This is a genomic window from Lentibacillus saliphilus, from assembly GCF_019093865.1.
In the GTDB taxonomy this organism is placed as follows: domain Bacteria; phylum Bacillota; class Bacilli; order Bacillales; family Amphibacillaceae; genus Lentibacillus_B; species Lentibacillus_B saliphilus.
Map to the genome: position 1 here is coordinate 1 of NZ_JABJXD010000009.1, position 57671 is coordinate 57671.

General features: G+C 39.6%; 60 protein-coding genes (1 of these 60 running past the window's edge). 55 read left to right on the forward strand and 5 right to left on the reverse strand.

The annotated features are described in order from the left end of the window. On the reverse strand, positions 1–729 hold a 729-nt coding region (locus HPC67_RS12625), incomplete at its 3' end, for a cache domain-containing protein (RefSeq protein WP_217588457.1). Positions 730–750: 21 nt separating this feature from the next. Then, positions 751–1218, reverse strand: coding sequence for a chemotaxis protein CheX (locus tag HPC67_RS12630; protein WP_246570082.1), 468 nt, complete (start codon positions 1216–1218; stop codon positions 751–753). A gap of 370 nt (positions 1219–1588) precedes the next feature. Here HPC67_RS12630 and HPC67_RS12635 point away from each other — a divergent pair, with 370 nt between their 5' ends. The 12 genes from HPC67_RS12635 to HPC67_RS12690 all read left to right on the forward strand — a co-directional run bounded on the left by HPC67_RS12635 (position 1589) and on the right by HPC67_RS12690 (position 14464). Next, the gene (locus HPC67_RS12635; RefSeq protein WP_217588458.1) at positions 1589–2584 is read left to right on the forward strand and encodes a TAXI family TRAP transporter solute-binding subunit; all 996 of its coding nucleotides are present in this window, start codon (positions 1589–1591) and stop codon (positions 2582–2584) included. Between the two features lie 88 nt (positions 2585–2672). After that, entirely contained in the window at positions 2673–4649 is a 1977-nt protein-coding gene (locus tag HPC67_RS12640; RefSeq protein ID WP_217588459.1) for a TRAP transporter permease, read from the forward strand. 503 nt (positions 4650–5152) lie between these two features. Then, positions 5153–5752, forward strand: a complete 600-nt coding sequence (locus HPC67_RS12645; RefSeq protein ID WP_217588460.1) for a pyroglutamyl-peptidase I — start codon at positions 5153–5155, stop codon at positions 5750–5752. A gap of 40 nt (positions 5753–5792) precedes the next feature. Next, entirely contained in the window at positions 5793–6329 is a 537-nt protein-coding gene (locus HPC67_RS12650) for a DUF1648 domain-containing protein (protein WP_217588462.1), read from the forward strand. Positions 6330–6433: 104 nt separating this feature from the next. Beyond that, positions 6434–7621 (forward strand): MDR family MFS transporter, encoded by a 1188-nt coding sequence (locus HPC67_RS12655; RefSeq protein WP_217588464.1) that lies wholly within the window; start codon positions 6434–6436, stop codon positions 7619–7621. A 100-nt stretch (positions 7622–7721) separates the two neighbouring features. After that, the gene (locus HPC67_RS12660; RefSeq protein ID WP_217588466.1) at positions 7722–8459 is read left to right on the forward strand and encodes a Cof-type HAD-IIB family hydrolase; all 738 of its coding nucleotides are present in this window, start codon (positions 7722–7724) and stop codon (positions 8457–8459) included. A 169-nt stretch (positions 8460–8628) separates the two neighbouring features. Next, entirely contained in the window at positions 8629–8811 is a 183-nt protein-coding gene (locus HPC67_RS12665; protein WP_217588467.1) for a cold-shock protein, read from the forward strand. 775 nt (positions 8812–9586) lie between these two features. After that, positions 9587–11431 carry an anaerobic ribonucleoside triphosphate reductase gene (locus HPC67_RS12670; protein WP_217588469.1) on the forward strand — a complete coding sequence of 615 codons (1845 nt, stop codon included), beginning with the start codon at positions 9587–9589 and terminating at the stop codon, positions 11429–11431. Between the two features lie 5 nt (positions 11432–11436). After that, the gene (gene nrdG, locus HPC67_RS12675; RefSeq protein ID WP_425514321.1) at positions 11437–11922 is read left to right on the forward strand and encodes an anaerobic ribonucleoside-triphosphate reductase activating protein; all 486 of its coding nucleotides are present in this window, start codon (positions 11437–11439) and stop codon (positions 11920–11922) included. A gap of 239 nt (positions 11923–12161) precedes the next feature. Next, the gene (locus HPC67_RS12680; RefSeq protein ID WP_217588474.1) at positions 12162–13208 is read left to right on the forward strand and encodes a hypothetical protein; all 1047 of its coding nucleotides are present in this window, start codon (positions 12162–12164) and stop codon (positions 13206–13208) included. Between the two features lie 187 nt (positions 13209–13395). Next, positions 13396–13845, forward strand: a complete 450-nt coding sequence (locus HPC67_RS12685; protein ID WP_217588478.1) for an IDEAL domain-containing protein — start codon at positions 13396–13398, stop codon at positions 13843–13845. A gap of 172 nt (positions 13846–14017) precedes the next feature. Next, a complete protein-coding gene (locus HPC67_RS12690) occupies positions 14018–14464 on the forward strand; it encodes an IDEAL domain-containing protein (protein WP_217588483.1) in 447 nt (148 codons plus the stop codon). A 100-nt stretch (positions 14465–14564) separates the two neighbouring features. Here HPC67_RS12690 and HPC67_RS12695 read toward each other — a convergent pair whose 3' ends face one another. Together HPC67_RS12695 and HPC67_RS12700 are read right to left on the reverse strand one after the other, a co-directional pair. Then, positions 14565–16586 carry a penicillin-binding transpeptidase domain-containing protein gene (locus tag HPC67_RS12695; RefSeq protein ID WP_217588484.1) on the reverse strand — a complete coding sequence of 674 codons (2022 nt, stop codon included), beginning with the start codon at positions 16584–16586 and terminating at the stop codon, positions 14565–14567. 282 nt (positions 16587–16868) lie between these two features. Next, complete coding sequence (locus HPC67_RS12700; protein WP_217588486.1) at positions 16869–17810, reverse strand: LCP family glycopolymer transferase; 942 nt, start codon at positions 17808–17810, stop codon at positions 16869–16871. 342 nt (positions 17811–18152) lie between these two features. Here HPC67_RS12700 and HPC67_RS12705 point away from each other — a divergent pair, with 342 nt between their 5' ends. The 6 genes from HPC67_RS12705 (at position 18153) to nagB (ending at position 21602) form a co-directional block, all read left to right on the forward strand. Then, positions 18153–18311 carry an anti-repressor SinI family protein gene (locus HPC67_RS12705; protein ID WP_343327844.1) on the forward strand — a complete coding sequence of 53 codons (159 nt, stop codon included), beginning with the start codon at positions 18153–18155 and terminating at the stop codon, positions 18309–18311. A gap of 109 nt (positions 18312–18420) precedes the next feature. Continuing rightward, a complete protein-coding gene (locus HPC67_RS12710) occupies positions 18421–18753 on the forward strand; it encodes a helix-turn-helix domain-containing protein (protein ID WP_217588488.1) in 333 nt (110 codons plus the stop codon). Between the two features lie 61 nt (positions 18754–18814). After that, positions 18815–19300, forward strand: a complete 486-nt coding sequence (locus HPC67_RS12715; protein WP_217588490.1) for a VanZ family protein — start codon at positions 18815–18817, stop codon at positions 19298–19300. A 164-nt stretch (positions 19301–19464) separates the two neighbouring features. Next, complete coding sequence (locus HPC67_RS12720) at positions 19465–19617, forward strand: hypothetical protein (RefSeq protein WP_217588492.1); 153 nt, start codon at positions 19465–19467, stop codon at positions 19615–19617. 77 nt (positions 19618–19694) lie between these two features. After that, entirely contained in the window at positions 19695–20873 is a 1179-nt protein-coding gene (gene nagA, locus HPC67_RS12725) for an N-acetylglucosamine-6-phosphate deacetylase (RefSeq protein WP_217588494.1), read from the forward strand. 3 nt (positions 20874–20876) lie between these two features. Next, complete coding sequence (gene nagB, locus HPC67_RS12730; protein ID WP_217588497.1) at positions 20877–21602, forward strand: glucosamine-6-phosphate deaminase; 726 nt, start codon at positions 20877–20879, stop codon at positions 21600–21602. 97 nt (positions 21603–21699) lie between these two features. Here nagB and HPC67_RS12735 read toward each other — a convergent pair whose 3' ends face one another. Then, complete coding sequence (locus HPC67_RS12735; protein ID WP_217588498.1) at positions 21700–22344, reverse strand: YigZ family protein; 645 nt, start codon at positions 22342–22344, stop codon at positions 21700–21702. A gap of 108 nt (positions 22345–22452) precedes the next feature. Between HPC67_RS12735 and HPC67_RS12740 the strand changes: the two genes are divergently transcribed. The 37 genes from HPC67_RS12740 to HPC67_RS12920 all read left to right on the forward strand — a co-directional run. After that, a complete protein-coding gene (locus tag HPC67_RS12740; protein WP_217588500.1) occupies positions 22453–23583 on the forward strand; it encodes a sensor histidine kinase in 1131 nt (376 codons plus the stop codon). Positions 23584–23714: 131 nt separating this feature from the next. Next, positions 23715–24401, forward strand: coding sequence for a response regulator (locus HPC67_RS12745; RefSeq protein ID WP_217588502.1), 687 nt, complete (start codon positions 23715–23717; stop codon positions 24399–24401). A 472-nt stretch (positions 24402–24873) separates the two neighbouring features. Next, positions 24874–25716 (forward strand): DegV family protein, encoded by an 843-nt coding sequence (locus HPC67_RS12750; RefSeq protein WP_217588503.1) that lies wholly within the window; start codon positions 24874–24876, stop codon positions 25714–25716. 386 nt (positions 25717–26102) lie between these two features. Next, complete coding sequence (locus HPC67_RS12755) at positions 26103–27233, forward strand: ATP-dependent helicase ComFA (RefSeq protein WP_246570085.1); 1131 nt, start codon at positions 26103–26105, stop codon at positions 27231–27233. Then, positions 27234–27920 carry a ComF family protein gene (locus tag HPC67_RS12760; protein WP_217588505.1) on the forward strand — a complete coding sequence of 229 codons (687 nt, stop codon included), beginning with the start codon at positions 27234–27236 and terminating at the stop codon, positions 27918–27920. It abuts the gene before it with no gap. Between the two features lie 140 nt (positions 27921–28060). Next, positions 28061–28483 (forward strand): TIGR03826 family flagellar region protein, encoded by a 423-nt coding sequence (locus HPC67_RS12765; RefSeq protein WP_217588507.1) that lies wholly within the window; start codon positions 28061–28063, stop codon positions 28481–28483. Positions 28484–28567: 84 nt separating this feature from the next. Then, positions 28568–28834 carry a flagellar biosynthesis anti-sigma factor FlgM gene (flgM, locus tag HPC67_RS12770; protein ID WP_217588510.1) on the forward strand — a complete coding sequence of 89 codons (267 nt, stop codon included), beginning with the start codon at positions 28568–28570 and terminating at the stop codon, positions 28832–28834. A 15-nt stretch (positions 28835–28849) separates the two neighbouring features. Then, complete coding sequence (locus tag HPC67_RS12775; RefSeq protein WP_217588512.1) at positions 28850–29332, forward strand: flagellar protein FlgN; 483 nt, start codon at positions 28850–28852, stop codon at positions 29330–29332. 38 nt (positions 29333–29370) lie between these two features. Next, entirely contained in the window at positions 29371–30831 is a 1461-nt protein-coding gene (gene flgK / locus HPC67_RS12780; protein WP_217588514.1) for a flagellar hook-associated protein FlgK, read from the forward strand. Positions 30832–30840: 9 nt separating this feature from the next. Beyond that, positions 30841–31716 (forward strand): flagellar hook-associated protein FlgL, encoded by an 876-nt coding sequence (gene flgL / locus HPC67_RS12785; protein ID WP_217588517.1) that lies wholly within the window; start codon positions 30841–30843, stop codon positions 31714–31716. 151 nt (positions 31717–31867) lie between these two features. Next, positions 31868–32434 carry a DUF6470 family protein gene (locus HPC67_RS12790; RefSeq protein ID WP_217588518.1) on the forward strand — a complete coding sequence of 189 codons (567 nt, stop codon included), beginning with the start codon at positions 31868–31870 and terminating at the stop codon, positions 32432–32434. Positions 32435–32496: 62 nt separating this feature from the next. After that, positions 32497–32949, forward strand: a complete 453-nt coding sequence (gene fliW, locus HPC67_RS12795) for a flagellar assembly protein FliW (protein ID WP_246570087.1) — start codon at positions 32497–32499, stop codon at positions 32947–32949. Positions 32950–32952: 3 nt separating this feature from the next. Further along, positions 32953–33180 carry a carbon storage regulator CsrA gene (gene csrA, locus HPC67_RS12800; protein ID WP_217588525.1) on the forward strand — a complete coding sequence of 76 codons (228 nt, stop codon included), beginning with the start codon at positions 32953–32955 and terminating at the stop codon, positions 33178–33180. 71 nt (positions 33181–33251) lie between these two features. Then, the gene (gene flaG, locus HPC67_RS12805; protein WP_217588526.1) at positions 33252–33602 is read left to right on the forward strand and encodes a flagellar protein FlaG; all 351 of its coding nucleotides are present in this window, start codon (positions 33252–33254) and stop codon (positions 33600–33602) included. 18 nt (positions 33603–33620) lie between these two features. Further along, a complete protein-coding gene (locus HPC67_RS12810) occupies positions 33621–35090 on the forward strand; it encodes a flagellar hook-associated protein 2 (protein ID WP_217588528.1) in 1470 nt (489 codons plus the stop codon). Positions 35091–35219: 129 nt separating this feature from the next. Next, positions 35220–35621 carry a flagellar export chaperone FliS gene (fliS, locus tag HPC67_RS12815; RefSeq protein ID WP_217588530.1) on the forward strand — a complete coding sequence of 134 codons (402 nt, stop codon included), beginning with the start codon at positions 35220–35222 and terminating at the stop codon, positions 35619–35621. Beyond that, on the forward strand, positions 35621–35974 hold the full coding sequence (gene fliT, locus HPC67_RS12820) for a flagellar protein FliT (protein WP_217588532.1): 354 nt from the start codon (positions 35621–35623) through the stop codon (positions 35972–35974). Before fliS ends, fliT begins: the two co-directional genes overlap by 1 nt. Before the next feature lie 151 nt (positions 35975–36125). Continuing rightward, positions 36126–36677, forward strand: coding sequence for a ribosome hibernation-promoting factor, HPF/YfiA family (gene hpf, locus HPC67_RS12825; RefSeq protein WP_217588535.1), 552 nt, complete (start codon positions 36126–36128; stop codon positions 36675–36677). 181 nt (positions 36678–36858) lie between these two features. Next, on the forward strand, positions 36859–39372 hold the full coding sequence (gene secA, locus HPC67_RS12830) for a preprotein translocase subunit SecA (protein WP_217588537.1): 2514 nt from the start codon (positions 36859–36861) through the stop codon (positions 39370–39372). Positions 39373–39498: 126 nt separating this feature from the next. Next, positions 39499–40600, forward strand: a protein-coding gene (prfB, locus tag HPC67_RS12835; RefSeq protein ID WP_217588539.1) for a peptide chain release factor 2 whose coding sequence is annotated in 2 segments (ribosomal slippage) — positions 39499–39570 and positions 39572–40600 — 1101 coding nt in all. Because the reading frame shifts where the segments join, the coding sequence is not laid out codon by codon here. Positions 40601–40789: 189 nt separating this feature from the next. Continuing rightward, a complete protein-coding gene (gene cccB / locus HPC67_RS12840) occupies positions 40790–41101 on the forward strand; it encodes a cytochrome c551 (protein WP_217588540.1) in 312 nt (103 codons plus the stop codon). A 225-nt stretch (positions 41102–41326) separates the two neighbouring features. Further along, positions 41327–42013, forward strand: a complete 687-nt coding sequence (gene ftsE, locus HPC67_RS12845; RefSeq protein ID WP_217588542.1) for a cell division ATP-binding protein FtsE — start codon at positions 41327–41329, stop codon at positions 42011–42013. Continuing rightward, entirely contained in the window at positions 42003–42896 is an 894-nt protein-coding gene (gene ftsX, locus HPC67_RS12850; RefSeq protein ID WP_217588543.1) for a permease-like cell division protein FtsX, read from the forward strand. The genes ftsE and ftsX overlap by 11 nt, the downstream gene beginning before the upstream one ends. Positions 42897–43089: 193 nt before the next feature. Beyond that, on the forward strand, positions 43090–44550 hold the full coding sequence (locus HPC67_RS12855; RefSeq protein WP_217588545.1) for a S41 family peptidase: 1461 nt from the start codon (positions 43090–43092) through the stop codon (positions 44548–44550). A 146-nt stretch (positions 44551–44696) separates the two neighbouring features. After that, complete coding sequence (locus HPC67_RS12860; protein WP_343327845.1) at positions 44697–45878, forward strand: PDZ domain-containing protein; 1182 nt, start codon at positions 44697–44699, stop codon at positions 45876–45878. 595 nt (positions 45879–46473) lie between these two features. Then, positions 46474–48456, forward strand: coding sequence for an excinuclease ABC subunit UvrB (gene uvrB / locus HPC67_RS12865; protein ID WP_217588547.1), 1983 nt, complete (start codon positions 46474–46476; stop codon positions 48454–48456). 7 nt (positions 48457–48463) lie between these two features. Further along, positions 48464–51337 (forward strand): excinuclease ABC subunit UvrA, encoded by a 2874-nt coding sequence (gene uvrA, locus HPC67_RS12870; protein ID WP_217588549.1) that lies wholly within the window; start codon positions 48464–48466, stop codon positions 51335–51337. A gap of 157 nt (positions 51338–51494) precedes the next feature. Beyond that, a complete protein-coding gene (locus tag HPC67_RS12875; RefSeq protein WP_217588551.1) occupies positions 51495–51848 on the forward strand; it encodes a YojF family protein in 354 nt (117 codons plus the stop codon). Positions 51849–51922: 74 nt separating this feature from the next. Further along, complete coding sequence (gene bshB2 / locus HPC67_RS12880) at positions 51923–52597, forward strand: bacillithiol biosynthesis deacetylase BshB2 (RefSeq protein WP_217588552.1); 675 nt, start codon at positions 51923–51925, stop codon at positions 52595–52597. A gap of 68 nt (positions 52598–52665) precedes the next feature. After that, positions 52666–52863, forward strand: a complete 198-nt coding sequence (locus HPC67_RS12885) for a PspC domain-containing protein (protein WP_217588558.1) — start codon at positions 52666–52668, stop codon at positions 52861–52863. Beyond that, positions 52863–53216, forward strand: a complete 354-nt coding sequence (locus HPC67_RS12890; protein WP_217588559.1) for a phage holin family protein — start codon at positions 52863–52865, stop codon at positions 53214–53216. Before HPC67_RS12885 ends, HPC67_RS12890 begins: the two co-directional genes overlap by 1 nt. 189 nt (positions 53217–53405) lie before the next feature. Then, positions 53406–54347, forward strand: coding sequence for an HPr(Ser) kinase/phosphatase (gene hprK, locus HPC67_RS12895; RefSeq protein WP_217588561.1), 942 nt, complete (start codon positions 53406–53408; stop codon positions 54345–54347). Between the two features lie 4 nt (positions 54348–54351). Next, positions 54352–55182 (forward strand): prolipoprotein diacylglyceryl transferase, encoded by an 831-nt coding sequence (lgt, locus tag HPC67_RS12900; RefSeq protein ID WP_217588565.1) that lies wholly within the window; start codon positions 54352–54354, stop codon positions 55180–55182. 27 nt (positions 55183–55209) lie between these two features. Continuing rightward, positions 55210–56178 carry a nucleoside recognition domain-containing protein gene (locus HPC67_RS12905; protein ID WP_217588567.1) on the forward strand — a complete coding sequence of 323 codons (969 nt, stop codon included), beginning with the start codon at positions 55210–55212 and terminating at the stop codon, positions 56176–56178. Beyond that, positions 56153–56794 carry a pyrophosphatase PpaX gene (gene ppaX, locus HPC67_RS12910; RefSeq protein WP_217588569.1) on the forward strand — a complete coding sequence of 214 codons (642 nt, stop codon included), beginning with the start codon at positions 56153–56155 and terminating at the stop codon, positions 56792–56794. Before HPC67_RS12905 ends, ppaX begins: the two co-directional genes overlap by 26 nt. A 41-nt stretch (positions 56795–56835) precedes the next feature. Further along, the gene (locus HPC67_RS12915) at positions 56836–57351 is read left to right on the forward strand and encodes an acyltransferase (protein WP_217588571.1); all 516 of its coding nucleotides are present in this window, start codon (positions 56836–56838) and stop codon (positions 57349–57351) included. A 241-nt stretch (positions 57352–57592) separates the two neighbouring features. Beyond that, positions 57593–57671, forward strand: partial view of a glycerol-3-phosphate dehydrogenase/oxidase gene (locus tag HPC67_RS12920; protein WP_425514320.1) — the start only. Its footprint extends 1586 nt past the window's final position; 79 of the gene's 1665 nt are visible here — the first part of the coding sequence; the start codon lies at positions 57593–57595; its stop codon lies beyond the right edge, outside the window.

Here is a 57671-nt window from a genome sequence, read left to right on the forward strand (position 1 = left end):
ACCTTCAGCAAGGTGGTTCATCTGTTCGGTTACAGCTTTAATAGGTTTGGTGATGCGATTAGTGTAGAGCCAAATAACAATTCCACTAATGATAGTGGAGATCCAAGTGACAATTAATATATAGTAAAGCAAGTCTTTAGCTGGTTTATTAAAGTCTAGTAAATAAGTACCTGATACGACAACCCAATTCCAATTAGGATCAAGCTTGGAATAGGTTACTTTTTTTTCAATTTGATCGGGATTATCTGGAAGTGGGAACTCATAGTCTGAAAAACCACCTCCTGATTGAGCTGATTTTATAATAACTTGAGTTGTTTTTACGCCAGTGTGGTCTTCGTTCTCCCACGTGTTTTCACCTTCTAAATCAGGGCTGGCAATTTGTTCACCTTGTTCATCGACAACGAATAAGTAACCATATTCACCTAGATCAACATGCGGATTGATCGGACGTGTGCCATCTGGTTGCTTTTCTCCTAAAATGGCCTCTTTTACTTCTTCTTGAGCATCCTCAAGTGATAAATTGCCCTTTTCTACTTCCTTATCGAGGGCGTCAATCATACCAATCGTCATTTCAACACTGTTCTTTAAGTTTGTTTTACCAAGTGCATTTAAACTCGATACACTTTTATAGTAGCTAAATGTACCGAGCGTAAATAATGGAATAATAAGAATGAGAATGGAAATTAATATGAGCTTCGTTTTGACAGAATGAATGGTGAATTTTTTCATGGATGATCATCCTTTCATTAATCAGTCTAGCATGAGAAAAAGTGAGAGATCTCCAGCTTGGTCAAACACGGTTGTGACCTTTATTGCTAGTTTATAGCCTGATAATGTTGTCTGACCTTGCAATAGTGTTGGGGCAGTAATATTAACGTGGGTATGATTTTCTGAGATAAAGGTAGACAATCCACCAGCAATCATATTCCCGAGTTCGCCACTAAATGAGGCAAGCATATCATCTCCTAAAGGCATCCCAAACATTGTTTCGCCAATTATCTTGAATGTATCTGGATGTCCAGTTAATACTAATTTACCGCCAATGTCACCTGTAATTCCGATTAAGACACCATATGTTAAAGGGAATTCTCTTTTTTGTAATTCAGGCTTTTCTGTTCGGTGTGTGATCGGAATGACGTTATTTATTGCAGCGTGTGTTCCGTTCAATAAGACTGTAATCGCCTTATTTTGATCCTGTACTGTTTCTGTCATCGTCATGCTGTTGTACCTCCTAGTTAAACCGTCTATAACTATCAGGGTAAGCCCTGTAAAGCATGGACTTCTTTTTTAAGTGTAAGAACCGATATGTTAAGAAGCTTATAATTGTATTATCGACAAGATACGACATGAGTTTATAATAAGTGGCTAAACTTATATTATTTTTATGAATTTTTAATAGCCTACATTGAGTATATGTGAAAAAAGTCACTTTTAAGGCGATTAATAATCAGAAAATATAAAAACACATTGATTATTACTATTATTTCAGTATAATATATAGTAAGCTTCTGAAATTGTGCACTTTATCAAAATGCAAGCGCATCCAGAATAAGAAGCTAATAAAATATTATCAAAAGGGGGATTTTGAATGAAGAAAACACGCATCATCGGAATGATGACATCGTTAATTGGTATTTTACTCCTGCTCGCAGCATGTGGTGGGGATGAAACAAGTATTGCAATCGGTCCACCGACGAGTGGTACAAACACATTGTCGAAGCTCATTCTTGAAGGCTATGATATTTCTGAAGGCGATTACAAAAAGTTTGAGGAAGGCTTTGGAGATGCTAAAGACGGTGTTCAAGATGGTAATATTGGTATTTCTATTGGAATTTTAGGGCTGCCAGCTGCGAACATCCAAGAGCTGCATGCGTCCACAGGTGATGTAGAACTATTAAGCTTATCAGACGATGCTATTGCTCATATTGAGGAAAACAGTGGCTATACAAGATACACCATTTCAAAAGATAGTTATGAATTTATGGATGAAGATGTTGAAACTGTTGCAGCTTATGCGATTTTGATGGCTAATACGAACACCATTAGCGAAGAATTAGGCTATCAGCTTGCGAAGGCAATGATCGAAAATTCTGGAGAAATCACACATAGTCAGGGACCACAAATGACGCTCGATAATGCTTTAAATGGTTCTGAAGGTCTTCCAATTCATCCAGGTGCGGCAAAATATTATCAAGAGCAAGGGTTAGAATTTGATAATCCAATTGCTGAATTAAATATTACCGATGAAAAGACGGAATTTGTGCTCGGAACAGGTAGCTCGGGCGGTACGTATTATCCACTTGGCGGTGAAATGGTCAATATGTGGAACAATAATATTGATGACGTGAGTGTGACACATACAGAAACAGATGCCTCATTGCAAAATATGGCTGACATCCGTGATGGTAACCAGGATTTAGGTATGAGTGTCCATGATCCAGCTGGTCAGGCTGTTCATGGTAAAGGCGATTTTGAAGGAAATGCGGTAGAAAACGCTGCCTTTATTGGCCATATCTATCCAGAAGTCGCACAAATTATTACGAGAGAAGAAACAGGCATTAATAGCTTTGAGGATGTTAAGTAAATCAAACAACTGCTTATTTAATTTTGAAATATACGGAAGAGATGATCGCTATGATCGTCTCTTCCATATTTGAAAGGACGGTGGTCAGATGGAGAGGGAGCCAAATAACACGGAAGCGATGACGAAGGATATCTTGGAAAAATATGATAGAGAGAGTCAGTTTCGTAGTAAGATCGGTCGTTGGAAATGGATCGTGACGTTTCTTGGCGTTTCTTTAACCGTTTTCCATTTATATGTCGGCTATTTTGGGACCATTCCATCACAAAAGCAAGGCGCTATTCATCTCGGAACGGCCCTTGGTATTATTTTTCTTTTATTCCCTGCTAAAAAAGGCATGCACCTCAAACAAAGGACGGTTCCTTGGTATGACGTCATTTTGTCCTTTACAGCGATGTATGTAACTTATCATAAAGTGATTTTTTATGAACCGATTTTACGTAGTCGGATAAGTGGCTATGAGACGTTTGATATTATCATTGCCATTATCGGTGTGCTTCTTCTACTTGAGGCAACGAGACGAACTGTTGGTCTTCCGATCGTCATCGTTGCAAGTGTCGCTATTTTGTATACGATATTCGGCAATTTTATTCCAACAAAAGTTTTGTCACATCCTGGCTGGGCAGTGGATCGAATCGCAACAAATCTATGGTATTCAGAAAGTGGCGTGTTCGGTACACCTATACAAATATCCTCTAAATTTATATACCTCTTTCTGTTTTTCGGTGTGATGCTCGTTCATACAAAGATTGGTAAGTTTTTTAATGACTTGGCCTTTTCATTAACTGGGCGCTTTACAGGAGGAACAGCGAAAGCAGCTGTAACAGCAAGTGCCTTGCAGGGGATGGTGTCAGGAAGCTCTGTCGGTAATACAGTCGCTTCAGGATCATTTACGATTCCAATGATGAAAAAAGCGGGTTTTAAGCCCGAATTCGCAGCGTCCACTGAAGCAGCGGCATCTACTGGGGGACAAATTATGCCTCCTTTAATGGGTGCGGCAGCTTTTATCATGATGGAATATGTGGGCGTGGGCTTTTCGACGATTATGTTGGCGGCGTTAATTCCAGCTATTTTGTACTTTTCAGGGATTCTAATTGGTACCCACTTTGAAGCTAAAAAGCTTGGAATAGTAGGCCTTCCTAAATCAGAGCTGCCGAGCTTTAAAAAATTAATGCTTCGTAATGGCTATATGCTATTGCCGCTTTTCTTGATTGTTGGCACGATTATGGCAGGTAATACACCTCAGCGTGCTGCGATCATGGGGATTGCTACTGCTTTTGTGATTAGCTTTTTCCGTAAAGAATCGCGCTTATCCTTCTGGGGAATTATCAATGTTCTCGAGCAGGGGGCAAGAACGGCCTTACCGGTTATTGCTGCGGTCGCAACTGCAGGCATCATCGCAGGCGTTGTGAGCATTACCGGACTTGGTGCTAAATTTGCAGCTGGTATTATTGCATTATCTGGTGGTATTTTACCGTTTGCGCTCGTTTTGACGATGATCGCGTGTATTATTCTTGGGATGGGTCTGCCAACGACTGCGAATTATGTCGTAACAGCAACCGTCGCTGCACCAGCCTTGATTAATACGTTTGGATTAGAAGCAATTGCGGTTCATATGTTTGTCTTTTACTTTGGGATCGTCGCTGACATTACGCCGCCAGTTTGCTTGGCAGCTTATGCGGGTGCTGGTATTGCAAGGGCTAATCCGTTTAAGACAGGTGTAACGGCAGTGAAGTTAGCCATTGCGGCCTTCATCATTCCGTATATATTCATCAATAGTCCGATTTTACTAATGGTGGATGTTACGACAGTGCCGCTCATTATCGCGGTTGTCACAGCTCTGCTCGGTATGACAGCAATCAGCAGTAGTATGATCGGTTTCTTTACTCGAAGATCTACTATTATTGAGCGTATGATTTTGTTTGCGGGTGGACTGCTTATGATTGATCCAGGCATTTATACGAACCTCATAGGACTCGTTATGATGATTGCCATCTGGATGGTCCAAAAGCGTACACCTCATAGTGGAGAAGGTTCAAACACTGGTAAAGCAAGCTTACAAGCGTAATGACGCTTACTATTCCAGATTAATATTAGGTACGCAAAACGCTTTATGAAAGGTCATTCGCCATATGCGAATGGCCTTTACGTATCGTTTAATAGTGATGTGCTTGACTAACGTCATTGAAGTAGAGATTGAAATATAAGTAATAATCTAACATAATGGAATAAATGTTATCAATTGTTTGAACGCACTTAATCAATCGGAAGATATGTCAAAAGAAAGAGAAACACGTATGAAGTTATCATGGTTAAATTTACATAAAACAATGTTTTTACTAAAAATCATAAGGCCATTATCTAGGAATATCTAAGAGCGTCCAAGTGATTGTCATATGATGTAGTTTCTTTGATTTGATGAATAGACGCACATTTTGAGTTACCTGTAACGGAAGGCGTCCGCCTGCAGTGAAAGGTAACGGCGTTATAGCTGAATACATGTTAAAAAATCACTTAGAATAAATAGGCTTAAAACCAATGCCTAAATATATTATACGAGGAGACACCAACATGAAAAAACTATTATTAACGGGCTTTGAACCTTTCCTTGATCATGCAATCAATCCAACAATGGCCATTGTTAACGCGTTAAAGGAGACTGAAATAAACGGATATAAGATAATTGGGGAAATATTATCAGTTGATTTTTCGAAGACAGGTCAGGAAATAGTCGACCTAATTGAAATGCACCAGCCTGATGCGGTCATTTCCCTTGGATTAGCCTCAGGAAGAGCGCAATTGACACCAGAGCGAATTGCGATTAATTGTAACGATGGTCCTGTCGACAATACTGGTCATAAGCCAGATGGTGAAACAATATGTCATGATGGAGCAGATGGTTATTTTTCCACGCTCCCGATTAAGGCGATTGTGGCAGTATGTCGCGAGAATGGTCTTCCTGCTAAAATTTCAAATACAGCAGGTGCTTATTTATGCAACAATGTGATGTACCATGCGCTCCACTATTTTAAAACGCATCAACTCGATCGTCCGAGTGGCTTTATTCATCTACCCGCTTCACACGAATTAGCGCTTGAAAAGGCACAGCCGAGCTGGTCACAATCAGATCTCGAGCGTGCTGTTCGAATAGCGATCTCATGCTTACCATAATAACAGGGCGCGTGTGTTGTAACGCGTTGGAGGTGAAGGCATGTTTTCAAATCGTCCTAATATAAAAGTTTCACCTACAACAGGGGAACGGTGGTTGAATAGACTGTCTATCATCTTAATCATTTCAGTTTTTGGTTATGTCGCTCAACGGTTCAACACACTACCTGATACGATTCCGATTCACTTTGATGGAAAAGGTAATATCGATGGCTGGGGTCATAAAGGTACGATATTTATTGTGCCTAGCATTATGACGGTTATGTTTATTGGTCTTTATTTTTTAAATAAAATACCACATACTTATAATCTTCCAGTGAAAATCACGGAACTGAATGCAGCAAAAATCTATTCTATGAGTCGAACAATGATGGCACTATTCAATTTTGAAATGGTGCTTATTTTAGCTTACACGACATATGCGATCATCGCTTCTGCAAATGAAGGTGTATCTTTGCTCGCCGCATGGTACATTGTTACGATATCAATTGGCCCTTTAGGAACAATTATAATATATAGCTTCGTTATGCGCCGTGTTGCACATCAGCTTGATAGTGATAAATTAAATCAAATTGATTGATACGTTTTAGATCTGGAGATGTTATGGCTATACATCGATATTGCCAGACATTAAAAAATGCATTAAAATGGTCTAATTACTGTGTGAAGAAGTGAGATGATGAGATGCCACGCTATATATGGCTATTAGTAATTGGAACAACGATTAATGTCACTGGTGCGTCATTTTTATGGCCATTAAATACGATATATATGCACAATGAACTTGGAAAAACACTTGCCTTTGCGGGAATTGTTTTAATGTTAAATCAAGCAGCAGCAATTATGGGGAATTTTCTCGGCGGATTTTTGTTTGATCGGTTTAGTCCGTATAAAACGATTCTACTCGGAACTGGTACAGCATTTACAGCTGCACTAACATTATCAATGAACCACAGCATTGTGCCATACACGATTTTATTAATCGTCATCGGCTTCGGGTCAGGCATTACAATTCCAGTTATGTTTGCGATGGCTGGATCGGTTTGGCCGGAAGGTGGGCGAAAAACATTTAACGCGATTTATGTTGCTCAAAATCTTGGTGTCGCATTAGGTGCAAGTATCGGTGGTTATGTGGCAAGCATATCATTTGATTATATTTTTATGGCGAACGCTTTCATGTTTGGCATGTTCTTTTTGCTCGTTCTAACGACTTATAAAGGGATGGATGAGGAAAAGAACCGAAGTATGAGCACGTCTATCCTGGAGCAGACGTCACAGATTAAAAGTAAAGCCGCCTTTAACGGGTTATTGATCCTGTCAGGTGGATTTTTAATTGCGTGGATTGCCTATAGCCAGTGGCAATCAACAATCGCATCATATACACAAGACATTGGCATTCCGCTCGAACAATATAGTGCATTATGGGCAATTAATGGTTTTTTAATTGTTTTAGGGCAACCTCTTGTGAGCTTTATAACGAAACGAATCACATCGCAAAAAATGCATATTTATATCGGAACGATCATTATGATTCTTTCATTTGTTGTTGCAAGCTTTGCAGAGATGTTTACGATGTTTGCTGGAGCAATGATTATATTAACGCTTGGGGAAATGTTGATCTTTCCTGCTATTCCGTCTCTTGCCAATGAGCTTGCACCAAAAGGACGGACAGGCTTTTATCAAGGGTTTGTGAACAGTGTTGCTGCTGCTGGTCGAATGACAGGTCCTTTTTTAGGCGGGCTTATTGTCGACCTATATCACATTAATTTATTGTTCATCGTTTTAATCTTCCTCTTAGTCATTCCGTTTATGACGACTTATTTATATGATCGAGGTGTTAAAAAGAGCGGTTCCATTATTGCGAATAAGTAAATTCGCACGGTCAGCTGGGGAAATGATGTATAATGGTGGCGGACGAACATATTTAAACGGATCTTATCATATCATATAACTATAGGCTAGGAGAGGGATTATGTCAGAAATCAAATTGGTTGCATTGGATATGGATGGCACATTGTTGAATTCGACAGGAGACGTATCAGACTATACGAAGGATGTGATAGGAGAGGCACTTGAGCGACATGTACACGTCGTACTTTCAACAGGCCGCCCCCTCGATTATTGCTATCCGCATGCCGAGGCCCTTAATCTGTCTTCTTTTCTCGTTACTGCAAATGGCGGGGAAATTTGGACGATGGACAAGCAACTCCTTGAACGTCATTTGCTTGATCCAGAGGTTGTTAAAAACATGTATGCACTTACCGAACACCTCGGTTTGAACACGTGGATGTTTACAACAGAAAAGGTATACTTTGATGAAAAGCCGAATGATTTTCTAGCGGAAGAATGGTTGAAATTCGGTGCTCATACGGATGAAATTGCTAAGCTTGATCAATTTATTAAAGAAGTGTCTTATTATGACGGTCTTGAATTAACGAACTCACTTCCAACGAATGTAGAGGTAAATCCAAAGGGTGTGAGTAAGGCGAGTGCTCTAAAGCGTGTTTGCCGTGAAATTGGAATTACAATGGATCAGGTTATGGCGGTTGGCGATAGCTTGAACGATATGAAAATGATTCAAGAATCGGGTATTGGGGTTGCAATGGGCAATGCTCAAGAAGCGATTAAAAAAGCAGCCGATACGATGACGGATACGAATGATCATGATGGTGTTGCAAAAGCAATTCAGAAATATGTCCTTGATCAGTAGACGAGAGAACGCGTATTTGATTCCATCAATAATTGTTAAAGTAGACACAAGGAAATATGAAAGGAAGAGCGATCTTATGCTTCGTAACTGTAAGATGGATGCATGTCGCCTTTCTTTCTTGTCATAAAAGGCGTATAATGAAGGAAGTAACAGGAAAGGGGTTGCACACATGTCTTTTTCCAGAAGGCCAAAAGAGCCAGTTCCTGAAGTGGAGACAAACGTATGGGCTTGCACTAATGACGATTGCCAAGGTTGGATGCGCGAATCATTTAGCTTTGACGAAACACCGAAATGCCCATTATGTAAAGCAGATATGAAACAAGAAGTCCGCACATTGCCTGAATTGGAATAGGTCAATTAAAGGATGGTTGGTCAAAAACCAAATAGCATTTATAGTGATTTATTATAGAGGATGTCCTTTTGATAGGGCATCTTTTTGTTTTTTGTTCATTCAGGATATGGAAATAAAACTCAAAAGGCATATTGAAGGTTATGGTTGCAGGAAGCTACTACAAGATCTTGTTCAGTTGAAATCCCGTTTACACGTTCCTTGGTTAATTAGTAACAATAATTAAATATATTAACGATTATTATTGAGTTAATGTAAGTTGTGTTATAAGAAGTACCTTAGCCTAAACACAGCATATTGGTACTAAAGTCCTAGTCCTTGTACTATATGTAGTATCTCGTTGATGTTAAATATCCTCTGTTCCACTCCTTTTTACATTGATGATCAAAAAAACTTTTCACTTTTCCTCATCTCCATCTTAACTAAATTCTACTAGATATAAGAGCTCTAACCCTATTCATAACAGCATTTATCCATGAAAGTTATGTTATACCATTATCCCAATTGTGTCCATTTTATTGAGGAAAAAATTGGATAAACTTAACAAATATCGTATGTCTATTTAAAACGAAAGGTGCTTTAACGTATAATAATACTTAATTTCAACTGCAGATGAAACTGAATTCGTATGATCTATACTTAAAAAATGAATCGTTGTGATTGTCATGTATTCCTTTTGCATATCAGCCGCTTGAGTATAAGGGAGTTTTTTTATGCTCTAACACTGAAATGAAGATTGAAGTAGAGATTAGGCAGTAACTTTCGGGGGGATGATTTGATGCAGGACCTTATAACAGAACAATTTAGAGAGATTGTTGACTCTAGCAATCAGGATTTAACGCAAGAAAATGCAAATACTGATGGCAAAAGTCCGATGGGAATGATGAGTTTATTTGGCTCAATTAGTGCAAAGGCATATACAGTTGAACATCTTTTATCCGATGATGTCAAGAGAGCTTACGAAGCTGGCTATATTCATATACATGATTTGGATTTCTACGCTACCGGAACGACCACCTGTGTTCAAATACCACTCGGTAAAGTGCTTAAGGACGGTTTTAATACAGGACATGGATGTATTAGAGAACCGAGCAATATCATATCTGCCCTAGCGTTGACGTCCATCATTTTACAGGCCAATCAAAACCAGCAGCATGGTGGACAAGCGATTCCGATGTTTGATTATGATCTTGCGCCTTATGTAAAAAAGACATATCAGAAAAAATGCACGATGCTTCAAGACTTAGGGTTTACGGGGGATTTAGATAAAAAAGCTTGGGAACTGACTGAAAAGGACACATACCAAGCGTGTGAAGCATTTATACATAATTCAAATACGATGCATAGCCGTGGTGGTAATCAGGTTGCCTTTATTTCTATCAATTATGGAACCGATCAAAGTAGAGAAGGTCGGATGATTGTTAAAAATATGCTTCTCGCAACACAGGCAGGCTTAGGTAGTGGAGAAACACCGATTTTTCCTATTCAAGTGTTTAAGGTAAAAGACGGTGTAAACTTAAATGCTGGTGAGCCTAATTATGATTTGTTCCGATTGTCTTTAGAAACAACGGCGAAGCGCTTGTTTCCGAATTATACGTTTATTGATGCACCACAAAATCTAATGTATTATGACGGTTCACCACGATCTGAAATTGCTACAATGGGTTGCCGAACACGTGTGTTTGCGAATGTTAATGGTGAATCAACACCGGTTGGACGAGGGAATTTATCATTCACATCAATCAATTTACCGATGATCGCGTTAGAGTCGACAAATATTAGTGCGTTTTTCAGTAAGCTCGAAGATTATCTTGATCTAGCAAGTAAGCAATTGTTTGAAAGATACAAATACCAAGCAGAAAAAACAGTTGCTAATTTTAAATTTCTCTATGGACAGGGCATTTATTGGAATGGGGAAGAATTAGATGAGAATGAAAAGCTTGGAGATATTTTAAGGCAAGGGACGCTGAGTGTTGGTTTTATCGGATTGGCTGAAGCTTTAGTTGCATTAATTGGCAAGCATCATGGTGAAAGTGAGGAAGCACAGGCACTCGGTTTACAAATTATTAAGTTTATGAGAGATAAGATGGATGCATTGGTCGAATCAACTGGTTTGAATTATTCATTGTTGGCAACCCCTGCGGAAAGCTATGCGGGGAAAGCATTGAAGGTAACAAAGGCAAAACATGGTGTGATTGAAGGGGTCACTGATAAAGCTTGGTTTACGAATAGCAATCATATTCCCGTAGAATATCCAATTCACGCGGCAAAGAAAATTCAACTTGAAGCCCCTTATCATGAACTGACGAATGCTGGGCATATCACATATGTTGAGTTAAAAGAGGATGTATCGAAAAATATAGATGCGTTAGAGATTTTAGTTAAAGCGATGAAGGAAAGTGGCATCGGTTACGGGAGTTTTAATGTCCCGGTTGACCGCTGCTTAGAATGTGAATTTAATGGTGTAATTTATAATGCCTGTCCGTCATGTGGCAATGAAGATGAAGAACGCATTGATCGGATCAGACGAATTACGGGATATTTGACAGGCAGCTTGAAAAAGTGGAATACCGCAAAGCGAGCAGAAGAACAAAACCGGGTGAAGCATGGTGGTCGAGCTTGAAAATTATGAATATCGATACCGACTGTACGGATAATGGCACTGGTCTCAGGACGACAATATATGTATCTGGCTGCTGGCATTTCTGTAAAGGATGCCATAATCCAACCTCTTGGAATAAACGACATGGAACAGAAATGTCGATTGATCATATCGTGGATATTGTCAAAGAGAACACGTTATCTGATGTGACGATTAGCGGTGGAGATGGATTAACCTGGCAATATACCGAAACGTTAGAACTCGTTAAGTCTATTAAAGAGACGACAGGAAAGAACATTTGGCTGTATACGGGGTATACGTTTGAAGAGGTCCTTGAAGAAAAACGTGATATTTTAAATTATATTGATGTTTTGGTTGACGGGAAATTTATTTTAGCTGAGCGTGACTATACAATCATGTTTAGAGGCAGCAGAAATCAAAGGATCATTGACGTGGCGACATCCCTTCAACGGCAATCAACAGTTCTTTGGCGCAATGGTGAATATCGTTAATGACACATTGCTGCAATCGAATAAGCTAAGTGCCTTCTACTAATGCCCTCAGTATAAAGGTTATCTACCATAGTGAATGATTTATTTATGACTTTTTATTTGGATTTCTTAAAATAGTGAAAGGGGAGACGTATTTTTAGTCTCCTCTTTCACTTTTAGCATTTGATCAGTACGTATATTTCACATCCTGCGAGACTATACATATATATAAGATCATGAAGTTTAAAGGATGTGTCTAAATGGGCAAGAAACTTTATTATTATGTAACAGGTCACACAGCCGGTGGATTTGTAAATTATTTAGAAACGAATATTAAAGGCATAAACAACGTCTATGTCGTAAAACATGACTCCCATAAAATTAAGACTGCGCTTTTTCAACAACTGATTGCCAAACTAACAAACGAATATGACCTAGAGGTACTCTTGAGCCCATTAGGACATGGTGATATGGAAGGAATAATTGTTCGTAAAAGTAATTTAGCAATTGTTGATGCTCAAATATTTACTGAGAAACGTGATCACTCTCAAAATGTAACGGTGTTAGATCTAAACGTTTTATTAGAAACAAGCCCATCACAACATTCTAATCCGTTGCTTACGTATCATAAAATGACTACAGAAGCTCATAATCTATTTCAAATGGGACTTGATATTCATGATGAGCTTGAAGAGATTTACATTAACGAAATGGATTTTTCTAAAGCAAATGATCTTAGTGACGTTTTTATACAGCAGTTGTTAAAGGATGTCGTATCGTTGAATCAATCACCTAAGACATATAAACGCATGTTTGGCACAAATACACCAGAAGGGGCAATCAATATTATACCTGAGTTGATTAAACCGATACGTCAAAGATATTTTATAAAAGGGCGAGCGGGTACAGGAAAATCAACATTTATGAAAAGAATAGCAAGTGCCTGTGAAGATTATGGTTTTGATGTAGAAATGTACTATTGTAGCTTTGACCCTGGGAGTATTGACATGGTTCTTGTGCGTCAGCTTGAATTTTGTATATTTGATAGTACTGATCCCCATGAATTCTTTCCTGATCGGCAGGCAGATAGCATTGTAGATATGTATGAGGCGTTGATTACACCAGGAACGGATGAACGGTATGCAGACGAGATTCAGACGTTAAATCGTCAATATAAGTCCTATATGACGAGCGGAATTGACAAACTGAAAGAAGCGCGCACGTGGTTAGATGATGTGTTTAGCGATCAAAGTGATATAGGAGAAGATACGATGGATCATATCTGGCAAGCGTTAAAATTGAAATAATGTAAATATGTTACAGCGAATGGTGAGGTCATTAAACATGTTAGTGATCTCTTTTTCTTTTAGGTTTGGAGTATTGTCGGTGTTGAAGGAATCGAGTCGAAAGCTTTTGATTGAAACATCAGCTCGTATAACTGTATAATTTATTTACTGAAAAGTAACAAAACTCTATATATAGGGGGTGGGGATGATGGTGACGGTGAAAATGCTGAGGCCATATTATATTAAAACGCATAATGACACACTGCGAATTGTTTTAGCATATCAGTATTTTTCAGTTTTTGTAAATCACCGGTTATATCAATTTGTGCCAGTCGAGGCAAATGAAATCAGAGTCAATCTTCATACAAAAAAAATAGAGAATACCGAAGCACGGTTTGCTTTTCAGAAAGGGAAGGATATGATTTATATGACCATGAGTGAACTCATATCTTTACCGGATTTTCTCGTACAATTACATTTTATTTGTGAACCCTATTATGAAACGGATCATAATCGTGAAAGGAAAACCGATGTTTCAGAACAAGAAATGAAAGATATCATAGATGAATTAGAAAAGATGAATGTTCAAAGGCTTATTGATCGGGCGTTAGATCATCGAGATTATCAGTCCTTTAAAGAGCTCGTACGTTTTCTTTAAGAGAAGAAATGACTAACGTGTAACTCGTAGTGGAATTAAATATATTTTTTAAATTTGTAATTTATTTACTGTCATAATGACTATTTTTTGTAAAAGGTTTTAATTTATTTGACAACGGGTAAATGCAATACAACTCTTAATGGTAAAAGATGAGTAGCCTGGAGGTCATTGTATGTTAACGGTCAAGGAATTAAAACCTTATGATCTAACAGTTGATTATGATTACGTTAGAGTGATGCTTGCTTATCATTATTTTAGTATTGATCTAAATGGTGTTGTTTATCAGTTCGTCCCAAAAAAGGATAAAGAGATTATCGTTCATCGTTCGACTCAAAAAATTGTTAATACAGATGCGGTACTGACGTTTCAAAACGAGCAGGATATCCAGTACATTAAGATGATTGATCTTATGTCTGTTCCTGAATTTCTGCTCGAGCTATATGGTATAACAAATTCATATCTCAAAAATACCGCCAAGCCTTATGAAGATTGGGGTGGGAATGATGATGTAGAACTTGTCATGGCCCACATAGAAAATGAGAACATAAGACGAATGATTGATAAAGCACTTGATGAACGAAATGAAGTGTTGTTTTATAAGTTAATAAAAAAGCTATAGAACATAAAATATAGACACAATTGAAGTCCAAATAAACGAAAACCACTTGAACTCATATTTGTCAGTTCAAGTGGTTTTTCAATGGTGTATACGAAATGCTTTATTTAATATCTTTAATGATCTGAGCCACTTTTTCAGTGGTATAGCTGCTACCACCTCTATCTTCAGTGTGCTCAATCATCATCGCAATTAAAAAGTCCTGATCATCTGCGGTATACCCTACGAACCAGCCATTTTCTTGAGCGTCTTCAGCATCAGCTGTCAGCTTTAATTCCGCTGTCCCCGTTTTGCCAGCAATGGGGATGTCGTCAAGTTGGGCTTTTCTCCCACTTCCGTCTTCAACGACTTTTCTCAGGTCGTCTTGCATGCTGAGAGCTTCCTCAGGTGATAGTAGATCTTTTTTCCAAATCTGGCTATGATCTTGTTCAGTCAATAAAGTCGGTTTAAGCATATTGCCTTCATTTAAAAATGTTGTATATGTCAGTGCGAGATGTATGGCGCTCATTTGAACTTCACCTTGTCCATATCCTGTGTTGGCGAGTAATACTTCGTCTGTAATCGTTCCGTCCTTAGAAAAGGTTGATGCCTGGATTGGGTAATCAAATGGAATGTCTTCCCCAAATCCGAAAGCCTCTAATCCTGATATGAGTGTCTTTGCCCCCATATCAATGGCTTTCATAGCAAAGTAAATGTTGTCTGAACGAACGAGTGCATCAGTGAGATCAACTGGCCCGTTGGATTCAGACACTCTCTTAACTGCATAATCGCCCCAGCCTTCTCCGTTGCTCCAAGTCAATCCATCGATATCAATCGTTTCTTCTCGTGTGAGACTACCTTCATTAAGGCCTACTGAAGCTGTAATTGGCTTAAATGTTGACCCAGGAGAATAAGTAGCGTTGAATTTATTAATCAATGGTAGCTTGGGATCATTCTCCATTTCTTGTACGAGACTGTATGGGAGTCCCGCTGCCATGTCATTTGGATTAAATGCTGGGCTGCTGACGAGTGCCAATGTTTCACCGGTTTTAGGATTAATGGCACTCGCTGTTCCTGAATCACCATCATACGCTTCGAAAATCCGTTTTTGGATAGAGGCATCAATCGTAAGCATGATATCTTCACCATCTTGAACCGGTTTTTCTGCAAGCAGAATTTCGTCTCCTGTTTCTTTCGTAATCAAAATTTTGGTGCCACTCTCACCTCTGAGCCTATTTTCAAAGAGTTGTTCTATACCACGTTTACCAATCATGTCATTCATTCCGTAGTTTTCATTCTCTTTTTTTTCTAGCTCTTCAGCTGTGATTTGACCAATATATCCGATCAAGTGTGCAGCAGCTTCATCGAGCGGGTATACCCGCCCCATCGTATTGTCTAATTGAATGCCAGGAATTTGTAAAAGATCATCAATATGCGTGTCTGTTTTCATAATCTTTTTCATCGGAACAAAATAATCTGGCTGTACCCAATCTTGATTTAATGTGTTCTTAATCGAGTCGGCATCCATTGTAAGAAGGTCGGCTAAACGTTGTATGGTTCGATCACTATTGTCAAACTTACCTGGTACGATGCCAACTTCATAAACTTCATCGTTTAGGGCAAGTGGGATGCGGTTGCGATCAACAATATCACCACGTTCTGGTTTTGTTGTCTTCAGTGTAATGTCGCCACCATCTTTTAATTCAGGAAAGATGAACCCTGGATTCCATTGTAAAAACCAATTTTGGTCGTCTTCTTCACCTTCGAGGACGAGTGTTGCATCATACTCGAATTGTATTGGCCCCGCTATTGTTTTCATAGAGACGGAAAAAGGATAATGTGCTTTTCCTTTTTCTATCGCCTGTTTGAGAGCTTCTTCATCCAGGGTGTTGTAGGATATTTCTAAGTCAGATACATTAAGATCATCATAAATTTTCTCGTATCGGTCGATGAACGCTTCAGATTCATGCGGCTCGTATGTATCGGTTTGCTTTTGAGCAACCATTTTAAACATGTCTGTAAATTCCTGTGATTCCCATAAATCTGTGTAGGTAGCAAATCGTTCGTTAGGTGTAATGTCATCCTTTGTACAAGCTGTTAACACCACAAGCAATGCTACAATTACAAAAAAGATGTATTGTTTCATCACGTATCTCCCCCAATGAGATTTAGTATGCGGTTATAGGTTATGCAAGGTGCCGTGCGATCCTGGGAAACGCGGCTGGTAAGCCTCGGGGCAACAGGATGTTGGTCATGAAGGCGTGGCTATTGTCGCCGCGGTCTTAGCCTTTCTTCCCCTAACGCGCACTGCAGAGTCTTACCTATGCCTTTATCGCGCAGGAGTCTGTGCATATTTCCGGAGCTGATGTTGAGCATTCTTCGCCTTTTTGATTAAGCTTTAAGTTATATCCCAAGCCCCGTTCTCTTTTTACTTAGCTTCCATATGTGCTGTAATGTCATTATGGATGCGGTTAAATTCTTCGTCAGCAACGACATAATACCATAAAGGTCCAATAAATTGTCCAGCTCCACTAATTTCCATTGCGTCCATATTATTGCGTGTGTTTCGATAGTCACTAAACAACATTTGCATTTGTTTCATATTCATATTCGTTTCAACGTTCGTTCCGAGTATAGTAAGGATTTCGCCAGCTTTCGTGATACTCGAAAAACGAGAGGCTTTATCCATAGCTGCTTTTATCACTTTTCGTTGACGTTCATTACGACCAAGGTCTCCTCGTGGGTCGCCTTTTCGCATGCGAATATACTTTAATGCTTGATCTCCATTTAAATGAATGGTTCCTTTATTAAATTGTTCTCCACCCTGCGAAAATGCAATATCGTTTTCAACAGTTACGCCACCAAGTGCATCCACGCCTTGCTCGAAGCCTTCCATATTCACACGGGCATAAAAGTGAATCGGTAAATCAAACGCTTCTTCTACAGTCTGAACAGAAAGTGGCACCCCACCATATGTATATGCGTGATTGATTTTGTCCTTGCCTCTCCCTGGGATGTTAACGTACGTATCCCGGGGTATGCTTAGCATAATTGATGCATTCGTATTTGGATTCAATGACATTAGAATCATCGTATCAGTTCGTCCTTTATCACCAGGGCGCTCATCAACACCAAGTAAAAGGATATTGAGCGATTTTTTTTGCTTAAAGCGATCACCTATTTCCTTTTGACGATCAGGGTCCTCATCACGTTCAAGTGGGCTGTGCATCGTATCAATTGTATCATTAATTTGATCCCACATATAGAGCAGAGCTCCTCCTGTTAACAAGAGGATACCAAGTAAGAGTCCACTCACCCACCATAGCCACTTCCTTTTTTTTGAGTGGCGTTTTTCTATTCTAGAATTCAATGTCATTCTCCTCTATACGTAAAAAGTTAATGTGTATCAGATTTAGCTCATCAATAGCTTACACTTACATTGCTTAAATTATATCTAATAATACAATTATAGTCTAATGAGGATGTATTCATGAGTGTGTTCAGAAAAACGAAAGTTACTCATATCTATCATGATGTTTTTCAAATTGGATGTAATAAAACCCAAAATTAAGTCATAATCGAAGACATAATTGGTATTTGTCAAACATACATATATCAAGGTTGGAGAGAAGGGGATAGTTCGTTCGTGTCCTCTGTTATTTTTCTCTTCGAAATCACTGTGCTAAAAGAAAGTAGAATTGGAGGTGGTTATGTGGATAACATCAATACGACTAGCATAACCAGAGGTGAATGGATTCAGTTAATGAAGGAGGCTGTTTCAATAGGGTTAAGTGTTGAAGACGTGCGTGTTTTTCTAGAAGAACCACACCAAATAAATATTTCGATTTGGAAAGAAGAAAGAGAAAAATAAAATAGATTAAACTATAAAGGTATATCGAATGAATATAGATTAACTTAACAGCGACTAAGATACGCTCTTTTTTTTATGGTATAATGTCCATGAAAGAGGGTGTGGGGACTTGATCGGTGAAAATATAAAACAGTTGCGACAAAATCGGAATATGTCAATATCCGAGCTGGCAGAAAAAGCTGGTGTTGCAAAATCATACCTAAGTTCAATTGAACGTAATTTGCAAAAAAACCCATCGATCCAGTTCATCGAAAAAATTAGCGATGTACTGAACGTGTCGATAAATCAATTGCTTAAAGATGGTCAGCTTAATCCGACTGATAATCATTTAGATAACGAATGGCTTCAAATTGTTGATGAAGCAATGAACTCTGGTGTATCTAAAGAGGAATTCAAGGAGTATTTAGAATTTGTGAAATGGCGTAAAGAGCGAGATCGCTAACATAATCTCATCCCTGAATAACTCAAATACTATTTTGGGCTCCGTCGGAAAAGGTGGTTATATGAGTAAGGTTCGTTTATGGCTCATTCCATTTGGTTGGATGGCGCTCATTTATTTTGCATCGTCACAACCATATGAACAACAAAATATCAAGCCGCTTCTTTCTGATAGATTAGATTTGTCATATGTTGAGCCTTTAATAGATCATGTCAAATTTACATATAATCAGTCTGAAGTCAGTGTACATGCTCTTGGTGTCGAAGGGTTTGTTGAGTTTTTTGTCAGGAAAGGCGCCCACTTAGGTGTGTTTTTTATGTTGTTTTTTTTCGTATACTATGCGTTAACGAAGACGACACGCTTTCAATTTAATACACGTCTTTTTGTATCATTTATTTGGGCTGTCACATATGCTGGAATAGATGAATGGCATCAAAGCTTTACAGTGAACCGAACACCTTATATTGGTGATGTCATAATTGATGCTTTTGGTGCATTACTAGCATTGGCAATCGTGATGGTTGCTCATCATTATAAAAAGCGGCGTTAGCGAATTATTGTGAATTGTGACAAATTCGATAAAAAAGCTAAAAAATGTCACAAATTCCTGTGACATTTCCGCTAGTTCGTGTTTTTTAAATGTTGTTGACGTTTTTCAGTGGTATATTATGGTATAGTACGTTTATATGAAGACTTTTAAAGGGCGGTAATAGCATGTCTGAACAGGAACATTATAAGCGTTTGCTTAAAAACCTAATTGATAAAACTGAAACAGATCGAATTCGGTCTTCCGAGGAACTTGTTCAAATGCTCATTGATGAATTAATCATTACAGAGAGACTCAAGCATCAACCCTATCCAGAATGACGGATACTAACTTTGACATATTCAATGATATCGACATAAAACTAAAAATGACTAACAACTTATAGAGGGTGTATACATTGGGCAGTCATAAACCATTACTTATTAAACATGTAGACATATACATTGACAACGAGAGATGGCAGTATGGGTCGCTGCTTATAAATGGTAACAAGATAGAAGCGATATCGGAAGAAACAGATGGGGCTTCGACATTGCCTGAATCTTGTGTTGTCATTGATGGCAATGGTTTGAAAGCTATTCCCGGATTTATTGATGGGCATATCCATGGGGCCGCTGGTGCAGATGTAATGGATGCAACTGAGCAGGCACTTGATACGATCGCACAAGCCTTACCAGCTGAAGGAACAACAAGCTTTCTTGCAACAACGATTACACAGGCCCCAGAAAATATTGAGCGCGCGTTAGAAAACGTAGCACATTACGATAACAAACCAGGACAAGCCGAAGTGATTGGTGTCCATCTTGAAGGGCCTTTTATTGAAAAGAGTAAGAAAGGTGCACAGCCGGAACAGTATATCACCAAGCCTAATATTGAACAATTTGATCGATGGCACCATTTATCTGGCCATCAAATTAAGACGATTACGATGGCACCTGAGCATGATGAAGACGGTTCATTTATACGTCACCTCGCGAGCATGGGTATAAATGTGTCAGCAGGACATACGAGTACGGATTTTGCGGGTATGAAGCAAGCTGTTGCTCATGGTGTTCGTCAGGTGACACATATTTGTAATGCAATGACAGCTATTCATCATAGAGAGGTTGGCGTCGTTGGAGCGGCATTTCTGTTAGAAGAATTGCGAGCCGAGTTGATTGCTGATGAGGTTCATGTCGTCCCAGATATGATGCAACTCATTTACAATAATATCGGGAGTGAGCGCCTCCTACTGATTACTGACGCCATGCGCGCTAAATGCCTAGAGGCGGGGCGGTATGAACTTGGTGGACAACCTGTTGTCGTCTCGTCTGATCGTGCGATGCTTGATAGTGGTTCTCTGGCGGGAAGCATCTTAAAGCTAAAAGATGGCGCTAAAAACATGCTGAAATTGTCTGGTGTGGAGCTTGAGCAAATTGTAGAAATGGCTTCTGCTAATCCTGCTAAACAAATTCATATGTATGACAAAAAAGGCCGTATAGATATTGGAACAGATGCAGATATACTACTTGTTGACGATCATTTAAACATTCATTATACAATTTGTGGCGGGGTCATCGCATATAAGGAGGATTAAGTTATGGAACTAATTCGCGTAAAAGATTATGAAGAAATGAGTGCAAAAGCATGTGAATTTGTTACAGCATTAATGAAGGAGCAGACAGCACCTGTATTAGGGCTTGCGACAGGTTCAACGCCGGAAGGGCTATATAAACGATTAATTGATACATATCAAGCAGGTGACATTTCGTTTGATAAGACGACAACGTTTAATCTGGATGAATATGTTGGTTTAACACAGGACGATCCAAATAGTTACCATTATTATATGTTTGAAAAGCTATTCAAGCATATTAATGTTATGAGTGATAACACACACTTACCAAATGGTGCAGCAAATGATGTTGAACAAGAGTGCAGCGATTATGAAAAGCTGATCAAGTCTACTGGTTCTATTGACCTACAATTGTTAGGACTCGGCATTAATGGACATATTGGATTTAATGAACCTGGAACATCTTTTGATAGCAGAACTCATATTGTGGCGTTAGATGAATCGACGCGCCAAGCAAACGCACGTTTTTTTGCATCCATGGACGATGTTCCTACCCAGGCAATAACGATGGGAATCCAATCAATTATGGAAGCAAAGCACATATTGTTGCTCGTATCTGGTGAGAAAAAAGCCGACGCTCTAGCAAGCTTGATGAATGGTGAAGTGACCGAGGCGTTTCCTGCATCCATTTTGCAAAAACATGCACATACGACTGTGATCGCAGATGAAGCAGCGTTAACACGCTTATAAATTTATAAAATGAAAAAAGGGACAAAAGTCGCAATGCTTTTGTCCCTTTCTTTTTTGACTAGAAACGTATAAAATTTTGACGGAGGTCGGTACGTCATTATGATCTGGATGAATGAGGGAAATCAACATATGTTGTTGATTGCATCGTTATTTCTGCCTGATTGTTTGTTAGGTCAATGATCCAATCGATAAATGGCTGTTCCTCGCCAGCTTTTACGTATACGATAAATTCAACGTGTTCAAGATAGTTGATGGAATGAATCATGTACTCTGAATTACGGAGCACATTTTCAAGCTTTCCAAGAAGTGAGTATTCAACGGTAATCGAAACGCTTTGCATAAGTTGACGGTTAACGATTCCAGTTTCATGAATAGCTTGGGAAGTCGTACTTCCATAAGCTCGGATTAACCCTCCAGCTCCAAGCTTGACGCCGCCAAAATATCGGGTTACAACGACGGCCGTATCTTTAAGATGCATCTTTTTCAGTACTTCAAGAATTGGAACCCCCGCTGTGCCGCTCGGTTCTCCATCATCATTCGCCTTCTGAATTTGATCGTTTTCACCAATGAGATAGCCGGAGCAATTGTGAGTTGCATCATGATGTTTCTTTTTGATCTCGTTAATGAATTGTTGTGCTTCTTCTTCTGTTTCAACACGACGGACATATCCAATGAAACGTGATTTTTGAATCGTCTTTTCGGTAGAACCTTGTTTATTTACTGTGAAATAACGTGTTAACATCTTGCATTTAACCTCCAAAACGCACATTATAGATAAAAGGACTTTATTTTACATAGCTGAAAGTTAATAGCGTGTCTTGTATAATTATAACATAGGTTGGTGGGGGAAATGGTTGAGCTAACAAAAGAAGGTATTTTAGATAAAATTATAGAAGAAATGGTTGAAATGGTTGAGTCAAGTAAGGATGAAATTTTTACTATTGGTGATAGTGCACGAACAGAGTACGAGCGCTTAGTGAACGAACTAGAAGATACAAAGGAACAAGTGAAAATTCATATAGACAAGGGTGATAAGCTTGAGAAGGAAGTACGACTATCACGGCAGAACTTGTCTAAGGTAAGCAAGCATTTTGACAAGTACTCTGAAGAGGAGATCCGAGAAGTTTACGAGAAAACCCATGAAATGCAAACAAATCTTGCGATGCTGCGTCAAGCTGAGAGTTCTTTAAGGCATAGACGTGATGAACTAGAACGTCGTCTTCAGAGTCTTTATGGTACAATAGAACGTGCAGAAACGTTAACAAGAAAAATATCAGTGATTCTTAAATACTTGAACAATGACTTTCAACAAATGAATGCCATGCTCGAGGAGGCAAAAGAGAAACAAGAATTCGGTTTGAAAATTATCGAAGCACAAGAGGATGAACGCCGTAAAATTTCTCGAGAAATACATGATGGACCAGCCCAAATGTTAGCGAATGTTCTGCTTAGGTCAGAAATTGTTGATCGTACGTTTCGAAGTGGAAATGTAGATGAAGCATTGAAAGAAATAAAAAGCATGCGCAAAATGGTGCATTCATCATTATATGAAGTACGCCGTGTCATATATGATTTGAGACCAATGGCACTAGATGACCTCGGTCTTATACCAACAATTAAGAAATATGTTGATACGATTGCTGAATACAATGATGTGAATATTGAATTGACAACAATCGGCAAACAGGAGCGGATGCCTCAAAAATATGAAGTTGCTTTTTTTCGTCTCGCTCAAGAAGCGTTGCAAAATGCCATAAAGCATTCAGGTGCTTCCCTTATTCAGATAAAGCTAGAGCTTAATCATCAGGTGATGCTTATGGTTGTTAAGGATAATGGTAAAGGGTTTAACCCAGATGTAAAAAAAGATAATTCATTTGGCTTAATTGGTATGCGGGAACGTGTTGATATGCTTGATGGGACGTTAACGATTGATTCTGAAGAGGGAAAAGGCTCTACCATCCTAATTAAAGTGCCGTTGTAATCGGTATCCTATTTAGGTGCACGATGTTTTGTTGGAGGAGACAGGCTGTTAGTATACTTCTGGCTCGATTATCAGTATACTTAATGTCAAAAAGGAGAAATTGGTTTAAAACAATTGGGAGGAGCAACAAAATGAACAAAAAAATAAAAATTGTTCTGATAGATGATCACAAGCTTTTTAGAGAAGGTGTTAAACGGATTCTAGAATTCGAACCAGACCTAGAAGTTGTAGCTGAAGGGGAAGACGGATCTTGTGCACCTGCGTTGGTCAAAAAGCACAAGCCAGACGTTGTGTTAATGGATATTAATATGCAAACAATTAACGGTGTTGAAGCGACAGGTACATTGGTTAGAAGTTTCCCGGAAACACGTGTGATTATTTTGTCCATTCATGATGATGAAAGCTATGTTTCGCATGCATTGCAAACAGGAGCGCAAGGCTATCTCTTAAAAGAAATGGATGCTGATGCGCTTATTGAAGCGATTAAAGTTGTGAGTGATGGTGGATCTTATTTACACCCAAGGGTAACATACAACCTTGTTAAAGAGTATCGCCGTCTTGTACGCGAAAGTGGCGCCTCTTTAGCGAAAACAGGTATAGAATATGAAAAGCCAATACATATTTTGACAAAACGTGAATGTGAGGTTTTACAGCTATTGGCTGAAGGGAAGAGCAACCGAGCTACGGCAAAAGCCTTGTATATTAGTGAGAAAACAGTCAAAAATCATGTGAGCAACATTTTACAAAAAATGAATGCGACAGATCGAACCCAAGCTGTTGTAGAGGCTATCAAAAGAGGCTGGGTAGAAGTTATATAAAAAGTAGAAGCACAGATTGTGATAAAACCATAAATGAATATTTGATTAACTAAAGGTATGATAAAATCAATTAAGGCCTCGGTCAATTTATGCAGTTTTACCACTCCTTTTGACCCACACACTTTAGTCCTAATACATCGTTTGTTATGTCGATGTATCGTTTTCATTTTACGTTAAAGGAATGAATAGGATCACATCTAGAATGAACAACTACGCCTAAACAACTGAGAAAAATAGCCTTTGCACATGGAAGCACTGAGTTTTTATGTGTTAATTACGTTATAATGGTTTCGTATTTATTTTATTTACAGGGTCGTAAATCCACTGCAACAACGGAAGTGGATTTATAACCCTGTGAAATCCTGATACAGTTTAATGTATCGTCAGAGGATGATATCACATGTTGTCCCTGATTGATTCATACAAGGAATTTAAGAGATGTGGTCATTAAGAGTATAAAGAGGTGCGTTATATGAAAGTAGCGATTGTAACAGATAGTACGGCTTACCTGCCAGATGATGTTAAAGACAAGTATCATATCCATACAGTCCCTCTTAGTGTCGTCTTCGGCAACGCGTCATACCGAGAAGGCATTGATATTACAACAGAAGCGTTTTATGAAAAAGTAAAACATGCCGATAGCTTACCAAAGACATCACAGCCTTCCATTGGTGAAATTGAAGGCAAGTATCGAGAGTTATCGGAAACTCATGATGCCGTTATATCCATTCATTTATCTAGTGGTATTAGTGGAACTTATCAAGCCGCATCTAGCGCTGGTGAAGTGGTTGACGGGATCAAAGTTTATCCTTACGATTCAGAAATCAGCTGTATGGCACAGGGGTTTTATTGTATTGAAGCGGCACAGCTTGCAGCAAAAGGTGCGTCTCCGGAAGAGATCATCGCTAGGTTAGACGATATGAAAGCCGTTATGAGAGCTTATTTTATGGTAGATGATTTAAGTCATTTACAACGCGGTGGCCGCTTGAATGGTGCCCAAGCCTTCGTTGGCAGCTTGCTCCAAGTAAAACCGGTTCTTCATTTTGTTGATAAAATCATTGTTCCTTTTGAAAAGATCCGTACCCGTAAAAAGGCGATTAAGCGTATTTTAGGAATGCTAGAAGAAGACCTTGCAACAGGCAAGTCATATAAAATTGTCTTCATCCATGCAAACAACGCGCAAACCGTCATTGATCTGCAACAAACGATTACGACACAGTATTCAAATGTTGAAACGATGACAAGCTATTTTGGTCCAGTCATTGGAACGCATTTAGGTGAAGGGGCCATCGGTATATGCTGGTATGAGAAGTAACCTTCTTGTTAAAGGGGCAAGTCTTTGAAAAACTTGCTCCACCTTCACTTAATCCCACTTAAAACCAAATCATTATTGAAATGAGTGAGCATATGTCTTCTAACGATATGACGCCCTCTCAGGTCATTCCTCCCACTACAGACCTTGCCCAAATCTATGCTGGTAAATGCCTCCTGCGAAATGAAATCATGCTTGACAACATTCAATTCGAAGTCTTGCTTAATCAAGGCATTTTTAAACCTTTGCCATCCTTCCATCGAAAATTTCTGTGGCATCAATGCAACCGATGTGGTAATGATAAAGCATCTCTTTTAGGTACGATTCCATGTGCGCGCTGTCATACTTCTCATCTATATTGTCGTAAATGCATTGAGATGGGGCGTGTTATGACATGTGAGCCCTTATACGCATGGGCTGGTCCTGATCCGATATGGCCCTGTCATTTGCAACCGTGTACGTGGGAAGGACAACTAACTTCAGCACAACAACAAGGTGCCTCTTGTGTAGCAGATGCGATTACGCAAGGTCGTTCTGAGCTTTTAGTTTGGGCGGTATGTGGCGCTGGGAAAACAGAAATGCTTTTTCAAGGCATCACAGAGGCTTTAAAACAAGGAAAGCGCATATGTATTGCGACGCCGAGAGCGGATGTTGTACGCGAATTAAAGCCGCGGATGCAACGGGCATTTAAGGGTGTCTCAATACAAGCCTTATTTGGTGGAAGTGCTGAGCGAGATGGGACGGCACAACTTATCATTGCTACGACGCATCAACTGCTTCGTTTTCAAAAAGCGTTTGATGTTATGATTATAGACGAAGTTGATGCTTTTCCCTTTCATGCTGATCCTTCTTTGCCGTTTGCTACGTATAGAGCGAAGAAAACGCTCGGGACAACGATCTATTTAACAGCTACACCTCGAAAACAACAACGGAATCGCATTAAACGACAGAAACTCCCGCACGTTTTTATCCCGAATCGTTACCACGGTCACCCTTTGCCTGTTCCTCAAATGCGCATGACTCGAACTTTAGCCAAAGCACTTAGAGCGTACTACTTACCTGATTCATGTATAACATGGTTAAAAAAACGACAAAATCCTCAGAGACAGCTTCTTATTTTTATTCCAGAGATCGCATTAGCAAAACAGTTACTAACACCTCTTGCAAAAACCCTTATAACGGAACGCGTAATAGAGGATGTGGACAGTGTCTCATATGTACATGCTCATGATCCTGAACGCTTAGAAAAGGTCAAGCAGTTTAGACAAAAGGAATTAAGCGTATTGTTGACAACGACAATTTTAGAAAGAGGGGTAACGTTTCCGTCAGTTGATGTCATCGTCTTGAACGCTGGACACGACATCTTTGATGAAGCGGCACTCGTACAGATTTCGGGACGAGCTGGTCGAAGTGCAGATGATCCGACAGGTGAGGTGGTGTTTTTTCATGATGGAAAAACGGAGGCAATGATGCAAGCGATCAAGCAAATAAAAATGATGAATGAGCGAGGTGGATTTTAAATGGCAATTTGTCTATGGTGTGACTGTGATATTGTCCCTCATATTACGTGGCCATCATTATTTTCCCCGGAAAAGCCAACACGACTTTGCCAAGCGTGCACGTATCGACTTTATAAGCTACAAGGACCGCGCTGTCGTATATGCTCACGTGAAACGGAAGAGTCAACATGTCATGATTGTGCATGGTGGGCACAGTATTTTAACAATGAAGACGTGCTGGCTTTTAATTACGCAATTTATTTATATAATGACCATATGAAAGATATTATTACAAAATGGAAATATCGTGGAGACTACGTTTTAGGACATATGTTTGCCGATGTATTTTATGAAACATTTCAACGCGTATTTTCTAATTTAAAGGAGGAGGTGCTCGTTGTACCGATTCCATTAAGTGATGAACGGTTGGCAGAAAGAGGATTTAATCAAGCTGAGATGCTCGCCCATTTCTTATGTGAGCAACCAAGCTCTTTTGTTGAACGGGTACAAGGAGAAAAACAATCAAAAAAAACGCGTCAGGAACGTATTTTATCAAAGAATCACTTTAAAATTAAGAAACGTATTAACAAACCGGTCATTTTGGTCGATGATATTTATACAACGGGTGCGACTTTACGCCACGTTGCTGTGCAATTAAGGAAGAACGGATGTCCGAAAGTTTATGGATTTACGCTTGCTAGAGGTTGACACAAGCTGGATATAGCTATTCTAGCAATGATACGGGTATGTTATAATTTATTTTGATGGGTTGATTGAAAGGTTGTAAGCGTAATAACTTGCTATGAACATTATTGATTAAATTCATACATATATAGGAGGCGGACCATATGGCTGAATTGGCAAATTGCGCACGCTGTGATGCAGTGTTCGTCAAAACGATAAGAGATATTTGTCCTGATTGTTATAAAGAGGAAGAACGTGCATTTGAAGTTGTGTATCAATTTTTACGTCAACGTAAAAATCGTGAAGCAACACTACCAGAAATTGTAGATGCTACAGGTGTTGAAGAAGAGCTTATCATTAAATTTGTTAAAGAAAAACGGTTGCGTACGACAGAATTTCCTAAACTCGCTTATCCGTGTGAAACATGTGGGGCAGATATTGCGACTGGACGTCTTTGTGAAGAGTGCTCCAATGAGCTCAAAGATCAACTTGCTTATCATGAGCGGATTGAACAGTTTGAAAAGGACAAAGCAAAAAAAGAAAAAGAACGTGTTCACGCATACTACACGTTAGATCGGCATAAATAACGTTGAACTTTTTACGGCTATGGCCGATATAAATAGAAATGGTATATGCACGGTTTGGATATTTTTTAATGTGAGGTGAGTGTTATGAAGATATATGGGCCGAATCAATCTCAGTTTAACCCATATCACAGGCAGATACACAAGCAAACTGAGCCAGAAAAAGGTTCAGAGCAAAAGGATCATATCGAAATTTCTAACAAGGCTAAGCAATTGCAAGAACACGAACAAGTAGATTCGAAGCGTGCAGCTTATGTGGAAGAGATTAAGCAGGCAGTTGAATCAGGCGACTATCAAATGAATGCCGCCAAAACAGTTGAAAAGATGCTTGCATTCTGGTCAACACGGTCTTAAAGGAGGACGCGTCATATGTCCGTAACGGCAATCGTTACATCTATTGAGGATTTAACTGAAATTCATCATGAAATGCTAGATAATTCAAATCAAAAAACAGAAGCATTGAAGCTTGGAAATACGGATGACTTGCAAAGGGTACTGGTTAAAGAACGCAAGCTTGCACGAAAGCTTGAGCAAGCAGAGCAACGTCGGCAAACGATTGTAAATGAATGGTTTGCCAGTCATGCTGTTAATGAAGAGGCAACCTTGACGTACTTACTCGATACGCTATCAGGTCATGAAAAAATGCTCGTAGAACAGTCATCTGTTGAATTAATTGAAAAGATGTCGGCATTAAAGCAACAAGAGCAGCTTAATATGGCCTTGCTTCAGCAATCTATGCAATATGTTCAGTTGTCGCTTGATATGATTCAACCGTCTATATCTACGATGAACTATGGGCATAAAGCGGATGCATCAGTCAATGACCGTTCTGTCTTTGATTCAAAAGCTTAACAGAGCGCAATATTAAGATTTATATGGGAGGAAAGTCAATGAGCACGTTTCACGGTCTGGAAATGGCCAAACAATCATTGTTTACGCAGCAGTCAGCGCTTTACACAACCGGGCATAACTTAGCGAACGCAAATACAAAGGGCTATTCACGACAGAGGGTTAATTTTGAAACGATGTCTCCCTATCCTTCAGCGTCCCGTAACCGGCCTGAAATACCTGGTCAAATGGGCACAGGTGTAAGGGCTGGAAGTATTGAACGCGTTCGAAACCAGTTTTTAGATATGCAGTATCGTTCTGAGAACAGTCAATCTACATATTGGGGAGCAAAATCAAATGCACTCGATCGGCTTGAACGGCTCATGAACGAACCGACAGATAGTGGTATATCTCAAACAATGGAACAATTTTGGCAATCATTACAAGACTTAGCAGCGAACCCAGAGAATTCTGGTGCACAGTCTGTTGTCGCAGAACGAGCTAAGGCTTTGACAGATACATTTAATTACACATCAAATTCAATAGAGGCAATTCGCGATGATTTGGAGCAGGAAATCAAGCACAACGTTGATACAGTTAACACACTCGTTAAAAGCATTCACGCAATTAACGAACAGATTAAACAAATAGAGCCACACGGGTATTTGCCAAATGATTTATATGATAAGCGCGACCGTTTGATAGACGAGTTATCAGGTATTGTCGATATCTCCGTTGAACGAAAAGAGAGTTATCCAGGTGCTTCGGATATTGCAGATGGCATCGTAGAAATCTCGATGGTTGGTCAGCCGGGAGATCCAAAAGTGGTGTTGCTTGATGATACTGTTCATGAAATGAAGGTTAGTTTTAATGGGGATCAAGACGCAGTTGATCAATTAACTGTGGACGGGACAGATGTGCTGCCGAGCTTTACTTCAAATGGCCAGCTTAGAGGACTAATAGAATCATATGGTTATATGAAGGGTGGATCAGTAGAAGGGTCTTATCCTAAAATGCATGAGGACTTAAATAAGATGGTTAAATCTATGGCGACGGTGTTTAACAACATTCACGACACGCCACCATTCTTTACAGGGTTTGGCACAGATCCAGCTGCAGGTAATATCGATGTGTCCGATGTGATTATGGATGACCCAGAAAACATTATGGTATCTGATACTGGATATGGTGATATTGCATTAGAGTTATCAAACATCTTCTCGGAAGTATTTCCTACAGCTGATGGCGGCCTAGGTGATACGTCCATTAATAAATTTTTTGAAGGTATGATTGGTCGGCTCGGTGTTGAGGCACAAGAGGCTAATACGATGAAGGATAATACAGATATTTTAAAACACCAAGTCGAAGAACAGCGTATGTCTGTTAGCGCTGTGTCCCTTGATGAAGAAATGTCCAATATGATTAAATTTCAGCATGCTTATAACGCAGCTGCAAGAAGTATGACAGCAGTTGATGAGATGATTGATCGTATTATTAATAATATGGGACTTGTAGGAAGGTAGGCGAGCTTAATGCGTGTGACACAAGGCATGATTTCTAATAATATGCTACGAAATCTATCAAACAGTTATGCTAATCTCAGTACATATCTTGAACAAGTATCTACTGGGAAGAAAATCAACCGTCCGTCTGACGATCCAGTTATCGCCATGAAAGGCATTAACTTTCGGCGTCAAGTAACAGAGGTTGAGCAATATAAAAGAAATGTCGGTGAAGTTCATAATTGGATGGACAACACTGATTCGGCACTGGACAAAACGACAAAAGCGCTCCATAAGTTGAGGGAACTAGCTGTTCAAGCAAGCAACGACACATTAGATGAGTCAGAACGAAAAAATGTCATGGAAGAAGTTGAGCAAATCAAAGAACACCTTGTTGACATTGCTAACACCAAAGTGAATGATAAATATATTTTCAATGGTGTTAAAACGACAGACAAACCATTCAATGACGATGGAACCACCACAGCTGAATTTAATACAGACGCTGTTAACATTGAAGTATCTAAAGGCATCAACATACAGGCAAATATAAACCCTTCAGATGTTTTTTCAGACGACTTTTTCGGGAGAGTTGATGATTTTGTTGATGCATTAGGCGCAAATGATCAAGATGCTATTAATCAATCAATCGGTGCACTTGATGTTAATATTGAAAATACGATTAATACGAGAGCAGATCTCGGTGCTCGGATGAACAGATTAGAATTAATTGAAAATCGTCTTGGTGAACAAGAAGTCATCGCCAAGAAAACGATGAGTGACAACGAAGATATCGATTATGAAAAGGCAATTACTGATTTAATTACGCAAGAAAGTCTACATCGTGCAGCGTTGGCTGCTGGATCACGCATTATTCAACCGACCTTGCTCGACTTTCTCCGGTAAAATGAGTACAAGAACTCTGGTGTCCGACTTTGTATGAGACCAGAGTTTTTCTTTATATTTACACCTTTAGATTTGGCAGTCTAAATGATATTTAACAACTATGTCTATAATTAATTTATAAGCGTTTTTATTGGGGATAGGAGGTGATAGAATGGAAATGCCACAGATTCGTATGCAGTCGCAAATGGGACGAATCGCGATTCACCAAACGAAGGGTGTCCAACGCATAGAACAGCCTCGTGCTGATCTGTCTATTGAACAACCGAAAGCGAATTTGACCATACGAACAGATAAGGGTAAGCTCACAATCGATCAAACAAAGGCGTGGGCTGATATGAATTTAATGAATATTACAGAGCGGAATACACAACATGCCCGTGAGGGGCTTCAGGCGGCTATAGAAGGAGCGGCGCGCCGGGCAACACAAGGTCGAGCGCTCATGGAAATAGAACATAAAGGAAATCCAATTATTCAACAAGCTGGAGAAAATAGTACACGTCCACATAAAAAGCTCGGCATTACATTCATCCCTTCAGCTCAATCCGTTGAAATAAATTATGAACCAGCACAAGTGGAAATTAATGCACAGGCCAATGAGCCGATTATAAATGCAACAATGCAAAAACCAATCCATGATTACGAGCCTGGTCGTGTAAATATAGAAATGGAACAGTATCCTAATTTAGAGATTGACTTTCACATTCCAAAAGTCAACTAACCATAGGGATTATGTATAGAAAGAAAAATTGTTTCGTTCGTTCAAAGGAGTGTTGCATGAAGATGGGAATTATAAAAACGAAATATTTAGGTGAAGTGGATGTGAAAACATCTGACATCTTTAGGTTTAAATCAGGTTTACCTGGTTTCGGTGAAGAAACGGAATTTGTTATGTTAGACCTACCTGGGGATAGCGCGTTTCAGATTATGCAGTCCTTTAACACACCTCATTTAGCATTTATCGTAACGAATCCCCATTTACTTTACCAAGATTATGAATTTGAATTAGATGCGTCAATCGCTGAGCAGCTTGAGATAGAACATGAAGCAGATGTGGCTGTTGTCGTGATCGTAACGTTAAAGGATGCGTTAGAGCAAAGTACGATCAATTTGAAAGGACCAATTATCCTCAATACAAAGGCTCGTACAGGAAAGCAATACATATTGCAAGATGAGACGTATCCAGTTAAAGCACCTTTAACACCGCCTGTTCAACCTGGGGTGAAAGGGGATTAAAAGATGCTCATTCTATCTAGAAAATTAAAAGAATCCATCCGGATTGGCGATAACATTGAAATTAAGGTGCTGGAAATCATCGGTGATCAAGTTAAATTGGGAATAGACGCACCTAAGGCAATTGATATCCATAGGAGCGAAGTATATATGCAAATCCAAATGGAAAATAATGAAGCTGCTAATCTACCTGCTCATGTATTGAGCACATTGCCTGGAAAAGATGTTAAATAACTTATAACCCTTTAAAAAAGACGTTACTTAACCGATATAAAAATAAACCAATCGGTGAGGAGTTGTACGGAATGAAAGTTGCACAAACGCAAGGCCTTTCTAAAGAAGTGACGCCCAATACACATCAAGCCTTATTGCCAAGTAAAGGGCAAAAGCCTAATGAATCAAAGGCAGATCTCTATGAGGGAGACGTTATCTCCACCGACAAGATTCAGAATGCTGTAACGAAAATGAATGAATTCACAAAACCTCTGCAAACGGATTTGAGGTTTCAGCTTCATGAGGATTTAAATGAATATTACGTTACAGTTGTAGATCCTTTAACAGATGAAGTTATAAAAGAGATACCACCGAAGAAAATGCTTGATATGTATGCAGCAATGGCTGAATTTATGGGGTTAATGGTTGACGAAAGGATATAGACTTTAGGAGGAATTGAGATGCGAATTGGTGGTCTAGCTACCGGAATGGACATTGATCAACTGGTAAATAAACTAATGACTGCAGAGCGGATGCCGCTTGATAGGATGGAACAGGATAAAACGACGCTCACGTGGAAACGTGACGGATTTCGTGATATGAACAAAGCTTTGCTTGATCTTGATCAGCTCATGCTTGATATGAAGCTGAGTAAGACGTATCAATCAAAAGCAGTTAGTTCTTCCAACGAATCAGCTGTGACTGCTACAGCAGCCTCAAAAGCGTCTGAAGGCGCCTATAATATTAACGTAACATCACTTGCCACAGCGGCAGTTTCCCTAAGTGGAGCAGTAGCTGATCCTGATCAAGCTCTAGATTCCAAATGGGCAGGTACATATACAATAGAGGGTAATGGTCAAGTTGGTGATCCACCGTCTGAGAGCTGGGAATTTGAAGTTAAAGATGGCGACACAATGAACGATGTCCTCAAACGTATTACGGATGGAAATAATGATGTCCGAGCTTTTTATGATGACAAGCAAGGTAAAATCATTATGGAGTCAACAAAAACCGGTGAATATGGTCAGCTAACTATTACGAGTGGACCAGATAACACAGGTACTACAGATTTTTTTGATACCGTTATGAATATGTCAGATCCAAGCGCAGTCCACAAACAGGGTACAGATGCACAATTCTCTTATAATGGTTTAGACTTGACGTCTAAAGACAATGCCTACGAACTGAATGGTATTAATTTTGAATTCAAAGGTGAAGGTACGGCCAGTTTAACCGTGAAGAACGACGTCGATGCAACGTTTGATAAAATAATGAAGTTTGTGGACACGTATAATAAAGCAATTGAAACGTTAAATGATTCACAACAAGAAGAAAAGCATAATGAGTTCCGACCACTGACTTCAAAACAGAAAGAAGATATGTCTGAAAAAGAAATTGAGCTGTGGGAAGAAAAAGCGAAAAGTGGTATGCTACGAGGCGAATCTATTATTACTGATGGTATGTTTGGTTTAAGAAGAAGCTGGTATTCTCAAGTCGAGACCGGAGGAGAATATACATCTGTAACAGAGATTGGCATCACAACAGGTAAAAATTATTTGAACGGTGGAAAGCTTGAAGTTGATGAGGAGAAGCTTAAGGCAGCTCTTAGAGACAATCCAGATGACGTGCAAAAGCTTTTCTCGAATAGTGCTGAAGGTGCAGAGCGTGGCCTCATAAATCGCGTAGAAGATGCTGTTAAATCAACAATGGGCCGAATAGAAGAGCGCGCAGGTAAAGGTACAGATACCCTCGACAATTATAGTCTTGGGAAGAGGCTCAAAGACTTAGATGGGCGTATGTCAGATTTTGAAGCAAAGCTCACACGTGTAGAAACCCGCTATTGGAACGAGTTTACGGCAATGGAGAAAGCGATCCAACGTATGAACATGCAATCACAACAGTTGATGTCACAATTTGGTGGCGGCATGTAAATCGTATATGTTGCCTAGCATTAACGCGCTGTAGTTCCACTTCAACAGGTTACAAAAGCGTAACAGTTTAAAGGAGCGCAATCAAGAGCCCAACTAATTGATGATTTTAAATTAAGGAGTGCAATAATCATGGCTTATCAAAAGAAATACGAAGCCTATAAAACAAACGCAGTGACGACAGCATCGGGTGGCGAATTAACGTTAATGCTTTATAATGGATGCATTAAATTTATTAAGAAGGCAATGCTTGATTTAAATGAAGGCAATTTTGAAGCTAAAAATACGTCTATCCAAAAAGCTCAAGACATTATTCAAGAATTAATGCTGACACTTGATAAAAATGTTGCGATTTCCAATGAGATGCTACCAATTTATGATTATATTTTATATTGCTTACGCGAAGGTAACATCAAAAATGATGAAAGTAAGTTGCAGGAAGCATTGTCTTTTACAACAGAGTTTCGGGATACATGGAAGCAGGTTCTCTTAAAGACGCGACAAAATCAATATGAACAAGGTGCCCGAGTATAATGGGAGACATAAAAGCGTTATTAAATGTAACGGAAGAACTTGCTGATTTATTTGAACAGCCTGTTACCTCCAAAGATAGAAGTAAAATCATAGTTGATATAAATCGTCTGATTGAAGCGCGTGGGCACATTATGGAAATGATTAAACCGCCATTCACTGAAGAAGAAAAACAGATCGGTGAACAAGTCGTTATGTTGAATAATGTGATTAAATATGAAATGGATCAGCTCTTCGCTGAACTGAAAACAGAAATGAAGCAAATGAAGCAGCTTAAACGTTCAAATCAATCCTATACAAATCCATATCAACATGTGAACACAATGGACGGCATGTTTATGGATAGTAAAAAGTAGTAAAAATGCTTGATAATAGGGATTATACGTCATTATGAACGTTTATTTTTCTATTTAAATCTGTTAATTTAAAATGTTAAAGGCTTTTTAGAGGTAATTATGAGGGAAACGTAGTATAATATAAGTATAAGGATGAAAGGAGGACACTTATATGCTTTATAACATCCGTGGTGAAAATATCGAGGTGACTGGAGCTATAAAAAGCTACATTGAAAAGAAAGTTGGTAAACTAGAAAGATATTTTGATACACCACCTACATCCGAGGTACACGTTAATTTAAGTGTCTATAATGACGAACAACGGATTGAAATTACAATCCCCATGACAAATCTGCTGTTAAGAGCAGAAGAGGAACATGTGGATATGTATGCTGCGATTGATCTCGTTGTAGACAAATTGGAAAGACAAATCCGCAAATATAAAACAAAGGTCAATCGTAAGTTCAAAAAAGAAGGTGCACCAAAACATATTTTTGCAGAAATGCAAAATGAAGCAAAGAAGAATGAAACAGATTCAGATGAAATTGATATTGTTCGAACAAAACGCTTTACTTTGAAGCCTATGGATTCAGAGGAAGCCGTTCTACAGATGGATATGCTCGGTCATGCCTTCTTCGTGTTTACGAATGCCGATACTCAACAAACGAATGTCGTATATCGTCGTAAAGATGGTAGATATGGCTTGATTGAACCGAACAATTAAAACATTCACATAGAAACGTTTAAAGGTGATCCCTAAAATATGGGGATCACCTTTTTGTCAAGACAAGCAAATCAGTCAAATAGATGTGCTTGTCACTCACCCAGTTGTCATTGACATTAGTATAATGTTATTATTAAAGATATGAACTAAAGATTTTTCATTTAATCGAGGTGCGTTGAACATGGCAGGTTTGTTGAAAAAAATATTTGGCGATGGCAATCAAAAGCAGCTTAATCGCCTCCAAAAGCAAGCTGATAATATTGAGGCACTTGAACCGGAGTACGAACGCCTGTCAGATGCCGAATTGGTCAATAAAACAGAGGAATTTAAAACACGGTACAATAACGGTGAAACACTTGATGACCTACTCGTTGAAGCCTATGCTGTTGTTAGAGAAGCTTCAAAGCGCGTCCTAAACATGCGTCCTTTTTCTGTTCAAATTATGGGAGCAATCGCACTCCATGAAGGCAATATAGCCGAGATGAAAACAGGGGAAGGTAAAACACTTGCTTCCACGATGCCAGCTTATTTAAATGCATTGGCAGGGAAAGGTGTCCATATTATTACTGTTAACGACTATCTTGCTGAACGTGATGCGAAGGAAATGGGCGAGCTGTTTAACTTTCTTGGCTTGACAGTCGGTTTAAATGGTAATGGTCTGTCGAAGGAAGAGAAACGTGACGCTTATTATTGTGATATCACATACGGTACAAACAATGAATATGGCTTTGACTATTTGCGTGACAACATGGTGTTGTATAAAGAACAAATGGTCCAACGTCCATTGAATTTTGCGATCATTGATGAAGTTGACTCAATCTTAATTGACGAAGCACGTACACCGTTAATTATATCGGGATCTGCTCAGAAGTCAGCATCTATGTATCAACGAGCGGATTCTTTTGTCCGTACATTGAAGCATGAAACGGATTATACGTATGATGAAAAGACAAAGGGTGTTCAATTAACAGAAGAAGGCATTAACAAAGCAGAGCAGTATTTTGCAATTGAAAATTTGTTTGATTTAAATAACGTTACACTTACACATCATATTAACCAAGCACTCAAAGCTCATGCTTCTATGCACCGTGATATGGATTACGTTGTTCAAGAAGGCGAAGTCATCATCGTCGATCAGTTTACTGGTCGTTTAATGAAAGGGCGTCGCTATAGTGATGGACTCCATCAAGCAATTGAAGCAAAGGAAGGCCTTCATATTCAAAATGAGAGTATGACCCTTGCATCGATTACATTCCAAAACTTTTTCCGGATGTACAATAAACTGGCGGGTATGACAGGTACAGCTAAAACAGAGGAAGAAGAATTCCGTAACATTTATAATATGGATGTTATCGCAATCCCAACGAACAAACCAATTGTTCGTGACGATAAAGCTGATATGATTTATAAAACAATTGAAGGTAAGTTTAACGCGGTCATTGAAGACATTAAAGCCCGCTATGAAAAGGGACAGCCTGTTCTTGTCGGTACAGTTGCTGTTGAGACGTCCGAAGTAATCTCTAAGCTCCTTAAAAAAGCGGGCGTTAAGCATGATGTATTGAATGCGAAAAACCACTATAGAGAAGCTGAAATTATTGAAAATGCCGGTCAGCCAAAGTCTGTTACGATTGCAACGAACATGGCTGGACGCGGAACCGATATTAAACTCGGTGAAGGTGTGAAGGATCTTGGCGGTTTAGCGGTTATTGGGACAGAGCGTCATGAATCACGCAGAATTGACAATCAGCTCCGCGGGCGTTCAGGACGTCAAGGTGATCCAGGTGTGACACAATTTTATTTATCTATGGAAGATGAGTTAATGCGTCGCTTCGGATCTGATAATTTGCGTTCCATGATGGACCGTTTAGGTATGGATGATTCCCAGCCGCTCGAAAGTAAAATGGTCTCACGGGCCGTTGAATCAGCGCAAAAGCGTGTTGAAGGTAACAACTTTGACGCCCGTAAAACGGTCTTGTCATATGATGATGTCTTACGTGAACAACGTGAAATCATTTATAAACAGCGATTTGATGTCATTGACGCTGACGGTGATTTACGCGAGATCATTGAAAATATGATCCTTTCATCACTTCAACGCGTCATCCATACACATACACAGGACGATGACGATGCGAACTGGCAAATAGAATCAATTATTGAATACATCCACGGGACGCTACTTGAACCTGGTGACATCGATGTCAAGGACTTAAAAGGCAAGGATCCAGAAGAAATGATCGATTTCGTTATGGACAAAGTCCGTGTCCGCTATGATGAAAAGGTGGAGGAATTAACGCCAGAGCAAATGAACGAATTTGAAAAAGTTATTTTGCTTCGAACGGTTGATACGAAATGGATGGATCATATTGATCAGATGGATCAACTTCGTCAAGGCATCCACCTAAGAGCGTATGGACAAAATGATCCGTTACGTGAATATCAAATGGAAGGCTTCGCAATGTTCGAGGAAATGATTGCGAGCATTGAAGATGAAGTTGCCAAATACGTAATGAAAGCACAAATTAGAGATAATCTCCAACGTGAGAATGTCGCCAAAAACACCCAAGCCGTTTCTGGTGGACAAAATGAGGGCGAAAAGCGAAGAAAACCGTATGTCAAGAAAGAGAATGTCGGTCGTAATGATCCATGTCCGTGTGGCAGTGGGAAGAAATATAAGCAATGTCACGGACAGTAATGATGTATAATGTTGTGGCCGGAGCAGCGACTGCTCTGGCCACATTGTCTGAAAAGCACAAGTTATTATTAAGATGTTCACAGAACAAGTAAGAAATTTAATCAAACTATTTTCGAGGTGAATGAGATGGATATGACAGAAATTAGACAGGAATTAGATCAGATGGAAAAACGCATTGCGGACTTTAGGGGGTCTCTTTGACCTCGATACAAAAAAGCAACGCATTGAGGAATTAGAGCTCGACATGACAGCACCAGGTTTTTGGGATGACCAGGCAAGTGCGCAAAAGGTGATTAATGAAGTGAACGGTTTGAAATCATATGTTGGTGCCTTTGAAGAGATTGCTCAGCAGCTTGAAGATTTAGAAGTATCGCATGAGCTTGTCAAAGAAGAAAATGATGAAGAACTGTTTGAAGAGTTGGATAAAGAAACGCAAGCTTTAATGAAGGCTGTCAGTGAATTTGAACTACAGATGCTATTAAGTGATCCATATGATGCCAACAATGCTATTTTGGAATTGCATCCAGGTGCAGGTGGCACAGAGTCTCAGGACTGGGCGAGCATGCTATTAAGAATGTACCAGAGATGGGCGGAACAGAAAAACTTCCAAGTCGAAACGTTGGATTATCTTGCTGGCGATGAAGCGGGCGTAAAAAGTGTGACCTTATTAATAAAAGGTCACAACGCTTACGGTTATTTAAAGGCAGAAAAGGGTGTTCATCGTCTCGTACGTATTTCTCCTTTTGACTCATCAGGCAGACGGCATACATCGTTTGTATCCTGTGATGTGCTCCCAGAAATAACAGATGATGTGGACGTCGACATTAAGAATGAAGATATCAAAATAGATACGTACAGAGCGAGCGGTGCTGGTGGACAGCACGTTAACAAAACCGATTCAGCAGTTCGTTTGACCCATATCCCGACAAATATTATCGTTACGTGTCAATCAGAACGGTCGCAAATTAAAAACCGAGAAACAGCGATGAAAATGCTGAAGGCAAAGCTGTATCAAGTAGAGCTTGAAAAGCAGCAGCAAGAACTCGCAGACATACGTGGTGAACAAAAAGAGATTGGCTGGGGCAGTCAAATTCGCTCCTACGTATTTCATCCTTATACGATGGTAAAGGATCATCGGACAAATGTAGAAGCGGGTAACGCGCAGGGCGTCATGGACGGTGACCTTGAACCATTTATCGATGCGTATTTGCGTTCACAAATAAATTAACAGCTCAACTTCCATTAAATGTCAACAAATTGACACATTTCTTCTAGTGCAGGCGGCATATGCATTTATGTAAGATATCTACTGTAATGATATTGGTAACGTCATTGCATAACCATTTAAAAAATGCCGTATTCGGTTATACTTAAGAAGACATATATTTTACAACATTAGATAGGGGGATGTATCAATTTGAAGAAATGGTTAATAGCGTTGTTACTTGGTATAGTTCTGACCCTCGGAGCTTGTGGCGGCGGAAATGATAACAGTAGCGGTGGAGAAGTTAGTGAAGCAGACAGCATTTACAAAAGCAATTGTGCATCTTGTCATGGTGGTGACCTTGGCGGCGGCATGGGACCTGACCTAACGTCAATTGGTTCCAAGTATTCTAAGGATGATATTATTGATATCATTCAAAACGGGAAAGGTTCAATGCAGCCTATAAAAGGTGTCACAGATGAGGAAGCAGATACGCTTGCAAGCTGGTTAGCGAATAAAAAATAAGCAATAACTAAAAACTGTCCACATTTAATATGCGGGCAGTTTTTTTGTTAGAAATTTTAAGATTGTTATGTGTATTAGACTGAAATGTAAATGTAATAATTTTACGCCCAAAATCATTGCCGAAAAATGTTATAATGAGTAAAAGGTCATTATCTCTGTTTTTTGGAAGAGCATTCTGATAACAATGACCAATGAAAAATTACTTATTTAAAAGGTGAGTTGACAATGATTTTAATGGATGACATATATAAGAAATACGCAAATGGTGTCACAGCGCTTAATGGTATAAGCGTTGATATTAAACAAGGTGAATTTGTTTATATTGTTGGTCCAAGTGGGGCTGGTAAATCAACATTTATTAAATTGATGTATCGACAAGAAAAGCCAACTTCTGGAAAAATCATAATTAATGAAAAGGACTTACAAACACTGCAAGAAAAGGAAATTCCTTACTTACGCAGAGATATCGGTGTTGTCTTTCAGGATTTCAAACTACTTCCTAGATTGACAGTCTATGAAAATATTGCATTTGCTTTGGAAGTTATTGAAGAAACACCACGAAATATAAGAAGACGTGTGATGGATGTCTTAGATTTAGTTGGATTGAAAAACAAAGCACGGTTTATTCCTGATGAATTATCAGGTGGTGAACAACAACGTGTGTCAATTGCTAGAGCCATTGTCAATCATCCAAAACTGGTGATTGCTGATGAGCCGACTGGGAATTTGGACCCAGATACATCATGGGAAATTATGAGAACGTTAGAAGAAATTAATGATAAAGGAACGACTATCATTATGGCTACACATAGTAAAGAAATTGTTAACAAAATAAAAAAACGCGTCATTGCAATAGAAAACGGCGTCATTGTGCGTGATGAGCATCGAGGTGAATACGGTTATGAAGTTTAGAACGCTGAAACGTCATTTTCGAGAAGGCATTAAAAACATATTCCGAAACGGGTGGATGTCGATTGCATCAATAGGTGCTGTGACGGTTACACTCGTTCTTGTAAGTGCATTTCTCATAATTATGCTGAATTTAAACCAGATGGCTAAAAAAGTAGAAGCGGATGTTGTTATTAATGCGCTTATTGATTTGACGGCTGATTCAGAGGACATAAAGGCACTAGGTGAAGATATCGAAAAGCTCGATGGTGTTGAGTCGGTTATCTTTTCATCAAACGATGAAGAATTAAAGAAATTTATGGATAGTATGGGTGATGAAGGCGATTCATGGGGTCTCATTGATCAAGATAACCCATTAAGACATACGTATATTGTACAGCCGGCTAACCCCGGTGACACAGAACCACTTGCCAAAAAAATAGAAGAAATGGCCAATGTTTATAAAGTAAATTATGGACAAGATGTCATTAAAAATCTATTTCAATTTAATAAATACGCACGAACAATTGGGCTCGTTCTTATAGGCGGTCTGATTTTAACAGCCATTTTTCTAATATCTAATACGATCAAAATAACGATCATGGCCCGAAGTCGTGAAATTGGTATTATGAAGCTTGTCGGTGCGACAAATAACTTCATTCGCTGGCCTTTCTTTATTGAAGGGATGTTTCTCGGTATACTAGGGGCAATTATACCTATCATGAGTGTGCTTGGTATCTATTATTATATTGACGCCAATGTGGTTGATCGCATCACTTATGAGTTCTTCGATATTTTACCGTTCAATCCGTTTGCGTGGCAATTATCGCTATTGGTACTTGCTATAGGCGCATTAATCGGGATTTGGGGCAGTGTTATGAGTGTCCGTAAATTCTTGAATGTATAAGGGCGCACTTAAGTGCGAAACATGATTTGCAGAAAAGACGAATAACATCTACGATTAAAGACATCACATAATGGTTTGTGATGTCTTTATGATTTCTAAAATACGTGCTTTTCACGTATAATGTATTAACAACGAACGATTGTGTTTTGATTGTTGGGGATGAGCACGTGATACATATGATAGAGGTGACTTTATGAAAATGAAAAAGCTACACATTGTGTTGATACTAATGCTCGCATTTGTCCTTGGGCTTTCTGGGGCTTATGTAGGCAGTAAGCTGGCTCAGACAGATCAACCGATTGAACAAGAAGAGGGAGCGACCAATAACCAATCGAATGCGGATCGCCCAGATACTGTACAGCCGGATAAACTGAGTAAGGTTACTCAGACGTATGCTTTGATTAAAGAACACTTTATTGAGGACGTTGAGGATCAGAAGTTAATCGAAGGCGCAATTCAAGGCATGCTTCAAGTGCTTGAAGATCCTTTTACATCTTACATGGATGCTGAGACGATGAAGTCCTTTAATGAGCAAATTGAGTCTTCTTTTGAAGGAATCGGAGCAGAAGTAAGCTTAACGAATGGCGTCGTTACGATCGTATCACCTATTAAGGATTCACCAGCAGAAGCTGCAGGCTTACGGCCGAATGATAAAGTGTTGAGTGTTGATGGTGAGAGTATTGCAGGACTCGACCTTAATGAAGCTGTTGAAAAGATTCGTGGAGAAAAAGGTTCGGAAGTCGTTTTAGAAATTCAACGAACAGGCATATCTGAGTCATTTGATGTAACGATTGTTAGAGATGAGATTCCAGTTGAAACCGTTTATTCGGACATGAAGACAGCTGATGGTAAAAAGACTGGTATCATTGAAATCGCTTCATTCTCGGAACATACAGCTGAGGAGTTTACGACGCACCTTAATCAGCTTGAAGAAGATGGAATGAACGGTCTCGTAATCGATGTAAGAGGCAACCCGGGCGGCATACTTGAAGTTGTTGAAGATATTTTAGGACACTTTATCCCGAGTGATATGCCTTATATTCAAATTGAGAATCCAGATGGAACGAAGGATAAGTTTTACTCCAGTATTGAAGGTAAAAAAGATTATCCGATTAATGTTTTGATAGATGAAGGCAGTGCCTCCGCATCTGAAATTCTCGCAGTTGCGATGAAGGAAGCGGGCTATGATGTTATCGGTAAAACGAGCTATGGTAAAGGGACTGTCCAAAAGGCAATTCCGATTGACGAGGATGGCAGTGCCATTAAGCTGACATTTTATAAGTGGTTATCGCCAAATGGCAAGTGGATTAACGAGGTTGGTGTTGAACCGACAATAGAGGTTGATCAGCCTGAGTACTATTACACGAGCCCTATAGATGTTGAAGAACCGCTACAGTATGACCAAACAGGTGAAAAGATTAAGAACATCCAATTGATGCTCGAAGGCCTTGGGTATAATCCAGGTCGGAAAGATGGCTATTTTAACCAGGAAACAGAAGCTGCAGTAAAGGCGTTTCAAGCAGATGAAAAGCTCACCAGCTCTGGGCAGGTTGATAAGGATACAGCTGGTCGTCTTGCAGAAAAAATGATTCAAAAAGTTCGAAGTGGGGATGACGACCGCCAGCTTGAAGAGGCATTAAATGTCTTATATTAAAGGTAGTATGAATGTCTTTGTTTAGCATGATTGGACTTGAGCTCGAGAATTCCGCAGGCGAGGCGTGCGGAATTCTCCTTATACATATTAAGTAAATCATTTCGGTTAGTCGGACTAAAATGATGACAAGGCATTCGAGGGAGTAGGTGAATATCGTGTTGGAAGAATGGGGCATTGAACTGGCTAAAGGTGTAGGCCGGTTATTTTTAAACCCGCTATTATATTGGTTCATTATATTGGTTTTTGTCGTAGGATATAAAAGGATTCGTCGTAGTCGGCGCACTTTTGGAACGAAAATTTTCGGTGTTGGCGATGAATTATCTTATACGTTGGGGACATCTTTACTTGCAGGTACTTTCATTTCAATTGTGTTCATCGGTGGAGGCGTTGTATTTTCATATCAAACGCTGTTCTTATTAAGTATTGTCTTCATCTTACTCAGTTGTACATTTCGTTTGACACTTTTGTCTCCAAGCTATTCTGTAGGTATTGCATATTTATTGCTCTTATTCTTACCTCTTGTTATAGAACGTCAGTCTTTCTTTAAACAGTCTTTGTTTGCGGAAACGAATTTCGTAGGATTGTCGCTCTTAGTTGGCCTGTTTCTTATTGTGGAGGGTTTCTTGCTGAAACAGACGAAAAACGCCCATACATATCCTGATCTCTATTTAACGCGTCGTGGTAAATGGATTGGTCGTCATCATCTTAGTAAGTTGGCTGTAATTCCTTTCTTTACGCTTATACCTACAGGAACGTTAGAGCCTTTTGCTGATTATTGGCCTTACGTAGCGATAAATGGAGAAACGTATGGACTAATCTTGTTCCCATTTGTCATTGGTTTTGACCATATCGCTAAAGGAACGCTGCCGCAAAAAGCTGCCGAACGCTTATCTCGTTCAACGATATTACATGGCTTAATCGTCTTATTCTTCGCAGTCGGTAGTATTTATGTTGGCTGGTTAGCGACAATTGCCATTGGGGTCGCCATTCTAGGAAAAGAGCTGATCAATTATCGTTATCGCATCACTGAATCCCAAAAACGCCCGTATTTTCCTGAGCGTGATCAAGGATTGGCTGTTCTAGAGATCATCCCAGAATCACCTGCTGCACGTCTCGATATCATGGCAGGTGATACGATCAAAAAAGTAAATGGAAAGCAAGTTGATTCCATTCAGACGTTTTATGAAGCGTTACAATATAGCGGTGCATTTTTTAAACTAGAGCTCATTGATACGAGAGGGGAAATACGCTTCGTACAAAGCGCCTTTTATGAAGGTGAGCATCATGAACTCGGAATTGTATTTGTAAAACCACCTTTTCGACATTAAAAAGAAAAATTTCTTAAAAAAGGGAATCAACATCGACGCGACCTGGTCGGATGTTGATCCTTTTTTGTTACATGTACATTCGACTTAACGCCGTTGGAAATCCTCATCAATCGGAGAGCGCATTATGTCATTTAATTCTTACGTCAAAAAAGTCGAAAGAATATCTTATACATATTTTATGCTTCATAACACATTATAATTGATGTTAAAAGATGGGAAGGATAGGCGCTTATAAGACCATGCATACATAAATGAAGGGGAGAGTAGATCGGAGTTATGATAAGGTTTCAAGGTTACGTTATATTTATGATCAGTATGGGTGGTCGACATGTTGACGTGGTTACAGTAAGTTTAAAACACCAAAAAAGTCGAATGCCTGTTCTGTTTATGATATAATCATAAATGTTACGAAATAATATCGGCTAGCGTGCCGATTTTTTGATTGAACGGATGAGTATGTGTTACACAAAAGAATAGAAGGTTCTTTTATTCGGATGATTTAGAAATGGATTCAGCCGGACAGTTTGTCGGAAATAAGTGTAAATGGTTAAATTGTCCGTTAATGCGACATGAAATTGAGTAGGAGGCTTGCATTGTGGATCATACGTTTGAACTGGTGTCGCCTTACGAACCGCAAGGCGATCAGCCAAAAGCAATTAAAGAATTAGTAGATAACATTCTTGCTGGTCAACGGCACCAGACCTTGTTAGGGGCAACCGGCACGGGAAAAACATTTACCGTTTCTAATGTCGTCAAGGAAATTAATCGACCGACGTTGGTTATTGCTCATAATAAAACGCTTGCCGGTCAGTTATACAGCGAATTCAAAGAATTTTTTCCGAATAATGCTGTTGAATATTTTGTCAGCTATTACGATTATTATCAACCAGAGGCTTATGTACCATCGACGGATACGTTCATTGAAAAGGATGCAAGCATTAATGATGAAATTGATAAGCTTCGTCACTCTGCTACATCATCTCTGTTTGAAAGAGAGGACGTTCTGATCGTTGCAAGTGTTTCATGTATTTATGGTCTCGGTTCTCCAGAAGAATACGGAAGCCAAGTGTTGTCCCTTCGTATGGGTATGGAAAAAGATCGTGATGAACTGTTGCGCAATCTTGTTGATATACAGTATGCGAGAAATGATATTGATTTTCAGCGTGGCACATTTCGGGTTAGGGGTGACTCGGTTGAAATTATTCCTGCATCCCATGAAGAGCATTGTATGCGTATTGAATTTTTCGGCGATGAAATTGACAGAATTCGGGAAGTTGATGCATTGACAGGTGAAATTATCGGTGACCGTGAGCATGTTGCGATTTTCCCTGCTTCTCACTTTGTGACCCGTGAAGAAAAGCTCAAAAAAGCGATTATCAATATTGAGAAAGAGCTTGAAGAACGTCTAAAGGAATTAAGGGACGATAACAAGCTTTTAGAAGCTCAAAGGCTCGAACAACGGACAAAATATGATTTGGAAATGATGAATGAAATGGGCTTTTGCTCTGGTATTGAGAACTATTCACGTCATTTGACTTTCCGAGAAGCGGGTGCAACGCCTTATACGCTTCTGGACTATTTTCCAGACGACTTTCTCGTTGTTATTGATGAGTCGCATGTGACGCTCCCACAAATTCGAGGCATGTACAATGGAGACAGAGCTCGAAAGCAAGTCCTTGTTGATCATGGATTTAGACTGCCGTCAGCCTTAGACAATCGGCCACTTAAATTTGATGAATTTGAAACAAATACGCATCAGCTTGTATACGTATCAGCGACACCTGGTCCATATGAGCTGGAACATACACCATATATGACAGAGCAAATTATTCGTCCTACCGGATTGCTTGATCCGGAAATAGAGGTTCGTCCTATTGATGGGCAAATTGATAACTTAATCGGTGAGATTAATATTCGTGCGGAAAAAAATGAACGTGTTCTCGTAACGACATTAACGAAAAAAATGTCAGAGGACTTAACCGATTATTTGAAGGAGATTGGTATTAAAGTTGCTTACCTTCATTCGGAAATTAAGACGCTAGAACGCATCGAAATTATCCGAGATCTTCGTGTTGGAAAGTATGATGTGCTCATTGGCATCAATCTACTTCGTGAAGGACTTGATATACCTGAAGTATCTCTTGTAGCGATACTTGATGCGGATAAAGAAGGCTTCCTCAGATCGGAACGCTCTCTTATTCAAACGATGGGACGTGCCGCTCGAAATGAAAATGGCCGCGTTATTATGTACGCTGATAAAATAACCCATTCAATGCAAGTTGCAATGGATGAGACGAATCGCCGTCGAGAGAAGCAACAGGCCTATAATAAGGCACACGGAATTACGCCAAAAACAATTAAAAAAGATGTGAGAGACGTTATTCGTGCAACAATGGCAGCCGAAGAACAAGAAGGCTACACGGATAAAGCTGCCAGCTTATCAAAATTAGATAAGAAAGACAAAGCCCAAGTGATTGAACAGATGGAAAAAGAAATGAAGGAAGCTGCAAAAGCACTTGATTTTGAGAAGGCAGCTGAGCTACGCGACGTCATTTTTGAACTTAAAGCGGAAGGGTGACCTGTACATGACAAGTAAATATATTCAAATCCAAGGTGCCCGGGCACACAACTTAAAAAATATTGATGTGAAGATACCTAAGCATAAGCTTGTTGTTGTGACAGGTTTATCAGGATCTGGAAAATCGTCACTTGCGTTTGATACGATTTATGCTGAAGGACAGCGGCGTTATGTTGAAAGTCTCTCGGCCTATGCGAGACAATTCCTTGGACAAATGGATAAGCCTGATGTTGATGCAATCGAGGGACTTGCACCTGCCATTTCGATTGATCAAAAAACGACGAGTCGTAATCCACGCTCAACTGTTGGTACGGTTACTGAGATTTACGATTATTTACGCCTTCTTTATGCGCGCATTGGTCGTCCAACATGCCCGATACATGGGATTGAAATCACATCTCAGACCGTACAGCAAATGGTTGATCGTATTATGGATTACCCTGAACGAACAAAATTACAAATATTGGCACCTGTCGTTTCTGGCCGTAAGGGTGAGCATGAAAAGACGTTTGAAAAACTGAAGCAAGAAGGCTATGTTCGCATACGTGTAGATGGTGAAATGCGTGAAGTGACGGAAGATATTCAGCTTGATAAAAATAAAAAACATTCGATAGAAGTTGTCGTTGATCGGATTATCGTTAAAAAAGGTGTAGAAGGCCGTTTGAGCGACTCTATTGAAACAGCCCTTCCTCTTGGAGAAGGGAAGATAATCGTTGACGTCATTGGTGAAGAAGAATTGATGTTTAATGAACATCACGCTTGTCCGGTATGTGGGTTTTCTATTGGAGAACTTGAACCGCGTCTTTTCTCTTTTAATAGCCCGTATGGTGCATGTCCAACCTGTGACGGACTCGGAACGAATCTGGAGGTTGATCTTGATTTAGTTATCCCAGATTGGAACTTGTCTCTCAATGACAATGCTATCGTACCGTGGCAACCTATTAGCTCACAATATTATCCGCAGCTTTTAAAAAGTGTATGCAATCATTATGGCATTGATATGGATATCCCTGTGAAGGATATTCCTAAAAAGCTGCTCGATAAAGTATTATACGGAAGCGGAAAGGACAAAATTCGCTTTATTTATACGAATGATTTTGGACAAACACGAGACAGTCACGTGCAATTTGAAGGTGTGTTAAACAATTTGTCTCGGCGCTATCGTGAGACGTCTTCTGACTTTATTCGGGAAAACCTTGAAAAATATATGGCTCAAAAAAATTGCCCGACTTGTGAAGGGTATAGACTTAAAAATGAAGCACTTGCTGTTTTAATTGGTGGACAACATATTAGTCACGTAACCGATTATTCGATTATGGAAGTAAAAGCGTTTTTTGAAGGCTTAACATTAACAGAGAAGGAAACTCAAATTGCCCGTTTAATCCTAAAAGAAATATCTGCACGCTTAGAATTTTTGAACAACGTTGGGCTCGACTATTTAACACTATCTCGTGCGGCTGGGACGCTTTCAGGTGGAGAAGCACAACGTATTCGACTGGCGACGCAGATTGGGTCAGCCTTGACAGGTGTTTTATATGTACTTGATGAGCCATCAATCGGTTTACATCAACGGGATAACGATCGGTTAATTAACACCTTAAAGCAGATGCGTGATCTTGATAACACACTTATTGTTGTTGAACATGATGAAGACACGATGCTTGCGGCAGATTGGCTTATTGATATCGGACCAGGTGCTGGAGAGCATGGTGGTCAAATTGTTGCTGAAGGATCACCTGCAAAGGTAATGAAGCATAAAAAATCACTGACCGGACAATATTTATCTGGACAGAAATTCATTCCACTGCCAAGTTCTCGACGAGAAGGAAACGGAAAATATATAGACATCAATGGTGCATCAGAAAACAACTTAAAGCAGGTTGATGTCCGTATCCCAATCGGTTTGTTGAACGTCGTAACAGGTGTATCAGGCTCGGGTAAAAGTACGCTCGTAAATGAAGTGTTGTACAAAGCACTTGCCAAAAAGCTGAATAACGCGAAAATCAAGCCTGGTGCGCATCAATCAATTGACGGTATTGAGCATATTGAAAAGGTTATCGACATTGACCAGTCACCAATTGGGCGGACACCACGATCAAATCCGGCGACATACACGAGTGTGTTTGATGACGTTCGAGATGTCTTTGCCCAAACAAATGAAGCGAAAGTTCGTGGTTATAAAAAAGGCCGCTTCAGCTTTAACGTCAAAGGTGGACGCTGTGAAGCATGTCGTGGGGATGGCATTATAAAAATTGAAATGCATTTTCTACCTGACGTGTACGTGCCTTGTGAAGTGTGCGAGGGGAAACGCTATAATAGAGAAACGCTTGAAGTTAAATATAAAGGTAAAAACATATCCGACGTATTGGAAATGAGAATAGAGGAAGCGTTAGACTTCTTTGCCAACATTCCTAAAATTAAACGTAAGCTCCAAACGATAGATGATGTAGGTTTAGGCTATATCAAGCTTGGGCAGCCAGCGACAACATTATCAGGAGGAGAGGCGCAACGTGTGAAGCTAGCGAGTGAACTTCACAAACGCTCCAATGGCAAATCGTTTTATATTTTGGATGAGCCAACGACAGGGCTTCATACCGATGACATTAAACGATTAATGGATGTGCTTCAACGTATTGTAAATAATGGTGATACCGTTCTTATCATTGAGCACAATCTCGATGTCATAAAGGTCGCTGATCACATTATTGATCTCGGACCAGAAGGAGGCGACCGTGGCGGACAAATTATTGCCACAGGTTCTCCAGAGCATTTGGCCACCAGTGATGTATCTTATACAGGTAAATATTTGGCCCCGATACTTGACCGTGACAAAAAACGTACAGAAGAAGCTTGGAGCGAGAAAGAAAAGGCAGGCGTTTAATAAAACGACGACTGATTAGGGCTATTCCTCGATTAATATGGAATAGCTCATTTTCATTTTTTGAGAGTTTTATCGATTATGTGTTAAGTTCAATACTTAATTTTTGACGCATTCCAGTCATTTCGGTAATGTAAAGGAGAACTAGGAGGGAAACGAAATGGAACCAATTCAGATTGAACGTGTTCAAGAAAAATTAGATTCATTTGTAAACAGAGATGTGTATATTCATATAGAAACGACAAATGGTGCTTATGCCAGTCATTTTGATAAGAGTTCCTACAATGTAGGGGCTTATGTGCGTAATGCATCGATTGCTTTTAACCAAGCTAAAATTGTCGGAGATGGTCATTCATACAGAGTTGGATTGAAAATGGATAAAGGTTGGATTTACGCTGAAGGCTTAACAGATTGGACGATGCATAATGGCAATCAATTGCTCATGGCAGGTCATGATCGTGAAGGCCGTTTAATGGTCGCATTACAAATTAGTGAAACCCCTTTTGACTATTAATCATACAAGCTTATACTAAACAATAAATACAGATGTTTGCTTTAAAGCGATATAAAGAGAGAAAGGTGACTTTTATGGAATCACATGTCGTTGTTATATTTCCTCATCCAGACGATGAGTCATTTGGAACAGCAGGAACGATCGCAAAATTTCGTGAAGAAGGTGTTCCTGTAACCTATTTATGTGGAACGCTTGGGGAAATGGGCCGTAATATGGGTAAGCCAACTTTTGCGAACAGAGAAACATTGCCGCAAATTCGTAAACAAGAGTTAATCGATGCATGTAACGTACTCGATATCGACTTGCATATGCTTGGCTATCGCGATAAAACGATGGAATACGAAGACCGTCAAGAAGTGGCCCAACACATTAAACAATATATCGAGGATATCAAGCCTAGCCTTGTCATAACCCATTATCCAGGCTATGCTGTCCATCCAGATCATAATGCGATGGGAGCAGCTGCGATTGAAGCAATTCGGATGATTGATGAAGCAGAGCGTCCGACAGTTTGGACACATGCAATTGCAAATAATAGAGTAGATGTACTCGGAGAACCAGACGTAACCTTTGACGTACTCCCATGGTTTGATAAAAAAATGGAAGCCGTTCTTGCCCATGCATCTCAAGCTGGGGGTATGCTGGAGAGATTTAAAAGTTATGAAGGTCCTTCTGCCGATGAGAAAAAAGCCGCGCAGAAACGTCTAGGCCGAGAGCAATATTACATTTGGGACTTTAACAAAGCTTGATCAGCGGATAAAGCGTATTGGAAAAATTTACACAGGTTTAAAACAACGAATTTAAAAGGAGTGGGAGTATGACGAAACGATTGTATCGCTCAGAGTCAAAGCGCATGATCGCAGGCATATGTGGTGGCCTTGAAGATTATTTTAAAATCGATGCGACTTTAATTAGGCTCATTTTCGTAGCAGGTATGCTGTTTAGTGCATTTACCTTGTTTTTTGTATACTTAGTCGCCATCTTAGTCATACCGAATGAGTCGGAGGTGCAGTGATGTTCCTAAAATGGGTGATTTCCATTTTACTGAATGCTGTAGCGCTCGTTGTTGCCGCGCAGCTATTGGACGGGTTTATCATTGAAAGCTTTGGATGGGCCATCCTTGCAAGCGTCGTGTTAGGGTTATTTAATACGATCGTAAAGCCGATTCTCATCATGTTTACTTTGCCGATTACATTTATTAGTCTCGGGCTTTTTCTATTCGTCATTAATGCGACAACGCTTTGGTTTACGCAAATGGTCATAAAGGAAGAATTCGTCATTGATCATTTTGGCACAGCTGTATTGGCAGCCGTCATTATTTCTGTGTTGAATTTAATACTTAACAAGCTCGTAAAAGATGCTAAGTAATAAACAGCAATACTTGTAATTCGCAAGCTTACACGGCTTGCGGATTCTTATTTTTTTTATCTGTTCAATCGTTCCCACGATGTTTTTATGCTACAATAAATGTGATTGTGATTGACCTCAAGACCTCGTTGTTGTTCGTTCTAGATGGCGTTCGACAGCTGACAAAACTCATATATTGGGAGGCTCATGATGGACAAGGTACGTACAGAAGATCTGCTGAAAAACTTCACGCTTGAACTGATCGCCGGAAAAGATGGCATACATAGAGAAATCATTACGAGTGATATTCATCGTCCAGGAATTGAAATGACTGGGTATTTCAAGTTTTATCCAGCAGAACGTGTTCAATTAATTGGAAAAACAGAAATGGCATATTTTCTTGATTTAACTGAAGAAGAAAAATATGACCGTGCCAATCGCCTTTGTACTGATATTACACCGGGAATTGTGATTTCAAGAGGCATGGACATCCCTGATATTTTAAAAGAAGCTGCTGATGATGCAGGTGTCCCAATTTTACAATCGCCTCGAAAGACAACTCGAGTCATTAGTCGCCTAACCAATTATTTGGAAGCCAAATTTGCTCCATCGACGGCTTTACACGGTGTTTTAGTTGATATTTACGGTGTTGGCGTTTTAATTACTGGTCAAAGTGGCGTTGGTAAAAGTGAAACCGCGCTTGAACTGGTGAAACGTGGACATAGACTCGTTGCCGATGACAGTGTTGAGATTCGACAAGAAGAATATGATACGCTTGTTGGTAATGCTCCGGAGTTAATTGAGCATTTACTCGAAATAAGAGGGCTTGGTATTATTAATGTAATGACGTTATTTGGGGCTGGATCGGTCCGTAACTATAAGAAAATTTCCTTAATCATTAACTTGGAATTATGGGACGAAAAGAAACAGTATGATCGCCTTGGAATTGACGATGATACGATGAAAATAATGGACGTATGCTTGCCGAGAGCAACGATACCTGTTCGACCTGGACGAAATCTTGCTGTCATTATCGAAGTGGCTGCCATGAATTTCCGTTTGAAACGCATGGGCGTTAACGCTGCAGAAGAATTCTCTGAACGGTTAACCGCAATGATTGAGCAACAAAAAGAAGATATAGATAAGGAGTGATGGTATGGCGTGTGATGCTCCGGGAATAGATCGCGTATTTATAGAAATTGGATCACTGCCGATTTATTGGTATGGGGTTATTATTGCAACGGGTGCTTTTCTTGGCTTGTTTTTAGCAACGCGGGAGGCAAATCGTCTCGGGCTTGAAAAGGATACGATGGTCGATTTAGTCGTATTTGCGATTCCATTTGCAATTTTATTTGCCCGAATGTATTATGTTATTTTTGAATGGGATCAATATGCTGATGGTCCTTGGTGGAGTGTTTTTGCAATATGGGAAGGTGGCCTCGCCATCCATGGTGCTTTAATAGGATCAGTAATTGTTGCTATTATATTTGTTCGAGTGAAAAAATTATCATTCTGGCAAATTGCCGATATTGCTGCGCCAAGCCTTATTTTAGGACAAGCGATTGGGCGCTGGGGTAATTTTATGAATCAGGAAGCCCATGGTGGTCCTCTGTCGGAAGCGGCATATAACAGCTTTCATCAATATTTACCTGATTTTATAATGAATCAAATGTGTATTGGTGGAACGATGTATCATCCAACGTTTCTCTATGAATCGGTTTGGAATTTGCTCGTTTTCGCGCTTTTATTATGGCTTCGCCGCAAGAATCCTTTACGAGGTGAAGTGTTCTTAAGCTACTTAATGACGTACTCAGTCGGTCGCTACTTCATAGAAGGCATGCGAACAGATAGCTTATACGTCTTTGGAGAAATTCGTCAAGCACAGCTTATCTCTATTGTGATTATTGCTGTAGCAATTGCAATTATGATTTATCGTCGTAAAACTGGCATGGCTGACCGCCATTACGATGGCAAACGGAGAAGCTAATGTAGGGGTGGAAAAGAGGGAGATTGATTGAAAGGGACGATGTTAAGAGGACTACGTCAAGGCCTTCATGTAACTTGGGCGCTCGGCAAAGTCATATTTCCGATTACGTTACTTGTAACAATCTTACAATATACACCGATATTGCCGTGGTTAATGACAAAGCTTGAGCCCGTTATGGGGCTCCTTGGCTTATCGGGGGAAGCAGCTGTTCCACTCGTGCTCGGAAATGCACTCAACTTATATGCTGGAATTGCAGCGATCGTGTCATTTGATTTCACAGTCAAAGAAGTATTCATCATGGCATTAATGCTGTCGTTCTCCCATAATTTGTTTATCGAGTCAACCGTAGCTTCAAAAGTTGGTGTCAGCTGGTGGCTCATTTCTGGTATTCGACTAGGTCTTGCACTTATGTCAGCTGTTGTCATCAATATCGTTTGGCAAGGTGGATCTGAATCAGCTCAATACGGTATGATTTCATCGGCAAATGTCATGTTAGATGGATGGACAGATATTATTTTACACGGGCTGCAAACCGCAGTTATCGCCGTTTTACAGCTTGCCTTGATCGTAATACCACTTATGATCGTCATGCAATTTTTACGTGAAAAAGGGTGGTTGCACCAATGGTCAAACCATTTATCACCATTTACACGCATGCTCGGCATGGATAAAAACGCGTCAATGACACTTGTTGCCGGCTTAACAATTGGTCTTGCATATGGTGCAGGTTTAATGATTCAGGCGGTAAAAGAAGATGGCGTATCAAGGCGGGATATGTATTTAGCTTTAATATTTCTCGTGTCATGTCACGCGGTTGTCGAGGATACACTCATTTTTATCCCGCTCGGTATCCCTGTCTGGCCGTTATTGCTTATTAGATTAATAACAGCGATTATACTCACAATGCTTGTGGCAGTCTTCTGGCAGCGTAAGCCGAAACATCAATATAGAGATAGAAAGGAACAGGAGCATGTCCATACGTACAATTCTTTTTGATTTAGATGGAACATTAATAGATACAAATGAGTTAATTATTCAATCTTTTCTTCATACATTTAACCACTACGGTTATTCGTTTACGAAAGAGGATATTCTATCATTTAACGGACCACCCCTTGAGGAAACATTTGAAAAGATAGCGCCTGGTCGTTCGGCAGATTTGATCGCAACGTATAGAGCGCATAATTTTGCTCATCATGAACAGTATGTGAAGCCATTTCCTCATGTTGTTGACGTCCTCCATACACTTAAGGAAGCAGGATTTGCTTTAGGGATTGTCACAACAAAGATGCGACAAGGGGTTGACCTTGGACTTGAGGTCACTGGGCTGAAGGACATGTTTAACACGATTGTAACGCTTGATGACGTTACACAGCCAAAGCCACATCCTGAGCCTGTCTTAAAAGCGATGACAGAACTAGGAGGCGATCCGGCTACAACGATCATGATTGGGGATAACTATCATGACATCGAAGCTGGTCACCGCGCACATGTTTTAACAGCAGGCGTTGCATGGACTGGAAAAGGTGAGGCAACACTTCATTCTTATGAGCCAACATATATGCTACAAAGTATGACAGACTTACTTTCAATTGTCGGCATAAATAAGTGATGTGGACAAGTGAATTAAATAGATCGATTTGAGGTGACAGCATGCGCAGAACAGAACGGTTTAGCGTCGAAACAGCTAATTCTTTATGGCGGATATATAAAACAGTGTCCTTCTGGAAGGTTATGAAAAATTTCATCATTATTCAGCTGGCACGCTATACGCCTTTTGTATCATTAAAGAACAAAATGTACCGCTTGTTTCTGCGTATGAAGGTCGGCAAGGAAACGGCGTTTGCATTAATGGTCATGCCAGATATTATGTTTCCAGAGAAAATTACAGTAGGCCACAACAGCATTATTGGCTATAACACGACGATTTTGGCACACGAATATTTAATTAAAGAATATCGAATCGGTGAGGTTGTTATTGGTGACAATGTTATGATTGGGGCGAATACAACGATTTTACCAGGTGTCATGATCGGTGATGGCGCAGTTGTTTCAGCTGGTACACTCGTTCACAAAGATGTTCCAGCGGGAGCATTTGTAGGTGGAAATCCTATGCAGGTCATCTATTCAAAAGAAGAGATGGCACTAAAGAATAGTCAAGAACAATAAGATGATATTTTTGCCAAGCGGAATATAGTAAAGGCATGTTGGCAAGTTCTCATACATATTGTATTAATATGATCATCATTGTTTAATACAATTGTGTGTTGTGATAAACTTAAATGAGTTAATATGAAGAGGATATCGTTTAGATGAAACCACAAACGACTAATACAGACGCGTATTGGGTTTGTGGTTTTTTACGACGGATACGTCATATATGGAGTGTTTTTACAAGGGAGTGGTGGTGTTGGCAGTATTTTCGAGTAGTATGCGTGAAGAGATCTTTGAACAATTAAGTGACACACGATTAGATGTGCTTGTTATTG

Excerpts from the sequence above, each read along its gene's own strand:
- HPC67_RS12875 (WP_217588551.1), top strand. The coding sequence starts at position 51,495 with ATGGAACCAATTCAGATTGAACGTGTTCAAGAAAAATTAGATTCATTT.
- flgM (WP_217588510.1), top strand. The coding sequence starts at position 28,568 with ATGAAGATATATGGGCCGAATCAATCTCAGTTTAACCCATATCACAGG.
- ftsE (WP_217588542.1), top strand. The coding sequence starts at position 41,327 with ATGATTTTAATGGATGACATATATAAGAAATACGCAAATGGTGTCACA.
- ppaX (WP_217588569.1), top strand. The coding sequence starts at position 56,153 with ATGTCCATACGTACAATTCTTTTTGATTTAGATGGAACATTAATAGAT.
- HPC67_RS12690 (WP_217588483.1), top strand. The coding sequence starts at position 14,018 with ATGTTAACGGTCAAGGAATTAAAACCTTATGATCTAACAGTTGATTAT.
- flgK (WP_217588514.1), top strand. The coding sequence starts at position 29,371 with ATGAGCACGTTTCACGGTCTGGAAATGGCCAAACAATCATTGTTTACG.
- flgL (WP_217588517.1), top strand. The coding sequence starts at position 30,841 with ATGCGTGTGACACAAGGCATGATTTCTAATAATATGCTACGAAATCTA.
- HPC67_RS12715 (WP_217588490.1), top strand. The coding sequence starts at position 18,815 with ATGAGTAAGGTTCGTTTATGGCTCATTCCATTTGGTTGGATGGCGCTC.
- hpf (WP_217588535.1), top strand. The coding sequence starts at position 36,126 with ATGCTTTATAACATCCGTGGTGAAAATATCGAGGTGACTGGAGCTATA.
- HPC67_RS12640 (WP_217588459.1), top strand. The coding sequence starts at position 2,673 with ATGGAGAGGGAGCCAAATAACACGGAAGCGATGACGAAGGATATCTTG.
- HPC67_RS12775 (WP_217588512.1), top strand. The coding sequence starts at position 28,850 with ATGTCCGTAACGGCAATCGTTACATCTATTGAGGATTTAACTGAAATT.
- nagB (WP_217588497.1), top strand. The coding sequence starts at position 20,877 with ATGGAACTAATTCGCGTAAAAGATTATGAAGAAATGAGTGCAAAAGCA.
- fliT (WP_217588532.1), top strand. The coding sequence starts at position 35,621 with ATGGGAGACATAAAAGCGTTATTAAATGTAACGGAAGAACTTGCTGAT.
- HPC67_RS12670 (WP_217588469.1), top strand. The coding sequence starts at position 9,587 with ATGCAGGACCTTATAACAGAACAATTTAGAGAGATTGTTGACTCTAGC.
- HPC67_RS12890 (WP_217588559.1), top strand. The coding sequence starts at position 52,863 with ATGTTCCTAAAATGGGTGATTTCCATTTTACTGAATGCTGTAGCGCTC.
- bshB2 (WP_217588552.1), top strand. The coding sequence starts at position 51,923 with ATGGAATCACATGTCGTTGTTATATTTCCTCATCCAGACGATGAGTCA.
- lgt (WP_217588565.1), top strand. The coding sequence starts at position 54,352 with ATGGCGTGTGATGCTCCGGGAATAGATCGCGTATTTATAGAAATTGGA.
- ftsX (WP_217588543.1), top strand. The coding sequence starts at position 42,003 with ATGAAGTTTAGAACGCTGAAACGTCATTTTCGAGAAGGCATTAAAAAC.
- HPC67_RS12695 (WP_217588484.1), bottom strand. The coding sequence starts at position 16,586 with ATGAAACAATACATCTTTTTTGTAATTGTAGCATTGCTTGTGGTGTTA.
- HPC67_RS12635 (WP_217588458.1), top strand. The coding sequence starts at position 1,589 with ATGAAGAAAACACGCATCATCGGAATGATGACATCGTTAATTGGTATT.
- HPC67_RS12630 (WP_246570082.1), bottom strand. The coding sequence starts at position 1,218 with ATGACGATGACAGAAACAGTACAGGATCAAAATAAGGCGATTACAGTC.
- HPC67_RS12680 (WP_217588474.1), top strand. The coding sequence starts at position 12,162 with ATGGGCAAGAAACTTTATTATTATGTAACAGGTCACACAGCCGGTGGA.
- fliS (WP_217588530.1), top strand. The coding sequence starts at position 35,220 with ATGGCTTATCAAAAGAAATACGAAGCCTATAAAACAAACGCAGTGACG.
- HPC67_RS12650 (WP_217588462.1), top strand. The coding sequence starts at position 5,793 with ATGTTTTCAAATCGTCCTAATATAAAAGTTTCACCTACAACAGGGGAA.
- fliW (WP_246570087.1), top strand. The coding sequence starts at position 32,497 with ATGGGAATTATAAAAACGAAATATTTAGGTGAAGTGGATGTGAAAACA.
- HPC67_RS12655 (WP_217588464.1), top strand. The coding sequence starts at position 6,434 with ATGCCACGCTATATATGGCTATTAGTAATTGGAACAACGATTAATGTC.
- HPC67_RS12660 (WP_217588466.1), top strand. The coding sequence starts at position 7,722 with ATGTCAGAAATCAAATTGGTTGCATTGGATATGGATGGCACATTGTTG.
- HPC67_RS12810 (WP_217588528.1), top strand. The coding sequence starts at position 33,621 with ATGCGAATTGGTGGTCTAGCTACCGGAATGGACATTGATCAACTGGTA.
- HPC67_RS12665 (WP_217588467.1), top strand. The coding sequence starts at position 8,629 with ATGTCTTTTTCCAGAAGGCCAAAAGAGCCAGTTCCTGAAGTGGAGACA.
- HPC67_RS12855 (WP_217588545.1), top strand. The coding sequence starts at position 43,090 with ATGAAAATGAAAAAGCTACACATTGTGTTGATACTAATGCTCGCATTT.
- csrA (WP_217588525.1), top strand. The coding sequence starts at position 32,953 with ATGCTCATTCTATCTAGAAAATTAAAAGAATCCATCCGGATTGGCGAT.
- HPC67_RS12760 (WP_217588505.1), top strand. The coding sequence starts at position 27,234 with ATGGCAATTTGTCTATGGTGTGACTGTGATATTGTCCCTCATATTACG.
- HPC67_RS12740 (WP_217588500.1), top strand. The coding sequence starts at position 22,453 with ATGGTTGAGCTAACAAAAGAAGGTATTTTAGATAAAATTATAGAAGAA.
- HPC67_RS12790 (WP_217588518.1), top strand. The coding sequence starts at position 31,868 with ATGGAAATGCCACAGATTCGTATGCAGTCGCAAATGGGACGAATCGCG.
- HPC67_RS12755 (WP_246570085.1), top strand. The coding sequence starts at position 26,103 with ATGACATGTGAGCCCTTATACGCATGGGCTGGTCCTGATCCGATATGG.
- HPC67_RS12685 (WP_217588478.1), top strand. The coding sequence starts at position 13,396 with ATGGTGACGGTGAAAATGCTGAGGCCATATTATATTAAAACGCATAAT.
- secA (WP_217588537.1), top strand. The coding sequence starts at position 36,859 with ATGGCAGGTTTGTTGAAAAAAATATTTGGCGATGGCAATCAAAAGCAG.
- hprK (WP_217588561.1), top strand. The coding sequence starts at position 53,406 with ATGGACAAGGTACGTACAGAAGATCTGCTGAAAAACTTCACGCTTGAA.
- HPC67_RS12885 (WP_217588558.1), top strand. The coding sequence starts at position 52,666 with ATGACGAAACGATTGTATCGCTCAGAGTCAAAGCGCATGATCGCAGGC.
- HPC67_RS12735 (WP_217588498.1), bottom strand. The coding sequence starts at position 22,344 with ATGTTAACACGTTATTTCACAGTAAATAAACAAGGTTCTACCGAAAAG.
- uvrA (WP_217588549.1), top strand. The coding sequence starts at position 48,464 with ATGACAAGTAAATATATTCAAATCCAAGGTGCCCGGGCACACAACTTA.
- nrdG (WP_425514321.1), top strand. The coding sequence starts at position 11,437 with ATGAATATCGATACCGACTGTACGGATAATGGCACTGGTCTCAGGACG.
- HPC67_RS12720 (WP_217588492.1), top strand. The coding sequence starts at position 19,465 with ATGTCTGAACAGGAACATTATAAGCGTTTGCTTAAAAACCTAATTGAT.
- flaG (WP_217588526.1), top strand. The coding sequence starts at position 33,252 with ATGAAAGTTGCACAAACGCAAGGCCTTTCTAAAGAAGTGACGCCCAAT.
- HPC67_RS12765 (WP_217588507.1), top strand. The coding sequence starts at position 28,061 with ATGGCTGAATTGGCAAATTGCGCACGCTGTGATGCAGTGTTCGTCAAA.
- HPC67_RS12645 (WP_217588460.1), top strand. The coding sequence starts at position 5,153 with ATGAAAAAACTATTATTAACGGGCTTTGAACCTTTCCTTGATCATGCA.
- HPC67_RS12915 (WP_217588571.1), top strand. The coding sequence starts at position 56,836 with ATGCGCAGAACAGAACGGTTTAGCGTCGAAACAGCTAATTCTTTATGG.
- HPC67_RS12750 (WP_217588503.1), top strand. The coding sequence starts at position 24,874 with ATGAAAGTAGCGATTGTAACAGATAGTACGGCTTACCTGCCAGATGAT.
- HPC67_RS12745 (WP_217588502.1), top strand. The coding sequence starts at position 23,715 with ATGAACAAAAAAATAAAAATTGTTCTGATAGATGATCACAAGCTTTTT.